This is a genomic window from Lacrimispora brassicae (assembly GCF_054772055.1).
In genome coordinates, this window is sequence record NZ_BRYH01000026.1 from 1 (window position 1) to 57,496 (window position 57,496).

The following is a 57,496-nucleotide window of genomic DNA, read 5'->3' on the forward strand; positions in this document are numbered from 1 at the left end:
CCGGACATTTGGGCGGCATTGGGCATACCGGCATCTCCGGACATTTCATGTAAACGGGAGCGGTTTCTGATTCACCTCTTGTGTCCGAACACTTAGAGCTTTTAGGCGGCATCCACGGGCAGGGACCTGCGGACATCCCCTGCTGTCTCATAAGTATGGGAGATGCCGCAGTGTCTGCGGATTTTGCCGGACCTGAGCCAAGGGGCATATCGGGGCGGATCACTGTACCAGGGTATACAGACATATCAAGCCCCATGGCAGCTTCCCACCCGGTTGAGCCGGTGCCGGTCATACAGCCGGGGCACCATTGCTTCGTATAACAATCCATAGGATGTGTGACTCCTTTCGCTATTGAAAGTTTCTAATATCAATCTATGAAAGGAATACTCTCTTGTGCAGGGCCTGCTGATATTTTTCCATTAATTTCAAAAGAAGATCCGTGGCAGGGGCACTCCCAGCGCTTATCGTACCGGTTCCATACCAGACGGCAGCCCATATGGGGACAGTTCACAGCTCCCGGTATGGTTCCGGCTGAAAGCCCCTTCACCGATTCCAGGCCATGGGAAACTAAGGTACCTGCAGCCGCCTTTAAATGATGTCTTCTGGGAGAGAATACCCCGTCATAAGGCGTCCTCCTGCCTGTTATCTGAGCGCTTAATATTTTGGCAGCCGCCATAGAAGAACTCATGCCCCACTTTCCAAAGCCTGTGGCAACATACCAGTCCGGTCTTAGGGAAGAAAAGGGCCCGATATAGGGGATTCCATCTAAGGTCATACAATCCTGGGCCGTCCACTTTCTGATTTCCCTGGCTTCCGGGAACAGATGTCCCCCCGCCCGTTTTATGGTGGAAAAGGGACTTTCCTTGGGGGCTTTTCCCGTCCTGTGGCTGCCATATCCCAAAAGTAGTTTATCCCCCACATTCCGGAAGGAATATGCCCTTTCGTCAATTCCAAGATACATGCCCTGCAAAGATTCCACCGGTTCAAGCTCCATCACATAGCTTTTTTCCTGATACATTTTTGCAAAATAAAACCCCGGCATATTGACAAAGGGGTAATGAGATGCAAATACTACTTTGTCCGCCTTTACCACCCCTTTGTCCGTCACAACGTCATGCCCCTGAACCCTGATGACCTTTGTCCGCTCAAAAATCGTAAGCCCTGAGGAAATATCTCTTAAAAATTCCAGGGGATGAAACTGGGCCTGTCCGGTAAAACGAACCGCTCCATGGACAGGAAAGGGAAGTCCGGTCTGTCTGACAAAGGAAGCAGGAAGTCCAAGCCTGGCGGCATACTCCGCCTCTTTTGAAAGTACCTCTGACTCCTGCACAGAATACAGATATGCATCCATTGGTTCATAATGGCAGTGTATGGAATAACGTTTAATGAGCTTTCCGTATTCTTCCACTGCCAACTGATTTGCCTTTCCATAGAGCCTTGCTGTCTCCTCGCCTACCGTACGCACCAGCCTTTCGTAGATCAGATTGTGCTGGGATGTGATCTTTGCGGTTGTAAATCCCGTCTGTCCGCTTCCCATACGGTTAGCCTCCAGCACCACCACATGAAGCCCATGCCTTTGCAGATAGAAGGCAGTGAGGATTCCTGCCATTCCCCCTCCTATTACTACTACCTCTGTCCGTTTGTTCCCCGACAAAGGGTTCCGTCCTGGTATTACGGCTGATTCTGTCCAGATTGATTTCATTTTCTTCACCTCTTGCTTGTATGCTAACATACCAAAAATTTCTTGCCTTATCCTTATTATTCTCTCTATTTTCAGATTAATGCCTCTTATCCCTCTTCCAATTATTTCTTGATTTCCCCCTGCTTTTATAATACAATAAAGTCAAACAGCCGATAAACAGGAGGTAATCCATATGAGTTGGTTTCATAAAAAAACATCTCCGGCCCTGCAAACAGAAACAAAAGTGCAGGCTGTGGAAAAAACAGCTTCAGAGAGCAAGCCGGAACGGGATACCTGTTTAAAACATCTAAACCAGGTCATGGGCTCCGGCGAACGGGGTGCTGCGTTAAAGCTTCACATAGAGAACTTTAAGCGGCTGAATCAGGTATTTGGTTATGAGTACTGTGAAACCCTTCTGGAACAGATTCTTACATATTTAAAAGAGGTGACAGGAAAAAACGTCTACCATTATATTGGCGTGGAATATATCATTATACTGGACAAATATACCCAGGGACAGGCTTTAGAGCTTGCAGAGGAGATCGCCGGAAGGTTTGACCATGTCTGGAAGGTCAGCGGCACAGACTGCTTATGCTCCGCACAAATGGGCATCTGCTCCTATCCGGGACATGCGGCCTCTTCGGACCAGATGTTAAAATGCCTGGACCTGGCCGTTACAAAAGCAGAAGAAGGCGGCCCCAACCAGGCGGTGGTCTTTGACAGCGCCTTGCATAAACAACTGCAGCGGCGGCAGACCATTGCCCTTTATCTGAGAACAGCCCTGGAAAAAGAAGAGGTGGAAGTCCGTTACCGTCCAACCCTTCATATGGATACGGGAATTTTCACCCGTGCCGAGCTTTACATGCGCATCTTTATTAAAGGTCTTGGGCTGATCGGAGCCAGCGAATTCCTTCCGGTTGCAGAGGATTCGGGACAGATCCGGGCCGTTGAATACTATGGCCTGGAAAAAACGGCCCAGTGCATCTCAGGATTGCTGAAAGCGGGAAACAGCTTTGAATCCATTGCCCTTCCCATATCTCCTGTCCTGTTTTTACAGGAAGATTTCCTTGATGAAGTGAGCCGAATCATGGATGCTTACCACATACCAAAGGGAAAGCTAGCCCTGGAAATCCAGGAAAGCGCCCTGACCATGGCTTATTTAAACATCAATGTGACCCTTCAGCAATTGCAGGAAATGGGTGTGGAGATCATCCTTAATGAATTCGGTTCCGGCCACTCCGGAATCTCCTCTATCCTGGACCTTCCCATGGATACCGTAAAGCTTGAGCGCCTGTTTGTGTGGCAGTTGGAAACAAACCCAAGGTCAAGGTCCGTCATTGAAGGGCTGGTCCGGATGGCCAGAGATCTTAATATAACCATCATTGCCGAAGGCGTGGAAACAGAAAACCAGGTCAATATCCTGACAGAAGCCGGCTGCAATTATCAGCAGGGGTTTTATTATTCGCCTACTTTGGAAAAGGACAACTTATTAAAGATCCTGGGCACTTCCTTATCAGATTCCTATCAGCTCTTAACAGAGGAAAAAGAAAAAATGAGATAAATCAAAAAAGCATTTTCGCCGTAGTTTGGCAGAAAATGCTTTTTTTATTGCGTTTTAATTAATGGCCGCAGCCTGGCAGTCCGTTGCCGGCCGCTGTACCTCCAGGGACTTGTTGTAAAAATAACGGATGACATCCTTGCGGGTGATGATCCCGATAAAATTCTTCTGATCATCCACAACCGGCACAAAATTCTGGTTCAATGCCTTATCAATCAGGTCTTCCATATTGGAATCCGCATACACCGGACGGTTGTCTGATCTTCTGTCAATGGCAGCCACCGTCACCTGCTCCGCTTCTTTTAAGCTGAGATTGAATTTGTTCTTGATCCCCCAAAGCATGTCTCCTTCGGTTATAGTCCCTACATATTTGCCCCTCCTGTTTATAACAGGTACGGCTGAGTATTTGTGATACTCCATCTTCTCAAGCGCCTGGCGCAGAGATTCATCTTCGAAAATATAAGCCACTTCATTCTTAGGTGTTAAAAAAAACAGTATGTTCATAGCCACACTCCCCGTTGATTCTCGTGAAAGCAACGAACCAAAGTCAAGCAAGCTTGACCTTGGCGACTGCCCACGGGGTCAAATACTCCACAGTTTGCTGTGGGGTATTTGACTGATCGGTTATAGTATAACAGATGACTCTTAATCACATATGAACATTTTATTATTTTTTTATAACATTTTCCTGAGATTTCTGTTAGAGCTTACTGCATATGATCCAGAGGATCAATGGACTTATCATTATAAGTTAATTCAAAGAATACGTTGGAGCCTTCCACGGAATAATACTTGGTAGGTTCGGCCACATAGCCTAAGACCTGACCTTCCTTCACATATTCATTTTCCACAACCTGCAGTTCCTTTAACTGACCGCAGACAGCCGTATAATTGTTGCCCATATTTAAGACAACGTAGCTTCCAATTTCTTCATTGGAGCCGACTTCCTGTACTTTTGCATTGGCAGGTGCCACAACCGGAGTGCTTACATCTCCTTGGATCACAAGCCCTGGATTGCATTTATACTGATCCAGAGTTGGGAAATAAATGGTGGACTCCATGCTGTAGTCCAAAATAACATTTCCGCGTATGGGCCATGTCATTCTGCTGGCATCGCTAAAATCAAGTACCAGAGACTTTGCCGCGCTTTTGTCTGTTCCGGCCTTTACTGCGGCCGCTTTTGTTTCCTGTTCTGCAGTGGCTTTATTGGAATCAGCCGCCTGCATTTCCTCTTCCATATTTTGCGTTGCATTGGAGTCTCCTGCAACTGCCACTTGTGTCTCCTGGGGGATTGATTCTTCAACAATCATATTGCTCTGATCCGGTACTTGCAGATAAGGGCTTTCTCCTCCACCATTTCCTCTTTGAACGGTAATGACTCCTGCTGCAGCAACTATAGTCAGCAGGCCTAGAACCAACAGGACAAGGAATACTTTATCCTTGAACAATTGACTTATTTTCTCTTTCACGTTTATCACCTCGATAATATTCTTACCAAGAGTGAAAGAGTTATTCAGAAATTAAAACAATATTTTTATAAAAATTAGGGAGAATTTGTTCTGCCGTCCATCCTTCCTCTGCTTCGCATTTGGCTCCATACTGACTCATGCCGTAACCATGCCCGATCCCCTGGCAAATTACCCGGACTCCCCCTTCGTATTCCTCAAATCCATAGGAAGAGGATGGAAGTCCAAGGACCCGCTGGATTTCTTCTCCTGTATAGACCCTGGTGCCGATCTGGATCTGACCCACATATCCTCCCTCATCTCTGAGAATGATTTGAATGCTTCCTGGAATCTGATCCGCCTTTACAGGCACATCTCCGGAGATCTGATTGATTTTTTCCGCAAAATCCTCTTTTTTGTAAGAGATTACAGTGAGAAAACCTTCCACTTCCACATCCCTGGGACAGGCAACCGGCTGCAAATAGGAATGGTTCTCATCTCCTGTCCTGGTCTTTCCTGTGCTGGCCCGGTGAAATAAGGGATCAATCAGCGTTCCGTCAATCATCATGACCGTTTTAGCCGTGGACCGGACCGCTTCTTCCACTGCCTGATAGCTGGCCACAAAGGCTTCGCTTCCCCACAGCTTTTCCATCTGCCGTTCCTCCAGATACTCCATGTGAAGCTCGGATTCCTTCACTTCATTCTGCCCGTTCATTTTTCCATAGATGTATGTCCTTGCAATGATTGCCTGGGCTCTCAGCGCTTCCCTGCCGTAGTCGGCCGGCATCTGCTTTGCCACCACGCCGGGCAGGTATTCTTCCACATCCATATAGGATTCTCCATTTTTCCGGTCCAAGATGATCTTCTTTCCGCTGGTGATGATGGGAACCTCTTTCCTCGCCTCAATCTTTCCCGTCCAGGCCAGAGTAATTATATATGGAAACAACAGCGCAAGGATACACGCCATCACCGCCTTTTTCATCATTCCAAATCACCATCCTTTCTATTTCCCTGACTGAAACCCTTGTTCAATATATGCAAAAAAACGCCCCGGAATCACTTCCGGAACGTTTTTACAAATCTATGCCTCTTCTTCCAGCTCCACCTTCACCTTTTCCAGGTGCCAGATGTCCTTTACATATTCCTCAATGGTGCGGTCTGAGGTAAACTTGCCGCTGGAGGCCACATTTAAGATAGCTGCTTTTGCCCACCATGCCTCATCCCGGTACGCCTGATCCACCCGGCGCTGGGCTTCTGCATAGGATGGGAAATCCTTTAAAATAAAGTAGGTATCCGCCCGGTCGCTGCTTTGGGTATTTAATAAAGAGTTATAAATATCCCGGAACAGTTCCGGATTCTGGGGAGAATAATAGCCGTTAATAAGCTGCATCAGCACTCTGCGGATCTCATAATTGTTGTTGAAAATTTCCATGGGATTATATCCGCCCTCGTTTTCGTAACGGATCACCTCGTCGGAAGACATGCCAAAGATAAAGGCGTTCTCCGCTCCCACTTCCTCTACGATTTCCACATTGGCTCCATCCATGGTTCCAAGGGTCAGGGCGCCGTTTAACATGAATTTCATATTTCCGGTACCAGAGGCCTCCTTGCTGGCCGTGGATATCTGTTCGCTGACATCTGCAGCCGCAAAAATGATCTCCGCGTTGGATACTTTATAATCCTCAATGAAAACCACCTTAATCTTACCGCCGATGCTTCTGTCATTGTTAATGACATCAGCCACCGCATTGATCAGCTTAATGGTCAGCTTTGCACGCTTATAGCCTGCTGCCGCCTTTGCACCGAACAAAAAGGTTCTGGGAACCATGTCAAGGTTTGGGTTATCCTTTAGCTGATTGTACAAATACATCACATGGAGGATGTTCATTAACTGCCGCTTGTATTCATGGAGACGCTTTACCTGCACATCAAACATGGATCTGGGATCCACATCAATGCCGTTATGCTCTTTAATATATCTTGCAAGGCGCACCTTGTTCTGGTATTTAATGTCCATGAACTCCTGCCGGCACCTGGGGTCTTCTGCATAGATTGCCAGGCGGTGAATATGAGACAGATTGGAGATCCAGTCGCTGCCGATCTTTTTCGTAACCCAATCAGCTAAAAGCGGATTTCCATGAAGAAGGAACCTTCTCTGGGTGATGCCGTTGGTCTTGTTGTTGAATTTTTCCGGCATCATCTGATAGAAGTCCTTTAATTCCTGGTTCTTTAAAATCTCTGTGTGGAGCCTGGCAACGCCGTTTACCGAGAAGCCTCCCACGATCGCCAGATTGGCCATGCGGACCTGACCATCGTAAACGATGGACATTTTCCGCAGCTTTTCCTGGTTGCCGGGGTACATCTCCACGATCTTCTGCTGGAATCTCCGGTTGATTTCTTCCACGATCTGGTAGATTCTGGGAAGCAGCCTGGAAAACAGCTCAATCGGCCACTTTTCCAGAGCTTCCGACATAATGGTGTGGTTGGTGTAGGCGCAGGTCTTTGTTGTAATCTCCCATGCTTCATCCCAGCTTAAGCCGTAATCATCCAGAAGGATTCTCATAAGCTCCGGAACTGCCACAGTGGGATGGGTGTCATTTAGCTGGAAAACCGTCTTTTCGTAGAATTTATGTATGTCGTCATGCTTTTCCATGTACTTCATGACCGCTCTCTGCACGCTGGCGGAAATGAAGAAGTACTGCTGTTTTAAGCGAAGTTCTTTTCCTGCATAATGGTTGTCGTTGGGATAAAGGACTTCTACAATGGTTTTAGCCAGGCTTTCCTGCTCCACGGCCTTCTGGTAGTCTCCCCTGTCAAAAGAATCCAGGCTGAAGGTATTAACTGCCTGGGCATCCCAGATTCTTAAGGTATTCACCACATTGTTTCCGTATCCCACGATAGGCATATCATAGGGAACAGCCAGAACAGACTGGTATCCCTCATGGACAAACCGTTCCCTGCCGTTTTCCCTTACCGTATTCACATATCCGCCGAATTTTACCTCAGTGGCATATTCTGCGCGGCGAAGCTCAAAGGGATAGCCGTTCTTCAGCCAGTCATCAGGCACTTCTATCTGATATCCGCCTTCTATTTTCTGTTTGAACATACCGTAGCGGTAACGGATCCCGCATCCATAGGCCGGATAGCCAAGAGTTGCCAGGGAGTCCAGGAAGCAGGCCGCAAGACGGCCCAGTCCCCCGTTTCCAAGAGCAGGGTCCGGCTCCTGGTCCTCGATGACGTTTAAGTCAAATCCCAGCTCTTCAAGAACTTCCTTTACCTCCGGCTGAGCCATAATATTTATAATATCATTGCCAAGAGCACGGCCCATAAGGAATTCCATTGACAGATAATACAGGGTCTTTACATCCTGCTTCTCGTACTCCTTATGGGTTGCGATCCATTCGTCTATGATAACATCCTTCACCGCATAGGCGACTGCCTGGTACATCTGCTCCGAAGTGGCTTCATCAACCGTCTTGCGGAACACATTCTTCATATTAAACAGAACACTTTTTTTAAAGGTTTCCTTATCAAATCCCATACTCATTCTACCAAGCCTCCTAACCGTTTACTGAAACTTCTCCACACCCAGGGTTACATTTTCGCCGTTAATGTTCCACTCTTTTTCATAACCGGCCAGCGTTTCAAGGATGATGTCTTCTGCAAGTACCTCACTCTTTACTTCTTCCTCATGGCTCTTTAATATACCGGCAATTTTTTCATTGCCCTTGCTGTATACCACAATGTGATCCGTTACCTCAAACCCTGCTTCCTTACGCATGGTCTGGATCTTGCTGATCAGCTCACGCACAAAGCCCTCTGCCAATAGCTCAGGCGTCAGATTGGTATCCAAAACAACGGTGATGGTATTATCTCCCTCAGATACGTAGCCCTCCGTCTGGGCGGTATCAATGAGAAGGTCATCCCTGGTGAGTACGACTTCGGTTCCGTTAAATGAGAAGGTAAGAGCACCTGTTTCATTTAAGGTGTCCATGGCTTCATTGCCGTTGACCTCTGAAAGAGCCTTTTTAATGTCTCCCAACTGCTTGCCGTATTTCGGTCCAACGGTTTTTAACTGGGGTTTAAAGCTGTAGGAGGTGAAATCCCTTACATCATCGGTAAATACCACTTTTTTTACGTTCAGTTCTTCCTCGATGATCTCCTGGTAAAATACAGGAAGGGTGTGAGGCGCTTTTACGAACATCTGGCCAATGGGCTGGCGGTTCTTTAAATTAGCCGTATTTCTGGCGGCCCGGCCCATGACTACGATTTTCAACACTTCATCCATATCCGTTTCCAACTGCCTGTCAATATAAGCCTGGTTTGCCACAGGATAATCGCATAAATGGATGCTCTCCGGCGCAGACTTATCCGCGCTGCAAACCATGTTCTGATAGATCTCCTCGGTCATGAACGGGATGAGGGGAGCCGCTGTCTTGCTTACGGTTACAAGGGCCGTATAAAGGGTCATGTAGGCGTTGATCTTATCCTGTTCCATCCCCTTTGCCCAGAAGCGTTCCCTGCTTCTGCGGACATACCAGTTGCTCATATCATCAACAAAATCCTGAAGCGCTCTTGCTGCTTCCGGAATCTGATAGCCGGAAAGGTAAGCATCCACATTCCCTACCAGGGTGTTCAGCTTGGAAAGAAGCCATTTATCCATGACGGGAAGCTTTTCGTATTCCAGACTGTATTTTGTGGGGTCAAATTCATCAATATTCCCGTAGAGCACAAAGAATGCATAGGTATTCCAAAGGGTGCCCATAAATTTGCGCTGTCCTTCCATAACTGCTTTTCCGTGGAAACGGTTAGGCAGCCATGGTGCGCTGTTCACATAGAAATACCAGCGGATGGCATCGGCTCCGTAGGTTTCCAGAGCATCAAAGGGGTCTACTGCATTTCCCTTGGATTTGCTCATCTTCTGCCCGTTCTCATCCTGGACATGTCCCAGAACGATTACATTTTTATAAGGCGCCTTGTTAAAGATCAGGGTGGAGATGGCAAGGAGGGAATAGAACCAGCCTCTTGTCTGGTCCACGGCCTCGGAAATAAAGTCAGCCGGGAACTGTTTTTCAAACAGGTCTTTGTTTTCAAAAGGATAGTGGTGCTGGGCAAATGGCATGGAACCGGAATCAAACCAACAGTCGATTACCTCCGGCACTCTCTTCATCTGCTTCCCGCACTTTGGACAGGTAATGGTCACCCCGTCAATGTATGGACGGTGAAGCTCGATGTCCTCAGGGCAGTCAGGAGACATTGCTTTTAATTCCTCAATGCTTCCGATGGAATGCTGATGACCGCACTCACATTCCCACACATTAAGGGGAGTTCCCCAGTAACGGTTCCTGCTGATGCCCCAGTCCTGGACATTTTCCAGCCAGTCGCCGAAGCGTCCTTTTCCAATGCTTTCCGGGATCCAGTTGATGGTATTGTTGTTGCGGATTAAGTCTTCCTTTACGGCGGTCATCTTGATGAACCAAGACTCTCTTGCATAGTAGATCAATGGGGTATCGCATCTCCAGCAGTGAGGATAGCTGTGCTCAAATATAGGCGCTGAGAATAAAAGTCCTCTTTCCTTTAAATCCTTTAAAATCATTGGATCCGCTTTTTTGCAGAAGGTGCCTGCCCACTTGGTCTCCTCGGTCATCTCACCTGCCCCATTGACAAGCTGTACAAAGGGAAGGTCATATTTTCTTCCCACCTTGGAATCATCCTCACCAAAAGCAGGAGCAATGTGGACCACACCGGTACCGTCGCTCAAAGTGACATAAGTGTCGCAGGTCACATAATGTGCTTTCTTATCTGGTTTTACAAAATCAAACAAAGGCTCGTATTCCTTATATTCTAAGTCCTTTCCCTGATACCTTTCTAAAACCGTGTACTCCCCTTCCAGAACCTTTTCACAGAGAGCCTCTGCCAGATAATAGATGTACTCTCCATTTTCCACCTTCACATAGGTCTCATTGGGGTTCACGCAAAGGGCCACGTTGGAAGGAAGGGTCCAGGGGGTGGTGGTCCAAGCCAGAATGTAGGCTTCTTCTCCCTTTACCTTGAACCGGGCAATAGCGGAATGTTCCTTTACATCCTTATACCCCTGGGCCACCTCATGGCTTGATAAGGGGGTACCGCACCGGGGACAGTAGGGAACGATCTTAAAGCCTTTGTACAAAAGGCCCTTTTCCCAGATCTGCTTTAATGCCCACCACTCGGATTCAATAAAATTATTTTCATAAGTCACATATGGGTCATCCATGTCAGCCCAAAAGCCAACGGTCTTAGAAAAATCCTCCCACATGCCTTTGTATTTCCAAACGCTTTCCTTGCAATACTTGATAAATGGCTCCAGGCCATACTCCTCGATCTGTTCCTTGCCGTCAAGGCCCAGCATTTTTTCCACTTCCAGCTCCACCGGCAGCCCGTGGGTATCCCAGCCTGCTTTACGTGGAACGTCATACCCTTTCATGGTGCGGTATCTTGGGATCATATCCTTGATGACCCTGGTCAATACATGCCCGATATGGGGTTTCCCATTGGCAGTGGGCGGACCGTCATAAAACGTATAGGTTTCTGCTTCCTTACGGTTTTCCATGCTCTTTTTAAAAATTTCATGATCTTCCCAGAACTTTTCAACCTCTTTTTCTCTTGCTACAAAATTCAAGTCTGTAGGGACTTTCTTGTACATCTTTTGCGACCTCCATTTCTACATATATAAAAAAAGCCCTCATCCCGTAATCAGGACGAAAGCCTCACTATATCTCCGTTATACCACCTATTACCGCATACCAGCATATGCTTTCCCTTAACGCGGAAACTACGTCCTGACCTACTGCCAAAGCTTTCAGCCGGAAACTCCGGAGTGATATTCGAACCCACGCTACTTTCGCCAGGCTTCCACCCTCCCCGGCTCTCTTTGGATTTCCCATGGTCCTACTGTCTCCATCAAAGTTTTTCTTCCTATTATGATGTGGTTATACTAATATTACCGTATTTTTTAATTATAGGGATTAAAAAAAGAAATGTCAAGGCTAATTTGAATTTCCTCCCAGCAGCCGGAAGGCACAAAGGAGAACGGGCACCGAATCATTTTCATGAAATCCGATACCCGTTCTACACGCTTTCATCCATTGGTTCTTAATTACCTCTCTCGTTACGTTTTTACTGCTCGTTCTCTTGATGCTCTATATGAATTTTTCCCGTTGCCTTTCGCTTAAAACCATCTACAATCTGTATTCTCTGCATCGTTGTTTTCATTCTACTATATTGTTATCCAGCTACCGAATAAAAATTCAATCCGGACGAATCAAAATCACTCATCAGATGAATATTTCTCTGCAGTTATAACCAACTATAGGCATATATGAGATTGGTAGATCTTCATTCCGGCTTCATCCATGCTTTCACATTTATCCATCGCCTTTTTCGGTTTTCTGCTAAGGTCTAACGGTTTGGCCTTTTGCCTGAACCTGCAAGTTACTGGTTCAGACGAAACTTATGTTTTCGGTGGAATCAACCTCCTTTTCTCTGTTATCCTCCGAAATAAATTTAGGATATTGGATTAGAAATTATTTTCTTTTGTTTATGGTTTTATTATATACCATCTCTCTATATTTTGCAAGTCTTTTTCAATAAAAATTATTAGTTAATTATTAATTTTCAAATTGTATTGTATTATTTAGATTATTTGATCATTTTCAAATATTTATTTGATATTTTTGACACTATTTACATTGTTACTTTTTTGTCAATTCCATTGTGTTTTTGTAAACTTATGGTATAATGTGCGAAAAGGTTTAGTAAAAGGAAAAAGGAGAACAGCTATGAGCCAGCGGAATTTAACTTTATTAACAGACCTCTATGAATTGACCATGATGCAGGGATATTTTAAAGAGAAAAACGCCAACGAAACCGTTATATTCGATGTTTTCTACCGCAGCAATCCAGGAGGCAACGGGTATGCGATCTGCGCAGGCTTGGAACAGGTCATTGAATACGTAAATGAGCTTCATTTCAACCAGGAGGATGTGGATTATTTACGGTCCATCGGCCTGTTTGAAGAAGACTTTTTGGAATATCTTCATCATTTTAAATTTTCCGGCGACATCTACGCCATTCCTGAGGGTACGGTCGTATTCCCTCGAGAACCCTTAGTAAAAGTCATTGCTCCCATTATGGAAGCCCAACTGATCGAAACCGCTTTGCTCAACATCATCAACCACCAGAGCCTGATCGCCACCAAGACCGCCAGGGTCGTATTTGCTGCCGCAGGAGACGGGGTTATGGAATTTGGCCTGCGCCGCGCCCAGGGACCTGATGCCGGGATTTACGGTGCAAGGGCCGCCATGATCGCAGGCTGCATCGGCACCTCCAATGTGCTGGCAGGAAAGATGTTTCATGTTCCGGTGAGGGGAACCCATGCCCATAGCTGGATCATGAGCTTCCCTGACGAATTAAGCGCATTCCGCAGCTATGCAAAGCTCTATCCCACTGCCTGTATCCTTCTGGTGGACACCTATGATACGTTAAAATCCGGCGTTCCCAATGCCATCAAGGTGTTTAAGGAAATGCGGGAAGCTAAAATCCCCCTTGCCACCTATGGGATCCGCCTGGACAGCGGGGACTTGGCATACCTTTCTAAAAAAGCTAAGAAAATGCTTGACGAGGCCGGATTTTCAGATGCAGTGATCTCCGCCTCCAATGACCTTGACGAAACTTTGATCAACAGCTTAAAGATCCAGGGCGCTACCATTAATTCCTGGGGCGTTGGCACCAATTTGATCACCTCCAAGGACTGCCCTTCCTTTGGAGGCGTCTACAAGCTGGCGGCTGTGATGGATAAAAAGACCGGCCAGTTCATGCCAAAGATCAAGCTTTCTGAAAATGCGGAAAAGATCACCAATCCGGGAAACAAGATCATCAAGCGTATTTACAGCCGGGAAACCGGGAAGATCATTGCCGACTTAATCTGCCTGGAAGGGGAGGTCTTTAAAGAGAACCATTCCCTTCTTCTCTTCGACCCCCTTGAAACATGGAAAAAGACCCATCTGGCACCTAACAGCTATACCATGAGGGATCTTCTGGTCCAGATATTCAAAGAAGGAAAATGCATTTATGAGGCCCCAGCCGTCATGGACATCCAGTCTTACTGTAAAAAGGAGCTTGATACCCTCTGGGATGAGTCCCGGCGTCTGGTAAATCCTCACGAAGTTCACGTTGACTTATCCAATAAGCTTTGGCATATGAAGAACCAGTTGCTGGACAGCTATCATTTCAGAGACTGATCCAATGGACCAGTCCATTGTTCACATTCTGGTCATAATCTTTTTACAGCCTGGTCAAATTTTCTTCATATTTAATCGATATACTAAAAACATCAGAAAAAGATGTTGCCAACATACTTTGAGATAAAAATTTTTTTCATAATTGCCGGTATTCCTTCAAGGGATACCGGCTCCTCCCTTTTTCAGGGCTTCTTTTCATCATTTCCCTTTACATCTGCTTTCTCACCACTGAGTATTCATCCCCGAATTTAAAATGAGGGCAGCTCTGGAAAGAATTGCTTAAAAACCGTATCATCTCATCCTCATCCAGATCCATCTTACACTCATAGTATTGGTATTCTTCATTGTAATCATAATGTATACAATATTCACAGCTTGCCTTTTGGTCCATGTAACCCTCTCCTTTTGCTTTTATTCCTTCTATCATAAACCCAACCCATCGCTTTTTTCAAAAGCTTTCCTATGGTACCGTCAATGATCCAGGCGGCTGCCAGGGAAATAAGAAACGTAAGGATCGTCTCCCAGATGATCTTTGGCACGTAATAATGTCTTAGGAAAGTCTTTTCCAGCAGCCCTCTGACCACCTGTCCCAAAACCAGATAATGGATCAGATAGATGGAATAGCTGTAACGGCTTATATAGTTGGCAGCCTTTGCAAGGACAGGCGTTTTTATGTCCCCGAAACGCTCGAAGAACAGAAAAACAGCCGCAGCCATTGCCATCATTGTGGGAGCCAGGTCGTGGATCCCGGGCGTAACGGATGGGGTGAGGCATTTTTGAACCATTGTGATGCAAAAACCGGTAATACCAAGAATTCCAAAGGGGAGATATTTGCTGCTGCCGTACAGACGCTTTAATGCATATCCCAAAACAAAATATATGAACCAGCCCTTAAATATCATATATTGAAGGCTCTCCCCTAAATCCAGGCCAAAGGCCGGAAAATAGGTGCAGATTCCCTGGACAATCATCATAAGGACCAGAAGGATCTTTAAATCCTTATCGCTCATGGCCTTCATCATCCGGGCCAGAAAGGGCGCACAAAGGTAAAGCGCCATGATCACATACATGAACCACAGATGGGGCGTCATGGGAATGGTCCCTGTAAAAAGCCCTTTTCCAAAAGCCGCCAGGTGCTCCTGCCACCTAAGGGGCTCCTGTCTTAAATGAATTTCATAATACCAATAATAGATTCCGCTGTAATATGCAAAAGGGATAAAAATTGTTTGAAACCGGCTGCGGTAAAATCCAGGAATATCTTCTGTCCCTGATTTTAAAAGAAAGAGTCCGCTCAGCATAAAATAAATCCCTACAAATGATAAAAGCACCGGCAAAAGAGCTGCCGAAAACAGCCATTGCCTGTAATTTAAGGTTTCTGCCGGAACCGCATGAATCATGATGATGGCAAAGACCGCTAGGGTCCTTAAGTAATCGTATTTCACTTCCCGCTTTTTAAGTCCCATACCTCTCCTCCTGCTTCCTCTGGACTTAGAAAAGTATAGCATATATAATCCGATTTTGACAAATTTTTTATTTCATTAAAAAAAGTGTAGACAAATGGAAATTCCTATGGTATTATAATGAAGTTGTCAGAGATGACACATACACAACGGCCTATTGGTCAAGCGGTTAAGACACCGCCCTCTCACGGCGGAAACCCGAGTTCGATTCTCGGATAGGTCATAGGTAAGCACTGTATTTTCCTTATATTTACTGGGATTATACAGTGTTTTTTATATTTTTAATATCTTTGAAAAGAAATCCCTATAATCATTGCTCCTATGATATCGTTTTATAGGGCCATTTAAAAGCTTCCGCGTTTGCTACAGTCTACTGAAGAAAATAAAAGCGACCGTTGGCGTATTGGATGATCAGTACCTGGGGAAATCCGTAAGTACCTATCCAATCAACTGCCAACGACCGCTTACAGCAATCAAACTTCATTGATGTTAATTTTCAGTTTTTTCTTAGCTGGTCACTCCCGGCACAGACTGTTCAAAAGAATTACTAAAGTTATGTTAACTGCCCAGTGAATTTTTTGCAGCAATCTTACCACTCACCTTTAAAAGTATCTACATTATCTTTATTTACTTCAACCTGTTTGATTTCTGTAACAGGAGCAACTGTTTCACCTTTTAAGAAATTAACTGCTGTTACAATGGCTACATGCCCTTCTTCAACTGCTGACATATAGGTAGTACCATCAATTAAACCAGCTTTAACTGCCTGGAGGCCATCAATACTTCCGCCCAGACCGATAACTTTTACAGTATCTTTTAATCCTGCTTCTTTTAAAGCCTGTCCTGCCCCAGTTGCTGAGTTATCATCCTGACAGATTACAATATCAAACTCAGTTTTTTTCTGAATCATATCTTCTACAATTCTAAGTGCCTGTTCTTTTTCCCAGTTTGATGTCTGATTAAAAATAATTTTAATATTGCTGCCTTCCAATGCCTGCTCTAATCCTTTTTTTCTATTGATCTGTGGTGTTGTTCCCGGAACGCCTTCAATGAGAATTGCCTTTCCCCCTTCTTCTCCTAACAACTGTTTAGCAAGTTCACCGGTTACTGCACCTGTATTTACTTCATTTTGTCCTACATAAGATACAAGGCCATCATATTGTCCGTTCTCCTCTTCACCAATTGCATTGGTAAATGCAAGAATTGGAATATTAGATTCATTTGCAGATTTTACAATCTTCTCGCCTGATCCTGAATCAACAGAGCATAATGCAATTAAATCCACACCTTTTACAATAAAATCTTCTGCCTGAGCAAGCTGTTTGGAAGCATCCCACTGTGCATCTGCATATTCAATCTTTACATTATTTTCTTTTGCCGCTGCATCAATTCCTTCTTTTGTAGCTACAAAATAACCTGTTGGACCGGGAAGTAAAACTGCAATTTTATACTCGTCTTTTGTCTCACCGGCTGCCTGTGTTTCTGGGGCCTCTGTAGCTGCTGTTGTCTCTTCTTTGGTTGGACTTGGGGTAGAACAAGCAGTCATACCCGCTGCCATCACCGCTGCCAATCCAAATGCTAATACTTTTTTCATTTGCCTCTTCATAATATTCTCTCCTTTTCTTTGTTGGGCTTAACTTGAAGCCAGCCGTCTTTTGCTAAATGAATCTGCTCCCACTGCGATTAATATAATTAATCCTTTAAATATATATTGAAAATACATATCTACACCAAGTAAGTTAAAACTATTATTAATCACGCTCATAAGCAGCACTCCAATGACTGTTTTCAGTACAGATCCTGATCCGCCTGCAACAGAAGTACCGCCAATTACTACCGATGCAATTGCATCCATATCATAGCCATCTCCCGCTACCGGACTGGCCGTTCCCATTCTGCCTACCAGTACGATCCCGGCCAATGCCGCTAACACTGCGTTGATTACAAATACCTTTATTTTATAAGAGTCTACATTGATTCCATTTAATTTACTGGCTTCTTCATTGCCTCCAACAGAATAAACATATCTTCCAAATCGTGTTTTTGTAAGAATTACAAAAGCTATGGCAACCGCTGCTGCAAATATGATGACAGGAATGGGAATTCCAGCCACATATCCATTTCCGATGGTATCCAGTACCGGAATTGTTCTTGTAATTGGATAGCCTCCGGTAAACATCAGCATGGCACCTTTTACTACACTTACCATTGCCATGGTTGCAATCAGGGAAGGTACATTAATTTTGGCAACTGCAATACCATTAATCAGTCCCACCACTGCACTGATTCCAAGAGCTGCCAAAACAGCAATTGCTACCGGAACCCCATTCCCCATTGTTATCAGTTTCATTGTTACCGCACCTGACAAAGCAGCTACCGCCCCAACGGAGATATCGAAGCTTCCTGATATAATTACAAATGTCATTCCTGTTGCGATAATGCCGATGATGGAAGACTGCCGTAACAGGTTTAAGATATTCTTTTGAGTTGCAAAGGCCGGAGTTGCAAATGAGATGACCACGCACAGCAGAATAAAACCTATTACAACACCATATTCCCGAAAATTCATTTTTTTCAGTACACCCATTTTATTCTTCATATCACACATCTCCTCTATACATCAAATATCTTATCCATAATTTCCTGAACTGTAAGATTGTCATTATTCAACTCACTAACAATCGTTCCATCTCTGACTACCAGTACCCGGTCTGCAACACGGATCACTTCCTCTAAATCGGACGAAATAAATATGACCCCTATTCCCTGTCCTGAGAATTCCTCTACGGTATGAAAAATGTCTTCCTTTGCCGCAATATCAATTCCTTTGGTAGGTTCGTCATAAATAATCAAATCCATATCCTGATTCAGCCATTTGGATACTACAACCTTCTGTTGATTGCCGCCGCTTAAGTTTTTTACCTTCTGTTTTACATTGCTGATCTTAATTCCCAGTTTCTTTACTGCAAATTCAGCGAATTCTATTTCTTTCCCTTTATTCAGGAAACCTGACGTCTTAAACTTTTCAACCTGGACGGCCGTAGAATTTTTATAGATTTCCTGTCCCAGTATCAGGCCAAGATGTTTTCTGTCTTCCGGAATGAAACCGATCTTATGGTGAATCGCCTGTTTAGGCGATCTTATCTTTACAACTGTTCCATTTCTTAAAATTTCACCCCGGTCACAATGGTCCACTCCATAAATCAGATTAATGATCTCCGTTCGTTTAGAACCGACCAGGCCGGCAATTCCTACCACTTCACCTTTATGAACTTTAAAGGATACATCTTTTACCACATTTCCCCGGCCAAGATTTCTGACCTCCAAAACTGGCTCGCTGGTATAATCTGCATGAAAAGTCTGTTTTTTTCCTGCAATATTGCTGTTGTCAATGCCAGTCATCAACTGAGTAATTTTTTCTTTTGTAAGATCCTTTACATCATAGCTTCCCACCATAATGCCATTTCTCATAATGCTGGCGCTGTCACAATTTAAAAAGATCTCATCTAAGATATGTGATATATAAATAATACTTTTCCCAGCTTCTTTTAGCTTTGCAATAATTCCGAAAAGGCTTGCTTTCTCATTATTAGTAAGTGAGGTTGTAGGCTCATCCATGATAATGATCTCAGTATCACAGGATACTGCTTTCATAATCTCTACCATCTGCTGCCTGGCAATGCTCAGCTTAGACACAATCGCATTTGCAGGAATATCAAATGAAAAACGCCGGCAAATATCTTCATATTCTTTTTTCATCTCTTCTTTTTTTAAAAAGACACCGGATACCACTTCCCTGCCAAGAAAGATATTGTCAATTACCGATAGTGTAGGTACCAGACTTAGTTCCTGATAGATCACACTAATGCCTGATTGTTTTGAATGATAACTGTCCTTAAAATTTATCTTATCTCCTCTTAAGTAAATATCACCTTTGGATGGTGCATGAACACCGCCCAGTATTTTAATCAATGTAGATTTTCCTGCACCATTCGCACCTAAAAGAGCTCTCACTTCCCCTTTTTCCAGTGAAAAATCAATATCATTCAACACTTTTACAGTTCCAAAATCTTTATATATGTGCTTCATCTCTAATATCCGCTTCATTGCATTTCACCCCTGCTTCCAAAGCAATGATAGACTGCCTCAATATTTTCTTCCGGTGCCGATAGAATATTCCAGGATAACACAAAGCCTTTGATATTGGTTTGAGACAGAGTATTAATAGTATCTTTTATATATTCCGGATCCGCCGGTACAACATCCTTAATTCTGTTGACCTCGATCCCGCAATATACCGGTATATCCATTCCTTCCATAATCTCCAGTTCTGATTTCACAAAATCCAGATCAAACTGGTTCTCCCCGCCTGGCCTAATTCCAATCAGCTCATTAAACTCTCTCCTTACGGTATGGGTATCAATGGTCGTAGTACCAGACAGGAAGCTGTCATATTCAAATGGAAGTCCTGCCGGAGCACAAGTAATCCGATACATCATAGGTTTCATAAAATCTGTTAATCCTTTAAGCCTTGACAGATCCTGTCCAGTAAAATGTGTTAAAAAAGGTGATAGCACATCCATTCCGATCTTCAGACCCTGCCCCCGGAAGTAATCGGTAATTTCTTTTAACGAATCATAGATAAAATCTGCTTTGCAGTCAAAAAATTTTTCCCAGATGGGATTATCAAACCCATATCTTCCAGCTTCATAAGATAAGCATTTTAACGGGTGTCTGTCATAACCTTCCAGTCCATCAACAACTTTATCCATCTCCATACGTAATTCATCGGCATCCAGTTGTTTTTCCTCATACTTTTTCATACACTCAGGACAGAAACAGCTAAACACTCCGGTAATTTTATTGGAAAAAGAAGAATACCTGATTTTATCTAAAAATATTCCATCAAAGCCTACTTTACTAAAATGTTTTTCATAAATATGTTTTACACTTTCTCTGTTTTGCTTTACATTAGGGCAATAAAACTCAAAATTTTCTCCGTCCTTCAGCCGGTAACTTTTTACTTCTTCCCCCCGGAAATCCTGCAGGAAACTTACCGGTTCCAGTAATCCTGTCTCTGAAAAAACCGGCATCCATAAATATAATTCCGCCTGATACATATGTACCATTATTTTTATCTTTTTATATAGCTCCTCATCAACAAACCATCCGATAATTACCTTTGTTACCCTTATGTTTTCCAGTATTGGTTTTAATTTGCTTTCCACTTCTTCATAAGTAGTCTCTTTATTCAAATATCCTCCGGTAAATACCTGCAGGACAATTTCTTTCCCTTTATCCAGCAGCCGCTGTGCTAACTTTATCCCTCCAAAGGATGGCTTATTCTTCTGAATATAAAACTGAATATCCTGATCAGGAATTAATTGTCTGATTTCTGACTTAAGCATCTTTTGATAAACCTTGCTTTTTAATACTCCGCCTGAAAAAACAATCTTTGGGGACTCTGATAAATCCAGTTGTTTTACCATACCCACAACCTGACCAGCCAATTGTTTGGCTCCATCTTTTAAAATTTCAATGGATAATTCTTCCTGCTCTTCGGCTGCTTTTACAACTTCATAAGCTAAACCTGCAATTTCATGACTATCTTTAATTTCCGTCACCGTATATGGAAGCTCTGTATAACTTTCCGCCTGGAAATAGTCTCTGACCTGTTCAAATACAGGTGCATATGGGTAACAGTTATCACAATAAAGAAGAGTTCTCTTTAATATCTCGCATCCAATCCAATAGCCGGATCCAATATCACTGAAATGATATCCCCAACCTCCCGAACGTCTGACCTTCCCCTGTTTATCTATCCCCATTACGATTGAACCGGTTCCTGCAATCACTACAACTCCCGGTTCCAGTGTTTGAGCATAAAATGCCGGTACACCATCGTTACATAAATGAACATTGTTTTTTGTAAATCCCAGATTTAAAATCTGATCAAGAATCATCTGATAATCTTTATCAGAATCACATCCTGACATTCCAAATACTCCCATCAAAATATCATCAGGCATAATTTGATATTCTTCTTTCAGCCGGTCAATTCCTGTCTTTAGCTGGTCATAGGATTTCTCCCAGCCAACCGACTTGATACTGGTAGATCCAGTTGTAAAAGTATCTATCATGTTACCTTGCAGATCACTGATATAAAATTCTGTTTTGGTTCCTCCCCCATCTACTGACAATAAATATTTCATCTTATCAACCTCGTTTTTTATTAGATAATGAATAGGCAGAAGTGCTTTCCCTGATGCACATACGAATTACACCCTGAATACTGCTTTTACTTAAATCAGCCGCATTTACAATAAATGGAACATTGCTTTCATCCAACCAGTCGGACAGTTCCCGCTGTATCTTTCGGCAATCATGTTCTGTAAGACAGCTATGCTTCATTACGATGATTTCAGGATTCAAAACACAAATAACACTTAATAGGCCTTCAGTGATTGTCCGAATCAGCATATCTTTATACATCTCTTGCTCTGGCAGCCCCAATGATTGTTCAATTGCCTCACTGATCAATGATATTTGTGTTTCAAAGTTTCCTTTATACCTGCTTTCTTTTATAGGAAAATGCTGCTTCACCGGTATGTAACCTAACTCTCCGGCAAAGTTACTGAAACCTTTAAATAATGACCGGTTAATGATAAAGCCAGATCCAATTCCCTGGTCCAGATAAATCAATGCCATGTTTCTGACTTTATTATTCTGATACTCTGTAGTATAAATTCCTAACGTAGTCAGCTTAATATCGTTCTCAAGCAGAACCGGAAGCTGGTATTTATCTGATAAAATGCCCGAAATATCTTTCCCCTCCCAGGAAGGGATATTGGGAATATTAGTAATGGTACATTCCTTTACAACTCCGGGAACACCAATACCTATGGCTTTTATCTTATGATCACCACACTTTTCAATGAGGCTGTCCAGGGCAGCATAGGTATCTTCCATGATCTCTTCATAGATATCCACCCTGGCACGAAATTCCTGCTCGTAAATTAATCCACCTATGGAATCAGAAATGGCTCCAATATAATGATTCTTATAATAATAAAGCCCGATATAAAAATTTGACTCATGATTAATTTCAAAGGACGCTGCTCTCCTGCCACCGGTGGATTCGCTGGCTCCGCTGACTCTTACTTTCCCCTCTTGAATCAGTGTAGCTACTGTTTTATTTACTGTTACCAGACTTAACTGTGATTGTTTCGCTATTTCCGGTTTTGTGATTGGACCATTTCCGCGAATAATTCCTTCTACCACATCTTTATTTAATAATTTTATTACACTTGGTTTTCCAACCATCTCAGCCATAATTTAAACCACCTTGTACTTACTTTATAAACTTTATTAATTAAGTTACTCTAATTATAGCTGTTTTGATTATTATTGTCAACCTCCTATCTGAATTTTGTATATTATTCTCAAAACAAAGCCTCTGTTTTTATGCATTTTTTACAATTCAACAGATAGGATTTCAAGGTCATGCCTGTGCCGATTTCTGCCCAAAGGGCTTCAATTGGAAAAGTATCCATGCCCATGCTGCTTTGCAGAAAAAGGATATGATACGAAAAACATTTACAATCAGACCGTGGAACTTTATGGAGGGGAGGAGGATGCCACGGTAAGCTGCCAGACAGTCCTTCCATCCTCCCACAGACGCACATACACGGTCCTGCATTTCCGGTACCTGGCAAACAGCCGGGCAGCCTCCTGCTCATCGGCATATACCTTCCAGCAGCCGGTGCATTTGCAGTTTTTCCCCTCATTTTGGATAAACCCCACCACATCCTCTAAGGGATAGCCGAGAAAAACCCCGATCTCATGGGGAAATCCCCCTTCCTGGTTGAGACGCTCCTTCAGCCTGTTAAGAGCACCTTCCACCTCCATTTGCTCATAGCCGTAGGCCTTTAAAAACCTGCCCACTTCCGGCCGGCTTAAATCCGCCTGCAGATGGGATCTCCGGTAAACATAGATCAGGGCCTTGTTCCTTCGCCTGCATAGCACCTGGAGGGAGATGCCTTTCCCTTTTAGCTGGCTGTTTAAGACTGTCAACTGGTTTTCCAGTTCCTGTTCCGAGGAAAAGGTATGGTTAAACAGGCTTGCTGTCTTGAGGGATGCCAGTGTGGGAGAACAATATTCAATTAAATTCTTTTCAAGCAGCATATCCGTACCTCCGTCTGCTTTCCTGCTCCATGGAGATTCCTTTTGCAGAAAAATTTCTGTTATGATTATTATAAGCAGCATGGGCTTGGATACTTTTCCAATTTTTGTCAGAATTTCTTCATTTCTTTCATACATTCTTTATAACCTGGTCAAATTTCCTTCACAATTATCCTGTATGATAATATTATAAACATAAGAAAGCCAGAAAAAGTGGTCAGAGCGCTTACATATATGTTTTTACTAAGTCGGCAGAGTTGCCCTGAAAGGCTTCTTTGCCGGCTCAACCTAAAATATGGGCCGGAATTACTCCCCTTTATTTTCCGAAGCTTGAACAAAATATAGAATCAAGAGCCGCTGCATCACAGGTAAATACCTTGCTGCAGCGGCTCTTTTTCTTTTTTTACGATTTTTACGGTTTCATCGGCAATTAAGATTGGGGAAGGACCATAAGATCCTTCCCCAATAAATTTATTCTTCCATTTCAACGATACCAAGAGAAGTATCTCCTCTTCTTGCCTTTTCCATGAGAAGGGAGGCCATTTTCTGAAAATTACCTCCCGATGAAGAGGCTCCGCTTACAGTATCGATTCCCTTGTCGCTTTGGGCTGCCAGGAAGCTGGCGGCATAAGTCCGCGTATAACGGTTGGGATATGTTCCTTTTTGGTCGTTCATATTGCGCATATAGGCAATATCCCAGGATTTGATGAATCCACTTGCATTTTTGGCATTGTATTCAACCGTAACAATTTTGCCGCCGCTGATGCGGATGGTAACAAATTCCTTCCAGCCTTTGTTGTAATCCGACATTTCTGCCGTATAATAGCCGTCCTCCAGCCTGGTTTCCTTCTTTTTGCAGCCGCTTACGGAAAGTACAATCATAAGGACCAGGAAAATCATGAAAAAACCCTTTCTCAGTTTCATTCTATATCCCTCCCTTCAGAATGGGAATGGGAACGAAGGCGGAAACGTCCGGACATTTGCTCCAGGCTTTGGGCCTGCTGTGCCAGATCTCCGCTTAAGGAAGCCACATCCCTGCTTGATTCAAGGTTTTGGCGGGCCAGAAGGGATATCCTGGAGATGTCGGAAGACGCATTTTCCAGGCTGGACTTCTCATTTCCTACAAGCCTTGCCAAATCCTCTGTTATTTCATAGGTCTGCTTGGATATATCCGTCAGTTCATTTAAGAAACGGGCGGTTAAATTGGCATACTGGGATCCCTCTTCAATGGCCCTTTGGGAATTTCCGATCATTTCGGCCGTACGCTTTGAGGAATCCGCACTTTTTTCAGCAAGATCACGGATTTCATTTGCCACTACGGCAAAGCCTTTCCCTGCTTCACCTGCATGAGCGGCCTCAACGCTTGCGTTAAGAGCAAGAAGGTTTGTCTGGAATGCTATTTCCTCAAGGAATTTTGTGATTTTTGTTATTTCAGTTGCATTATGGCTGATATTCCTCATTGCCTGAAGGGTATTTTCCATGTGTTCATCACCCATGGACAGCTTTTCCATGGACTGCTCCATAAGCTCACGGGCAGTTCTTGCATGGTCATCCACAATGATAATGTCTCTGGATATGGAGTCTGTCTCCTCCACAAGCCTGTCAATGGACGCGGACTGATGGCCGGAGGACTCGTTCATAAGGCGGGCGCTTTGGGATACCCCCTGGGCTGCATGATTAAGGGTCTCTGCCGACTTCTGCAGATCGTGAATCAGTTGGTTGAGGAAATCGGTTATGTTGTGGATGGAGTCCTTCATGATCACAAAGTCTCCTGCAAACTGGTTACTGACACTGACGTCCAGATTTCCGGCAGAAAGCTGTTCCAGAGCATCTTGAAGCTGGGAAATGTATCCGTTCACCTTTTCAATGGTATCCTTTAAAGAACCGGAAAGGGTCTGGGCCTCATCCTTTGTAGTCATCACTTCCACTGGGCTTGTTAAATCCCCCTCCGCCAGCTTTTGTATCCGCTCCGTCACAATTCCCAGGGACTTTGAAATTTTTCCTGCAAAGCGGGCAATGAACCATATGGCAAGAAGGGTGAGGGTTAAGGTGATGCCTATATTGATCATAACGGCATTGTTTACGATACCTGTAAAGTCTGATTTTGGCGTTATAATGGCTAAATACCAGTTGGCTCCCCGTACAGGCGCATAGACCACAAGAGTGTCCTTTCCGTCCATGGACACAGATGCTGAACCGATCTTCCCTGATTTCATAGCATCAAAAACTTCCAGAAGCTTTCCATTGTCTTTATAAAGAGAGTATACATTCTCTCCGCTTTTAATAAAATCCGCATCCGGATAAGCCACTACCTGGCCGCTTCCGTTTATAACAAACGCATGGCCGCTGTAGCCGATATGTATACTGCTGATCACGTCGTCAAGCATATCATACTTATAGCTTCCCACCAGATAATAGGTGTTCTGCTTATCTGTGGTTATGGGCATTCCCACAGATATTTCAAGCCCTTTTTCCCCCATATAAGTATCTCCAATAACAAGGTTCTGGGTTTCCTGCATCATGTGAAATAAATCACCGCCGGAAATATCATCAGGGCTGTTTCCGTTGCCGGTGTACAGTCTGCCATCCTGGGTATAGAGAGCCAGCCAGACAAACTCTATGCCTGAAGCGGCCTTGTTAAGAACCTGGCGCTTTTCTTCCATGGTCGCTTCCTCTGATGACAGTTCATGATTTTCCCCAATCATAAATATACGGTCCGCCATAATATGTAAGTTGCTTTCAATGCTTTTTGAGGCGGTTTTAGCAAAGGGCATAAGAGTTTCCATCAATGTAGCATTGGTCAAAGACATAGCCGACACTGACAATACAATGGTCGTAACCGCAGAAATAATTATGGTAACAATCAATGTATTTAAAATGATCTTCTGCCGAATTCCTTTTAAATTCATAAATCCTCCTTTGTATTGTTACAAAAATAATTTAATACTTATAAGATAATATAACTGATTTCAAATAAAAAACAATAGTTTTGGTGAAATAAAAACCATTATTGGTAAAAAATGTCATAATTGAGGAGTCCTTAAGTCCTGACAGTCACCATCTGCTTCTGCGGACATACTATATATGAGAAATACGTATTTCTACAAATCGTTAAAAGGGGGCATCCTTATGGCTAACTATAAACCAATAGCAAAAACGATCTCTTCCGCTTCTGCAATTTCAGGAGTGCTGGTTCCTGCTAATCTTTCTACTACAAGCTGGGGGTTACTTTTATTAAGAGGTTCTGCATTATTCAGTAATACGATCCTGCGCAGCGGTGCTGTAGCGGTATGGGAAAGTACAAACCCCACCACTGCATCTCCAAGCCGGGAAACATTTACCGATGCAAATGCCATTTACGGCATTACCTGCCGAGCCGGAGTAAAGCTGATATTTAAGTTCTATGCTCAATAACTTTTAAACAGGCGCCTCAAAGGCCAAAATCCTACATCACGCTCACCAAATACCAGCGAGCTTTCGCTAATATGAAAATATCTGGCATGTATGGGATTTGGAAAGTAACCTTTGGGGCGCTTTTCTTGTAATAGATATCATTTATCACAAAGGAGGGGAAGAACGATTGGAAAAAATAATACTAACAGGCTGTCAGATCATTTGTTCCGGAATCGTGACAGCGGATATTACCTTATCAAATAACACGTATATATTAGTCACAGGAACCGTATACAGTCCCACAGGAAAGCCTCTGCCAAACGCTGCCGTTGAAATACGTTTTGTGGACGATTCCCGGATTCCTCCGGAAGAAAAAAGCTTAGGCGTGACCTTTACCCTTCATGATGGTTCTTATGGAATATCACTTCCCAGAATTAGCGGAAAGCAATACAAATTAATTGCTTATTCTCCTGTATAAACAGGAACAAAGGAAAGGCCAATGAACAGGGAGGTTATTATGAGAAAATATAAAACATTGGATGGTTATCACGTCTATGGGATAAAAAAAGATAAAAAGCTCTTTTTTTTGTCAGACCGGCTTGACTACGGAAAAGAGATAAAAAAATTACTGGACACCTTGGAAGACTTAAAATTTGACTCCCTGATTTTTTTGTTTGGGATCGATACAGGAGCATACATTCCTGCTATAAAAAAATTGCTTTGTGAAAGAAACAGAGTGATTATTTTTGAACCAAACCCTGAAATCTGTAAAAAATCCGGTTCCAAATCAGGGGATAATATTACCCTTGTTCCCTTTGAGGAAAACCAGGTGAAACAAATTTTTGACAATACCATTCATTTTAAAAATATCAATAACATTTACTTTTACGCATTTGGCAATTATTCCAGTGTTTATAAGGAAGAATACGGCCGTCTGGTCGAACTTTTGGATTGGACCATCATCAATGCGGCTTCTCAGGTGGATCTTGCAAAACGCTTTAAGAAAATTTTCATCCAGAATATGATTGCCAATATGAAAGCAATGAACCGGTGCACTCCCATCCACCGCTGCAGGCTTTCTAATCTTAACGTGCCCGCTCTTGTGGTATCCGGAGGCCCCTCCCTGGACTCAAACATCAGGGATATGGTCAGCCATAAGGATAAGCTTGACCGGTATTTTATCATTACCGGCAGCAGAACCGTTGAAGCTTTAAGGAAAAACGGGATTCTTCCCGATATGATCGTGTCTGTGGATCCGGTTGATGCAAACTTTGACATGATGAAGAACTGCCTGGATTTAGAAGCGCCTCTTGCTTTTTATGAATACAGCAACAGGTATTTAGTAAGGGATTATAAAGGGGACAAAATCTTTATCTCCCTCCTGTTTTCCCATACAGTGGAAGGCTTTGAAAATTACCAGGGAGTATTCTGCGGAGGCTCTGTGGCCCATGCCTGCATTGACATCGCAAACTTAATGGGCTGCTCTCCCATCCTATTCCTGGGCCAGGATTTTGCCCATACCTATGACAAACACCATGCAGACAGTGCGGTCTTTGATTATGATAAAAGCCTGCCCTACGGAGCCACGGCCGTTGCAAAGGATGTATACGGAAACCCGGTAGGAACTACCGTCACCCTGGATCATTACCGGAGAAGGCTGGAACACTACATCTCCCTTTATAAGGATCAAAAGCGGATCCGGTTTATCAATTGTTCCTATGGAGCGGAAATAGAAGGCGCGCCTCATCAGGAGCTTTCAGAGGTATTTAAGGAAGAAACAGCCTCCAGGCAAAAAAAGAATGTTATCCTAAGCCGGGAGATCCATATGGACGGCAAAAAGAATATAGACTCCCTTCTTGACTTCCTGAAGGAATACAGGATAAAGGCAATCCAGTGCCTGGAATTATGTGAAATCATACGTTCCGAAAACCAGACAAAATCTCTGATGGAGGTGGAGGAAACGGACATTGACTTACAACGGATCCTGTATATCCTAAAGGTTGTAAACGATTTTGAAAACCATAAAAACACCAAATATCTGGGAGGATATTTCAGTGAATTCGTCTTTGAAATGAAGGAAAAAACATTTCATATGCCTGCAAAGGATTATGACAGGCTGACTTCTGATCTGCAGCACCAGGCAAGGGTTTTTCAAATATATTTTGAAAGAATGAGAGAAATGCTGGAGGAAGTAAACGAAATCATTTTGGAGACCGTAACAGAATTCTATTGACCGCATATAGTTTAGTAAAAAATGGAGAAAAGGGGATAGGACCATGGAAGATGAAAGCAGAAACAAAGAAATCAATGATACCAAATATAAAGAAGTGGAAATCAATAAAATGATCATCAACGGGAAGGAACAGGCGGGAAACATTATTAATGCGGAGGATACCAAGGGGAAACAGGAAATAAATGTGACCGTATATACCCGCAGCATGACCGAAGTTCAAAAAGACGGAGGGAGGCATAATAAATTCTATGAACTGCTTCAAAAAGTCCTCTTTCATAATAAACGGAGCTAAACTCCAATCCCGCCCGGAATATCACTTTCGCATCCAGTTGGAAAAGCAGAACTTCCAGATCATCAATGGAACCGTGTACGGCCAGGACCAGAACCCCTGTGCAGGGGCTGCGGTCCGGATCACCCAGATCAACTGCAGGGACAATACCAGAAGCCTGTTAGGCTATACCGTGACGGATGAGAACGGGTACTATTTATTTTCCATTAAGGCAAAGGCTGATAATAAGTATGAATTAGCTGTGTACGCCCCTCTTCTCTCCCGGGGAAAGGAGGACCCCCATTGAGCGGATATACTGAAATCATTTTAACGCCAAAGCATTTTAAGAACCAAGACATTTTAAAAACCACCATTACCATGGAAAGATCTGAAGAGGTTTTACTGACAGGCACGATTTACAATTCACGTCAGGAAGCCATAGAAGGCGCTGTTGTCCGGGTCATAAAAATCACCCGGGAAAATCAGAGGGTGAGCAAAGGCTATGTGATCACCAACAAGTCCGGAGAGTTTGCCATAGCCGTGGAAAAAGACAAGTATGCTGATTATCAGTTGGATGTTTACGAACCGCTGATGACCAGTTAAACGGGGTTGCTCATTATGGAACAGATGAATCATGAATACCATATGGAAGGTATATTAATAAAGGGAAGGGTCCGTTATAAAGATTCCTGTCCGGTCAAGGGAGCTGTTGTTATTTTAGAAAAGCTTGTTCCTGCTTCTGATGAAATACCACAGGAACAAGGAATGAAAGGGACCTGCCTTGACCATGGGATCACCAATGAGCGGGGAGAATTCTGCTTTTCTATCTCAGATAAGATGAGCAGTTATAAAATAAAGGTTTTTGATAACCATCACAGGTAAGGGAGGAAGCATGAAAAAAGTTCTGGTTACAGGAGCAGACGGATTTATAGGCAGTCACTTAACGGAAACACTTGTGGAACAGGGGTATGAGGTAAGGGCGTTTACTTTTTATAATTCCTTCAATACCTGGGGATGGCTGGACTCCCTTCCTCATGGGATAAAGAAGGAGATCGAAATACAGGCCGGGGACATCCGGGATCCAAATGGCGTAAGAAACGCCATGACAGGGATGGAATCCGTCTTTCATCTGGCCGCACTGATCGCCATCCCTTTCAGCTATCACTCTCCTGATTCCTATGTGGATACCAACATCAAGGGAACTTTAAACGTTCTACAGGCCGCAAGAAGCCTTGGCACGGATAAGGTGCTGGTCACCTCTACTTCCGAGGTTTACGGCACTGCCAAATACGTTCCCATTGACGAAGCCCATCCCTTTCAGGGACAATCGCCCTATTCGGCTACAAAGATCGGAGCTGACCGGCTGGCGGAATCCTTTTACAGAAGCTTTTCCCTTCCTGTCACCATTGTCCGGCCCTTTAATACCTACGGACCGAGACAGTCTGCAAGGGCTGTCATACCGGACATCATCAGCCAGCTATTAACAGGGTCCAGGGAGATACGCCTTGGCAGCCTGACACCCACCAGGGATTTTAATTATGTGAAAGATACCGTAAACGGGTTTATAGAAATAGAGAAATCAGAGAAAACCCCAGGGGAGGAAATCAACATTGCCAGCCAGAAAGAAATCTCCATCGGCGACCTTGCAGGGGAGCTGATCAGCCAGATCAATCCCCAGGCCAGAATCATCTGCGAGCCTCAAAGGCTGCGCCCTGAAAAAAGTGAAGTAAACAGGCTTTTGGGATCAAATAAAAAGCTGAAAGAGCTTACGGGCTGGAACCAGGAATACAGCCTTTCCCTTGGCCTGGAAAAAACCATCGCCTGGATGGAGAAAAACCTGGATAAATATAAGGCAGGAATCTATAACCTTTAGAAACAAATCAGGTGGGAGGACCCAATATGATACCTTTATCTGTTCCCAACCTAAGGGGGAAGGAAAAACAATATGTCTTAGATGCTCTGGACAGCGGCTGGATATCATCTGCAGGAAGCTACGTGGCAAGGTTTGAGAAGGACATGGCTTCTTATATAAATGCAGCCGGCGGGGCGGCTGTTCAAAGCGGGACTGCCGCGATCCATTTAGCCCTGCTCTTATCCGGTGTAAAACCGCAGCAGGAAGTGATCGTTCCCACCCTTACCTTTATTGCCTCAGTCAATCCGGTGGCCTACATAGGCGCTGTCCCCGTTTTTATGGATTGTGACGATTCTCTGAACATGGACTGTGACAAGCTTGAAGATTTTCTGAAAAAGGAATGCGTCATGACCCTTTCCGGGCCGGTAAACAAGCGTACCCGCCGGCTCATCAAGGCGGTTGTGGTTGTCCATGTCTTCGGCAACATGGCGGATATGGAACGGCTGAAAACATTGTCCGAACAATACGGATTCCAATTGATCGAAGATGCTGCTGAAGCACTGGGAACCTGTTACAAGGATGGGAAATACCGGGGACAGTTTGCAGGAACCATTGGGGACTTCGGCGCCTATTCCTTTAACGGCAACAAGATCATCACCACAGGGGGAGGGGGAATGCTGACTGCAAAGGATGAAAATGCCCTGGAAAAAGCCAGGTACCTTGCCTCCCAGGCAAAAGACGACCCCCTCTTATATACCCACAGGGAAGTGGGCTATAACTACCGCATGACGAATCTGCAGGCAGCCATGGGAGTAGCCCAGTTGGAGTGTCTGGAGGATTTTATCCGGATCAAGGAAGACAATTATGAGTACTACAAAGATGCCATACAATCAATGGAAAACTTTGAACTGCTTCCCTTTAACCCCAAAGCACGGAACAACCGGTGGTTTTATTCCCTGTTTTTGAAAAACGGCACATTGGACCGGAATGCCGTTATGAGGCACCTAAGGGAAAAGGATATTGAAACAAGGCCCATCTGGCAGCTTATTCATACTCAGAGGATGTATGAGGGCAGCCAGGCCTATTTCATAGAAAAGGCACCATTTTACTGGAACCGGATCATCAATATCCCCTGCAGTACCAGCCTTTTAAGAAAGGATATGGATTATATCATAGAAGCATTAAGCTGCATTTAGCAGTCTGAAAGAGGGATAGGAATGGAAGTTCGTAAATTTATCATTGCACCGGATCGTTCCATTCGGGATGCAATCAGACAATTGGATCAGACCGCAAGAAAGATCCTTGTGGTTGAAGAGGATCATAAACTGGCCGGTGTTCTCACCGATGGGGATATCAGACGGTGGATATTAAAAAACAAAGATATTTCCATGCCTGTCCGCCTGATCATGAACACCTCCCCTGTTGTCATTAAAAAGGAAAAAAGTCATCTGGCCCTGGAGATCATGAAAGAAAAGCAAATCGAAGGGCTGCCCCTGGTAAATGACGACAACCAGGTCACTGATATCCTGTTTTGGAATGAGCTAAGCAGTCATGATCCAGGAGAAACCAAACAGACCCAGACGCCGGTAGTCATCATGGCGGGAGGCAAGGGCTCCCGGCTGTACCCATACACAAAAATCATTCCAAAGCCCCTGATTCCCATCGGTGACACCCCCATTGTGGAGCGGATCATGAATCAAATGATGAAGTACGGGTTTCATGAATTCTATCTCACCATAAATTATAAAAAAGAGCTGATAAAAGCTTATTTTAATGATGATCTGCGTTATCATCTGCACCTGATCGAAGAAAATGAGCCTCTGGGAACAGCCGGTTCCTTAATTCTGGCAAAAAAAGACATCAAGGGGAGCTTTCTTGTAAGCAACTGCGATATTTTAGTTGATGTCAATTATACTAAACTTCTCCTGTACCACAAAACCCATAAAAACAAGATCACCGTTGTCACGGCCATGAAAAGCTATGAGATCCCTTACGGGGTGGTGGACATAGGAGAAAACGGGCGCGTTGACACCTTAAGGGAAAAACCCAGATATGAGTTGCTGGTGAGCACCGGGCTTTACGTACTGGAGGAAGAAATATTAAAATACATTCCTCCAGACCAGTATTTTGATATGACGGACTTGATCCGCAGATGCTTGAAAAACGGGGAACAGGTAGGCGCCTATCCGGTCATGGACAGCGCCTGGCTGGACATGGGGGAATTCAGTGAAATGAAAAAAATGGCGGAGAGAATGAAGCTATGAGAAAAGAACTGATCCTCATGGGCGGTGGCGGCCATGGGGAAAGCATCATAGACACCATCCGGGGACAGGGAGAATATAGCATTGCAGGCATTTTAGACCCCTGGAAAAAGGTGGGCACAGAGGTACTGGGCGTAAAGGTAATTGGAAGCGACCAGGATCTGGCCGCCTGCTTTGACCGGGGGATCAGGAATGCGGTGATCGCCGTAGGAAGCATGGGAAATCCAGGCCCAAGGCGGAAGCTATACCAGCTATGTAAGAACATAGGCTATGAATTTCCCAATATCATTGATAAAAGCTCCATCCTTTCTGAAACCCTTAAAATGGGGGAAGGAAACTTCATTGGAAAGGGAGTCCTCATTAATTCCGGCGTCACCATAGGAAATGGAACCATCATCAATACAGGGGCCGTTCTGGAGCATGGCTGCCGGATCGAAGACTTTGTCCACATAGCTCCCGGAAGCGTTTTATGCGGAAATGTATGGGTGAAAGCCAATGCCCATATTGGAGCCCATTCCACCATTATACAGGGCGTTACCATTGGAAATGACACCATGATCGGTGCAGGAAGCCTGGTTTTAAAAAATATATCATCAAAAAAGCTGGCCTATGGAAGTCCGGCAAAGGAGGTAGGTTCCCGTGAATAAAATCATGATAATCGCCGAAGCAGGGGTGAATCACAACGGCGACATAAATATTGCCAAACAATTGATCGACGCAGCAAGTGTCACAGGTGCAGATGCCATCAAATTCCAGACCTTTAAGACAAATCTCCTTGTGGTCCCTGATGCAGGGAAGGCGGACTATCAGATAGAAAATACCGGCGTCACCATGTCTCAATATGAAATGTTAAAAAGCCTGGAATTATCTTGGCAGGCATTTGAAGAACTGTTCCGGTACTGCACCTTTAGGCACATAAAATTCCTCTCCTCTCCCTTTGATGAGGAAAGCCTCCTTTTTCTTGACCGGCTAGGCGTTGATCCCATAAAAATCCCCTCAGGGGAGATCACCAATTATGGATATTTAAAAAGAATAGCTTCCTTAAAGAAGCAGGTCCTTTTGTCCACGGGAATGTCCACGGAGGATGAAGTAGGGGAAGCCCTGGAAATCTTAGAGGAAAAGGGGCCGGAAATCATTCTGCTCCATTGTTCCAGCGCTTATCCCACCATGATGGAGGATGTGAATCTAAATGCCATGGCCGCCTTAAAACACAGGTTCCACAAACAGGTGGGGTATTCCGACCATACGCCGGGGATCGAAGTTCCCATTGCTGCCGCAGCCCTTGGCGCCTGCGTCATTGAAAAGCATATGACCCTGGATAAAACCATGCCCGGACCGGATCACAAAGCCAGCTTAGAGCCGGATGAATTCAAACAAATGGTGGACAGCATCAGAAATATTGAGCTGGCCCTTGGGGACGGAGTGAAAAAGCCAACGCAGGCGGAGTTAAAGAACAGGGATTATGTGAGAAAATATCTGGTGGCTGCCAGGGAGATCAAACAGGGGGAAGCCTTTACCCTTCATAACCTGTGCGCCAAACGCTGCGGATATGGAATCTCTCCCATGAAACTCCACAGCCTGTTGGGGAAGGCCGCACAAAGAAACTATCAAAAGGACGAAAGGATCGACCCATGATCAAATTATGCGCAGTAACCGGAAACCGGGCAGAATACGGCTTATTAAAGCCGGTAATGGACCGGGCCGGAAAGGATCCTGATTTTATCCTGCAGGTAATTGCCACCGGAAGCCATCTGGATACAAGATACAGCAATGGATGTGAGGATATTGAAAACAGCGGCATAAAAATCAATGAAAAAATAGAAATGAACCTGGCCTCAGACACTTCCCTTGGAATCTGCAAATCCATGGGTCTGGAAATGATCAGCTTATCCGAAGCCTACCAGCGGTTAAAACCGGATATGATCCTGCTTCTTGGGGACCGGTATGAAACCTTTATGGCAGCAAGCACCGCTGTCATCTGCAAGATCCCCATTGCCCATATTCACGGAGGGGAAATAACAAGGGGGGCATACGATGACTGTATGAGGCATGCCATCACCAAGATGAGCTATCTTCACTTTACAAGCACCTTGGAATACAGGAGGCGGGTCATTCAGTTGGGAGAAGCCCCCGACAGGGTCCATTGGGTGGGCGCCCTTGGGATTGAAAACATGAAAACCATCAAGCTGCTGACCAGACAGGAACTGGAGGAAGCATTGCAGATCCCACTGGCCCCTCCCATGGCTCTTGTCACCTTTCACCCCGCCACTCTGGATCAGGAAAGTGCCCTGGACCAGTTCCAGCCATTGGCAGAGGCTCTTCTTCACTTTCCAGACTTATTTACAGTTTTTACAAGGAGCAATTCCGACACAGGGGGAAACACCATCAACCAAATGATCGACGGTTTTGTAAAGGAAAATCCCAATAAATCAGCGGTCTTTCCTTCTCTTGGGACCAAACGCTACTTAAGCCTGATGAACTGCTGCCAGGCTGTCATCGGAAACTCCTCCAGCGGGATCATGGAAGCGCCTTTTCTTAAGGTGCCCTCCGTAAACATCGGAATCAGGCAGGATGGAAGGATAAAACCTCCCTCTGTCATAAGCTGCGGCTCTTCCGTAAGTGAGATCTCGTCTGCCATCCAAAAAGCCCTGAACTTTAACATACATCAGGAAGAGACGCCGAATCCCTACCAGGGCCAGGATACCAGCAAACAGATCATCTCGGTAATAAAACAGGAATTTGAAAAGGGAATTCATCTGAAAAAAGATTTTTATGATGTGGAATGGAGGCAGTAATGTATAAAAATAAGACCTTTTTAGGGATCATACCTGCCCGAAGCGGCTCAAAGGGGATCACGGATAAAAATATCAGAGAAATCAACCACAAGCCGCTTATGGCATATACGGTGGAAGCATGTAAACGTTCCGGGATATTCGATGAGATTCTGGTGTCCACAGATTCTCCTAAATACGCGGAGATCGCAGAACGCTTCGGAGCCCTGGTGCCGTTTCTGCGCCCTGAGGAACTGGCTTCTGACCAGGCTTCCTCAAATGATGTCATACTCCACGTCCTGAATGAGATGATGCAACTTGGAAAAACCTTTGACTGCTTCATGCTTTTACAGCCCACATCTCCCTTAAGAAATGAAACCCACATAATAGAAAGCGCTGATATCCTGATAAAGAATCAGGCCGATTCTGTCATCAGCATCTGCAAGTCAGATCCCACCTCTTACTTAACCGTCCGGCTTACAGAGGAGGGAACGGTGAAGGCCCCGTTTTCAGGTAAAAAACAGGTCAGAAGACAGGATATACAGCCCGAATACCGAATAAACGGGGCCATCTACCTGGCTCTGACCAGTTATTTTATAAAGCATAAAAGCTTTTATGAGGGCAAAACCCTGCCCTGCTTTATGAGCGCCTTTGATTCTGTTGACATTGACGATGACTTTCAGCTAAAAATAGCGGAACTGCTTCTCCTTGACAAAACTTTCTCAAACCTGGCACAAAAATGATCCGTCAGTTTTTATGGGTTATAAGGCCCAGGGCCAGAAGGGCACTTTTTTCAAGTTCATCTACGGTTGTAAATTCATTTGGCGTATGGACTTCATTCATTCCGCAGGCCACGACCATCCCCCGGATCCCGTTGCGGACGAAGTGGTTGTTATCGCTGCCGCCCAGGGTATACTGGGTGGTGCCTTTTAAACCAAGGGATAAGCATACCTGCTTAAACCGTTCCACCACCTCTTCGCTGCCGCCTATTTCATAGGCTTCGATCTGCTTTTCAACAGCGATTTCCAGGCTTCCTCCAAATTCTGCCGCCATGTGTTCAAAAACCGCGTTCAATTTCTCCCATTCCTCCAGCGCCCTGTGATCCTTTAAGCTTCGGATCTCTCCCAAAACAACACATTCGTCTGAAACAATGTTGGTCTGTTTTCCGCCGCTTATTGTTCCGATGTTTACGGTGGTATCTTCATCCACCCACCCCTGCTTTAATTGGGAAATGGCATGGGCTGTGATCTCAATGGCATTGATCCCAAGCTGGGGGCAAAAGCCTGCATGGGCATTTTTCCCCTTTACCTTGATTTTAAAGGAAAGAAGGGTGGGCGCTGCTGTGGCCGCCAGGCCGATCTCCCCGCTTAAATCAAATACATAGGCCTGTTTTGATTTTATTTTGGAATAGTCAATAAGCTGGCTTCCTTTTCCGTAGTTCTCTTCCGCCACCGGGAATAAGACTTCAATATCCGGATGGGGAAGGTTATTTTCCTTAACCACCCGGACAGCCTCCAATATGGCGGCGATCCCGGAAAGGTCGTCGGCTCCAAGGACAGTATCCCCTTCTGAGGTGATCCTTCCCTGTTCATCCTCCACCGCTTTCTTAGCCTTACCAGGCTTTACCGTATCCATATGGGCAGAAAGCAAAATAGGGGCGGAATTTAAGGTTCCCTTTAAAAAGCCATAAAGATTTCCTGTGGGAGCTGCAGTTCCATATTCCGGCAGCTTTTCCTTCAGCCGGTAACCGGCATCATCCTCCCACACTTCAAATCCAAGCTGTTTTAATTCGCCTGTCAAATAGTCTGCGATCTCCCGCTCCTGATAGGTTTCGGAATCAAATTCCACCATTTTTTTAAATTGGCTTACAAGCCTGCTTCTATGAATCATACGGTCACCTGCTCTTTTCATATCATTTATTTTCTACATCATCATATCTTTTAAACTTTTCTTCCGGAGTTCTGCTTAATTCCTTCCGGTTCTGGGGAGCCGACCAGATTCCCTGGTAATCGATCTGATTGACAAAACGGGAATTAAAATCCTGGAAAAAGGACTTGTTTTCCGACTGGGGCGCCGCAATATCCCGGAAGTATGTATTGTTTCGGAATGCGGGAATTTCATATAGATCCCTGCAATATCCCCAAACGTTTTCGTAATCAACCACCCTGTGCTTAATAGGGCCTAAGTTCCGGTAATAATGGGTGTCAAACCTGGCCAGGGTCACAAAAAGCCTTACATCGCTGTCAGTCACATAATCTCCAAATAAGAAACGGTTTTGGGAAAGGCGCTCCTCGACGGAGTCCAAAGCGTTGTAAAAGTCTTCAAAGGCCTCTTCATAGGCTGTAATGGACTGGGCGAACATCATCCGGTAAGTCCCGTTGTTTACATTAGGGAAAAGCCATTCATTGTAATCGTCGATCTCTTTTCTAAGCTCCTCCGGGTAAAGGTCCGGGGCATCGGGACTTTGGAATGGGCGGAAGGCGGTTTCAAAGTAGTTGGTCAGCCTGTGGTAATCATTATTGACCACCTTTTTGGTGGTAACATCCACAAGGGCCGGTACCGTGCAGCGCCCTTCATAGTCCGGGTCCGCGTTATAGTAAAACTCGCTTAAGTACTGGGCCCCAAGGACTGGGTCCTTTCTGTCCTCATTATACACGAATTCCCAGCCATATGCACTATTTTCTTTGCTGTGGCCGACTAAATTAATGCCGATGACATCCTGAAGGCCCAGCAGTTCCCGTACAATGGAGGCCCGGTTGGACCAATGGCAGCCTTTTGCCCAGAACAGCCGGTACCGGCCTTTTTCTGCCTTTAAATCATGCTCCCCGTCTCCAAAGGGAGTGGTAAACCGGTTGGGCTGACGGATAAATGCGCCCCTTTCGTTGATTTCCTTTTCTATTTCCTTTGGGCGTACCTTTTGCCCGCCGCTTAAATCTGACATATGAATCTCCTCCTATTGGCTCAATATTTTCTCCGTATAGATGATCTTGAAAACACCTGCCTCCATCTTCCTGCCGTAATCCGCTTTGTAGCCCAGGGCTTCATAAAAGCCCACCGCTTCATCCCGGCTGGTGATGCAGATTTTCTTAATCCCGGATTCCCTGATCCAGTTCTCAGCTTCTTCTATCAGCAGCCTCCCCACGCCCTTTTTCCGATACTCCTTAAGGACGCTGACCCGTTCAATTTTAGCTGTCTCTCCTTTGTCAGGAAAATGGATCCTGCAGGCTGCCACCGGATAAATGTCATCAAGGACCAGCACATAGGAAGACTGTTCCCCATCCCCTTCATCAAATTCCTTATCTAACGGAATCCGGAATCCTTTTACCATTGCTTCCGTCCTTACATAATGAACGCCTGCAAGCTGCCAGTGTTCTTTTACCCTTACTGCCTTCATCCTGCCACTCCCCCTATTTAATATTGATCCGGTCTCTCCCATAAGGTGTTCTCCAAATGGAAAGGTCTGGCCCCTTGGGAACAATACCATAGGGATTATTGGAGACCGCACACAAATGATAGTGTTTTTTAATGGCTTCAAAATCCGTGGTATCTCCAAATCCCGGCTGTGCATATAAGTCCCTTACATATCCCCAGAGATTGGGAAAATCGGAAATAAGGTTTCTGTTTAAGAGAAAACCATTGTAATAGGCCACATCAAAACGGACCAGGGTCACATACAGGCGGATATCGGATTCCGTGATCTTATCTCCAAACAGATAACGGCTTCGGCCCAGCCGCTCTTCCAGCCAGTCAAGGCGGTGAAAGACCAGCCGGTACGCCTCTTCGTAGGCTTCCTGGCTTCTGGCAAACCCTGCCTTGTAAACCCCATTGTTGATCTCATGAAACAGAATTTCGTTTAATTCATCGATTTCTTCTCTCAGTTCTTCCGGATATAAATCCGGCGCTCCCGGCTTATGGTATTTCTTCCACTCCACTTCCCAGTACCTGGTCAGGTTAAAATAATCGTTATTCACCACGTTCCCTGAGGTTAAGTCCACAACGGCAGGCACGGTAAACCTTCCCTTGTAATCCGGATCTGCCTTTAAATAAGCTTCGCTTAAATATCTGATTTTTAATACCGGATCTTCCCCATGTTCATCTAAGGTAAAAGCCCAGTCCGTCCGTTCCACTTCAGGTCTTATGGGGTCCAGGGTTCCTAAGCTGACCGCATCCTGAAGGCCAAGCAGGCTCCTGACGATGACAGAGCGGTGGGCCCAGGGGCAGGCAGGGGACCAGAATAAGCGGTACCTGCCTGTTTCTACTGGCAGCTTCCCTTCTTCTGTCCCAAAGGCTGTTGTAAACTGGTTTTTCTGCCGGTTAAATTTCCCATTGGTTTCGATCTCATGGGTAATAAATTTTTTTGACATGGCATTTTCCTCATTTCTTTTTAAAAACCTGCTTAAGGTTTCATATCCTCTCTGCCATATTCATCGGCAAAGCGGTATTTTTCAGGAAGCAGGAATCCTTCCTTTTCTATCCAGTTAAGGGATTCCTCTGATCCGCTAAACAGGCACATGGCCGTCTTATTCCTTCGAAATCCCATTTTTTCGTATAGAGCCACTGTCCTGGGATGAGTATACAGGATCACATTCTGGCCCTTGACCTGATCCAACAGCAACCGAATCAGTTTTCTGCCGATTCCGTATCCCTGATATTCCTCATCAAGAGCGATATTATAGACGGCCGCCTGACAGATTCCGTCAGATAAAGCTCTTCCAACGCCTATGATCCTTTCCCTGTCATAGACAAAGACGACGGCATAGCTGTTTGTAAAAATGATCTCCTGTTCCTCTGCAGACCGGTCTGACAATCCGGAACGCCCCAGCACATGGGAAACCTCCTGCCAGTTGATCCCTTCCTTTGTTATCTTGTATGTAATATCATTCATGGGAAGCCTCCTGAAGCTTAAATTTCCGGCCTGGGTCCCGGCTCAAGTTCTCCCTCCCTGACGGCACTTCCCAGCCGCTGACATCAGGCCCCTTGGCAACTATGGAATATACATTTCCCCACAGCGGCTTTAGATGAGGGGATAACTGATAATGTTTTTTGTATACATCAAAATAAGTGCTTTCTTTTATTTCCGGTACCTGGTACAAATCCCTGGCATAGGGCCACAAATTCCTGTACTCCACCAGTCTCTTTTTATTTGCATGAAAGACCTGATGGTAGACCACATCAAACTTTCCAAATTTCTTTTTAAAGAAATTATCCTGGACCTTGATTTCTCCGCCTGCCTGAATCTGATGACGGAATGTGCTCTCAAATACTTCGATTCCTTCTGCCATATCACTTCTCCCTGTCAAGCGGATATTCCCAATCCGCTTTGCTGCCTGATTCCGGTCAACCGGATATTCCCAATCCGCTTCGCTGCCTGATTCCGGTCAACCGGATATTCCCAATCCGCTTCGCTGCCTGATTCCGGTCAATCGGATATTCTCAATCCGCTTCGCTGCCTGATTCGGTTAAATCGTATAATCAGGGCTTTCCAGAATGTGAATCTTTACTAAAAAATCCTTTAACCGCTGGTTTTCCGGATTATCAAAAATTTCTTTAGGCGTCCCGTCGGCCACGATTTTTCCGTTTTCCAGGAAAATGATCCGATTGGCCACGTTTCTCACAAAATTCATCTCATGGGTGACAAGGAGTATGGTATTGCCCTCCTGGGCCGCTTTTTTTATGGTCACCAGTACTTCGCTTACCAGCTCCGGGTCCAGAGCCGAGGTGGGCTCATCCATGAGAAGCAGCTTGGGATCCATGGCCAGCGCCCTTGCGATGGCCACCCTTTGCTGCTGCCCTCCGGATAAATGCCTGGGATAATGGGATAAACGGTCCCCCATTCCCACCTTCTGCAAATGCTTTTCCGCAACGCTTCTGGCCTCGCTTTTCTTTAGCTTTTTTACGACCATCAGCCCTTCCATTACATTTTCCAGGGCAGTACGGTTCTTAAAAAGATTAAACTGCTGAAATACCATTTCCGTGTATTTCCGCAATTCCAGCTTTTCCTTTGCTGATTTTGTGGTGAGATCAATTAACTGACCGTTTATTTTAATGGTTCCTTTTTCCGGCTTTTCAAGAAGATTGATGGAACGGAGCAGCGTGGATTTACCGGTTCCTGAGGGTCCGATGATGGCGACTACATCCCCTTCGTTAATGACCAGGTCAACATTATCCAGTACAACGTTATCACCGAATCTCTTACTTAATCCCTGAATTTCAATAACGCTCATACTTTCTTCTCCTTTCCCTGGTCCTTCCCATGCTTTTTGGTCAGGGGCCTCCCCGTTTTACCGGGTGTAAAGGTATTCCCCCAGGGCGTTTCTGCTGCAACCGTTTCCGGCACGCTCATCTTTTTCTCAAGGTATACAAACAGCCGTTCAATAAAGACCGTCAATACCCAGTAGACAATGGCCAAAGAGCAGTAAATCTCAAAATACCGGTAGCTGTTTCCGGCAAGGATCTTGCCCTGAGCCGTTATTTCAACCACGGAACAGGTAAATGCAAGAGAGGTTCCTTTTACCAGGCCGATGAGGGAGTTCCCCAGGGAGGGAAGGGCCACGGTCACTGCCTGGGGAAACAATACCCTGCGGAATATCTGGAATCCGGTCATTCCAAGAGCCTTGGCCGCCTCAACCTGCCCTTTTTCCACGGATTGTATGGCAGCCCGTATGGTCTCCGAATCAAAGGCCGATTGATTAAGCCCCAGAGCCACGATTGCAAAAATGATTGGCGGTATTCCATTTACGTTATAGGAAGTTCCATTGTAATAGTTATAATATTTTAAAGCGATAGGAATTCCAAAGTACGTAAGATATAGCTGGACAATAATGGGGGTTCCCCGTATGACCGAAACAAATAAGGTACATAATTGCCGCAGGACCGGGATATTGTGGATTTTTACTATGGCGATCAATAGCCCTGCCACCCAACCGATGATAAGGGCAATTGCCGTCAACTGCAGCGTTACGGGCAAGTATTTCAGCAATTTGGGGATTTCCGAAAACACCAGCTGCCAGTCAAATATTTTGCTCATCTTGTTCCTCCGGTTTTATTAATAAGATGGGGAATAATCGGATCCAAACCACTTTAAGTTGATTTCCTTGGAGGTTCCGTCCTGGATCACTTCTTTTAATGCCTTGTTAATGTCCTCTACCAGCGTTTCATTTCCCTTGCTGACAATCAGATAGCTGAAGGGTTCTTCCATTAAGTCCTTTGCAAGGGTGTTGCTGATGGAAACTCCGGCCACATTGAAATTAAATTCTCTCTGGTAATACTCAAACATTGGTTTATCCATTAACACGAAATCATACTTTCCGGCTTCCACATCCTGGATCTGCAATACCAGGTCCTCATCGCTGTATTCGATTAATATGGGCTCCTGGGGATTGGCGGTGTTATAGTTTTCCAGGGCCGTGGTAATATTGATCCCTGCCTGGGAAATGGTCTTTAAGCCTGCAAGGTCGGCCCATGTCTCAATGCCTGCTGCCTTGTCATTGTCCTTTGCAAAGATGGCAACGTATTCATTGGCAAAGATGGGGTCAGTAAATAAATACTTTTCTTTCCGTTTTTCATTTTTTGCAAAATTGTTCACACCGATCTGGTACCGGTCGGAATCCAGACCTGCAAAAATAGATGGGAAATCGGTCACTTCCAGTTCAAGCTTATATTGGGGAAGCCGGTCGAAAACGGCTTTGATCAGTTCAATGTTGTGACCGGTCAGTTGGTTGCTGGTGTCCACAAAGGTAAAGGGCTTTGGAGAACCGCCGGTTGCCCCGTGAACCACCACCGGTTCTGCTGTTTGGGAAGCTTCGCTGCTCTCCTCCTGCTTTGCCGGTTCAGCCGTACTTTCCGTTTTTGTTGTTTCACCGGCTGTTTCTGTGGCTGCTGCCTTGGTGCTGCTCTTGCATCCGGTCAGGGCTCCTAATACGGCTACTGCCGTAAGCACTCCCAGGATTGATTTGCCTGCAATATTTTTCTTCATAATCATTTCTCCTCTTTTTTTCCTTATTGTTGGAATTTCCCCAAACACCATTTGCCGGTAAGTTATTTCCCGGAAAGCGGTCTCCTCATTTCATTACTGCAATTCCTGGGGAACGAACCACAAGCCTGTGTTGTTCTTTTTCATATACTCTTTAAATTCGTCAGAATGATAAGCTGCCGCAATGTCCTTTGCCCATTTTGTGTCTTTGTTCTCTTCCTTAACAACCACCTGTAAAATCAAATGATCCAGAATATCTTCCTGTAAAACGGCGGTAGAAGGGTCGATGCCCGCATTATAAACAATGCTTCCTGTAATAACTGCAAAGTCAAAATCATCCAAAGCGGGCGGGATGTTCAAGGAATCCATTTCCACAAATTTGATGTTGTACTTGTTTTCCACCACATCGGATTGTTTCACCTTTTCAAGGGGAACCTCCGGGTTAAGCTTAATCCAGCCGGCCTTTTGCAAAAGTGCATAAGCCCGTGCCGTATTGGAGGCATCATTTGGTACTGCAACAACAGCACCATCGGTTATGGCATCCAAAGATGTATGCTTAGCAGAAAACAGTCCGGCGGGAACGGTGGGGATCGGGGTGATTGGAATAAGATTTCCGTTTTGGTTTTTGTTGAAATTCTCAGCATAGGCAGTGTGCTGCTCCACGTTAAAGTCAATTTCACCTTCATTTAAAGCTGTGTCGTTTTGTAAAAGATCGGAAAAATCCACCACTTCCAGTTTATATCCCTGCTTTTCCAAAATAGGCTTTACTGCCTCTTCAAATAATACGGTATAGGGCCCTGCAGCCTTGCCGTATTTCAATGTTGTTTTTTCCTGACCGACCTTGCTTCCCGTATTGGCGGAGCAGCCTGCAACAGCGACGGCAAGTAAAGCAGCAATAACAGATAATCCAAGTTTTTTCATAATTAGGTTCCTCCTCTATTTACGTGCTCTCACACGTTTTGATAAATAATTTCCAAATCCTTGAATGAGCTGAACAAATACGATCAGCACGATTACGGTTGCAATCATCAAGGGGGTGTTAAATTGCTGATAGCCATAGGTTAATGCCAGGTTTCCAACACCGCCGCCGCCAATGGCTCCTGCCATGGCTGTGGCGCCAAGGAGGCCAATGGTACCGGTGGTCAGAGACAAAATCAGGGAGCCCATTGCTTCCGGCAGTAAAAAGTGCCAGATCACCTGCATGGGGGTGGCCCCCATAGCCTCTGCTGCTTCAATGATGCCCTTGTCAACCTCAAGCAGCGAGCTTTCTATTAAGCGGGAAAGAAAGGGCGTTATATAAAACACCAGGGAAACCAGGGCTGCCTGAGTGCCGATACGGGTACCGACTATGATTTTTGTTAAGGGCATAATCGCCACCAGCAGAATAATATAAGGAACCGAGCGCACGATGTTGATCGTATAATTGATCAGGTTATAGACTGCTGCGTTTTGCAGAATGCCGCCCTTACGTGTAATGGTAAGCAATATGCCAAGGGGAATGCCAAGAAGTGACCCAAGGAACAGTCCCCAGAACAGCATATAAACGGTCTGGCCTGCGGCAATTGCCATCTGTTCCCCGGTAATGCCTAAATATTCCTCAATCATTGTTATCCTCCTGTTCCCCGTTTAAGGTCAAGACCTCAACATAGACTCCGGAATCTTCAATAAACTTCTGCACCTCATCAACCTTTTCGCCGGAGCCGAACACCTGCACAATCATGACGCTGAACACGATTCCCTGAAGTTCACAAACTGTGGCAAACAAAATGCTGTTTTCCATGTGATACTCCGCACTTATGCGGTACAGCAGCGGTTTTCCGGCAGTATTTCCCTGAAAGCGCAGGCGGAAGATCCGGTTTTCCCTCTGATCATTCAGGATTTCCCGGGCCAGGCTTTTTGGTATACTGTCGTTAATCACGGTTTTTACAAAACTCTTTGTGATCTTATGCTGGGAATTGCCAAATACTTCAAGCACGGTTCCCTGCTCCAGCACTCTTCCTCCATCCATAACCGCAACCTTGTTGCATACATTACAAATGACGTGCATTTCATGGGTGATCAGGAGAATGGTGACGTTTAACTCTCTGTTGATTTTTTTCAAAAGCTCCAAAATGGAGTCAGTTGTCTTTGGATCCAAAGCACTTGTAGCCTCGTCGCAAAGTAAGATGCTGGGATTTGTGGCAAGGGCCCGGGCTATGCCTACCCTTTGCTTTTGCCCACCTGAAAGCCGTGACACATTGGTGTGAATTTTATCCTCCAGCTCTACAAACTGCAAAAGCTCTTTTACCCGTCTCTCGATTTCTTTTTTAGGCACTTTGTTTAATACCAGGGGAGCCGCTATATTCTGAAAAACAGATTTGGACTGCAGCAGGTTAAACTGCTGAAAAATCATGCCAATGTTTTTTCTCAGCTTGCGTAAGTCCTGTTTTGACAGGGTGGTAATGTCTGTGCTGCCAACCAGCACCCGCCCTTCTGACGGACGTTCCAGTAAGTTTACCAGCCGTACCAGGGTTGATTTACCTGCCCCGCTGAATCCTACAACTCCGAAAATGTCACCCTTTTCAACCGTAAGGCTGACCTGGCGCAAGGCATGAACTTCACCGGAAGCAGAATCAAACCGTTTACTTACGTTTTGAATTTCAATCATCGGCGGCCTCCTCCTGCGCAGGAATCAATTCTCCCCTTTTTATGGCAAAAAGAGTTTTTTGCGCCAGCGCTGCAAAATAATCAACTGCAGGCTTCAATGCATTGGTGTCAACTTGAAACCTGGGATGATGATTGGGATAGGATTCACCTGTACCTATACGAAGGAAGAAACCAGGGATTTTTTCCTGATAAAAGGCAAAGTCTTCTCCCCCAAGAGATGGAGAAGCGGTCCTGACCCTCAATCCTTGCTCCTTTGCAACAGCGGCAGCCATAGGTTCAAAGCATGGGGCGTTGTTTGTGGCCGGTGGCCCTGCAAGCCAATCGATTTCTGCTTCTGCGCCTTGTGACTGAGCAATATGATGGACCAGCGAGCGAAAGCGTTCTTCCATCAGCCGGCGGTTATGCCTGCCCATCGTCCGTACGGTTCCTTCCAGTTCTGCTGTCTGAGGAATTACATTCCATGTATTTCCCGCTGTAAGGCGGGTTATGCTGAGCAGACCTTGGGAAAAGGGATCAATATTGCGGCTGACAATGCTTTGGGCAAGGGTTACAATTTGTGAGGCTGCAAGTACCGGATCTATTCCATCCTGAGGGTGAGCCGCATGAGTGCCTTTTCCCGTGATCTTAACCGTAAATCTGTCAACAGCGGCAGTTATACTTCCGGAAACAATTCCTACGGTTCCCACAGGAAGCGTGATATCCGTATGCAGACCATAAATTGCATCAACATCATCAAGCACCCTGGTTTTGATTACTTCCAAAGCACCGACAGAGGATTCCTCGGCGGGCTGAAACAGGATTTTGACCTTTCCATGTAATTTTTCCCGCTGCTCCTGAAGTTCTTTTGCCACATACAGCATAACTGTGGTATGAAAATCGTGACCGCAGGCGTGCATTTTCCCTGTTGTGGCGGAGGCATAGGGTAATCCGGTTTCTTCCTCCACAGGCAGAGCATCAATATCGCAGCGCAGGGCAATGACAGGTCCGTTGTTTCCCCCTTGAATTTCTGCAACCAATCCTGTTTTTAAATCCAGGTCCAGGATATGGATCTTGTGATATTCCAAAAATTCACGAATCCGGCCAGTTGTCTCGTATTCTTCAAAAGAGAGCTCGGGATTTTGGTGAAACCAATGGAAGGTTTCTTTCATCTGGTGGTAAAACGTAGAATGAGACATGAACGGTCCAACCTTTCCTAATTTAATACTTTAAACCAATGGAACTTTTGAATTACCGGTTCCTTATGAATATTCCGCTGTTCTCCTTCCGAATTTTTCGTCCCGGTTATTTGGTTCATCCCAAATGGATACATCCGGTCCCAGGGGAAGAATGTTGTATGGATTATGTCCATGGTTTCCCAGAAGATATCCCCTTTTGATAGAGTCAAAATCCGTGGCCTCTTTAAACGCCGGAATCTTATACAGATCCTTTGCATAATTCCACAGATTGTCAAAATCCGCAATGCGGTTTCGGTTTGTCTTGTGGCTGAAATAGTAAGCCACATCAAACCTGGCAAGGGTCACATATAACCGGATATCAGAATCCGTGAGCTGGTCTCCAAATAAGTATCTTCCCTTTGAAAGCCGCTCTTCCAGCCAGTCAAGCCTTTGAAACAGCACATCGTATGCGGCTTCATATTCTTTCTGGGACTGGGCAAATCCGGCCTTGTAGACTCCGTTGTTCACGTCGTGAAATAAGATCACATTGAGCTCATCGATTTCCTTCCTAAGGTCCTGGGGATACAGATCCGGTGCCCCTGGTTTATGAAATGGCTTCCATTCAGTTTCCCAGTAATTTGTCAAACGGTGGTAATCGTTGTTGACCACCTTCCCTGTTTTTAAATCCACCACAGTGGGAACGGTTGCCCTTCCTTCATATTCCGGGTTGGTAGCTGCATAGATTTCCGGAAGATAACGGATTTTAAGAACCGGATCCACACCGCCCTCATCTAAGGAAAACTCCCAGCCCTTCTCCGTTCTTACGGGGCTTACCTTGCCAACGCTGATCACATCCTCCAGCCCCAAAAGCTTAAGGGCAATGATCTGTCTCGTGGCCCATGGGCAAAGAGGCGTCCATATGAGCCGGTACCGCCCGGCTTCCACAGGAAGCTCTCCTTTCCCCTGTCCAAAGGGGGTTACAAAGTAATTATCCTGTCTTACAAAGGCGCCTGTTTCCGATACCTCGTGAGTATCTTCCGTGGTGGCTACCTTTCCGAATTTTTCTTCTATTGCCATATCCTTTTCCTTCTTTCCCAATTTTGAGTACAAAAAAAGCAGATGCCCTCTGACACCTGCCCTTCTACGCATAAACGCCATGCACAGGAGTTTCAGGTTTTAAGACACAAGTAAAATGACCATTCCTTACGCATTTACAGCAACAACACATAGGCTCCATCGTTCCATTGATCTTAAACATGTTTAACTCCTTTCCCTTCATTTTTGTTTCTTTATATTGATATCTTACCATTCCTATAGGTTTTTGTGTAATAGATTTAAAAAACAGCTGGTAATAAGATTATCTTATAACCAGCTATTTTCCCAACCACCAGTCATTTTATTTCATGGAAAAGATTTAGCCCAGTCAGATACCCCGCGTTTTTCAGCAGGGCATCTGACTCCCCGGGCAGCCGCCAAGGTCAGGCAAGCTTGCTTTGGCTCATTGCCTTCACGAAAATAAAGGAGTAGACAGATATCTGTCACCGGAATCCGGCAACAGGACCACAATGGTCTTTCCCTTGTTTTCCGGTCTTTCTGCCAGCAGCTTTGCGGCCTTTAATGCAGCTCCCGAGGAGATTCCCACCAGAATCCCTTCTGATACTGCAAATGCCTTTCCTTCCTTAAATGCATCCTCGTTTTCAATGGTAATAATTTCATCGTAAATTCCTGTGTCCAGCACTTCAGGGACAAAGCCTGCGCCAATTCCCTGGATCTTGTGGGGACCTGGCTTGCCTCCGGAAAGCACCGGGCTGCTTGCCGGTTCTACGGCTACAATTCTGACACCCGGTTTCTTTTCCTTTAAATATTCACCCACACCTGTAATGGTTCCGCCTGTGCCTACGCCTGCAACAAAAATATCCACATCTCCGCCTGTCTGTTCCCAGATCTCAGGGCCGGTGGTTTCCTTGTGTACCTTTGGATTGGCCGGATTTACAAACTGTCCAAGAACGAAGGAACCGGGTATGCTGGCTTTCAGCTCTTCGGCTTTTTCAATGGCGCCCTTCATGCCCTTGGCTCCCTCGGTCAATTCCAGCTCTGCACCATAGGCTTTTAATAAGTTTCTCCGTTCCACACTCATGGTGTCAGGGAGAGTCAGGATGGTCCTATAGCCCTTGGCTGCCGCAACGGCTGCCAGACCGATCCCCGTATTTCCCGATGTCGGTTCAATAATGGTTGCTCCGGGCTTTAATATCCCTTTTTCTTCTGCATCCTCGATCATGGCAAGGGCGATCCTGTCTTTTACGGAACCTGCCGGATTTAAATATTCCAGCTTAGCCAAAAGGGTAACACCCTGGATCCCTTCCTTTGCGCTGTATCGGTTTAATTTAAGTATCGGTGTTCCTCCAATGAGTTCCACTGCGCTTTCTTTAATTGTTCCCATATTCTTTACCTCCGTTTTTATATGATATTTGTTATTTTGATTAATATAAAAAGGAACAGCCGCCAATCACGGCACCTGCTCCTTTGTTCCGCTTGTAATATGAATGCTTCTCATATCCTAAGCTGTCAGGTATCATAATAGGCATTACAACAAAACCGTATCCCTTTTCATACATACAGCCTGACAACAACATCTATTGTTAAAAAATTCATGATTTCCTGCTATCTTGTTCTCTTTCATATGATCATCTCTTTTCATCACCTATATGTTTAATAGGTTTATATGTTATAATTATATTAATACAGGAAGAGAAATGTGTCAATACTTTTTTGCAATATTTTTATTGGTGCCCCGGGAATTTTTGCTGCCTAATACAGATTTGCCATATGTTTCATTTTTTCCTGTTAATCATGAAAAATTTGGTAACACTAATAGTCAACAAAGAAAAACACGCTTTGTAAATTTTTCTTAGTTGACGCGGCATTGGCCAAATGAATATGCAGGCATATTCCTTAAGCTCATTGCTGGCGCAAATAAAATATAGGAGGAATTAAAAATGGTCACACTGAAGGACAGCGTTACAAAAGAGAACCTTTTAAGAGCTTTTGCAGGGGAATGCCAGGCTTGGCGGCGTTACGAATTTGCCGCATCCCAGGCAAAAAATCAAAATCTCCAGGTTTTATACTGGCTTTTCCATTATACCGGAAATCAGGAAAAGGAACACGCTGAGATATATTATAATCACTTAAGAGAGTTCCATGGACAGGAAATCTCCATAAGCGCCAACTATCCCATTGATAATACCACTAACATTCTGGAGCTTTTGCAGCTTTCCGCCCAGCATGAAGCTGCGGAGCACGACCCGATTTACAAATCCTTCGGCGACAAGGCTAAGGAGGAGGGATTTCCAAATATCGCAAATTCTTTTTATATGATCGCTGAGATCGAACAAGTACACAGCCAGCGTTTTGCCCAATATGCACAGTTGGTTCAAAACAATAAGCTATTTGAAAACGACACGCCCACAGAATATATCTGCTTAAACTGCGGCCACGTCCATAAAGGTGCCAAAGCGCCGCAAGTCTGTCCGGTTTGCAGTCATAATCAGGGATTTTTTGTCCGCAGGGATGACTCGCCATTTGGAAAATAGCAAGCTTGGAACGAAAAAGCCGGGAACCTGCAAAAACGTTATGTTTTGCAGGTTCCCGGCTTTTTCACATCACAGCGCAGCTTAAAATTACCCTTGTTGTGAAAGATATTTTCTATTATTTTTTACAGCGTCTTTATGGCTTGTTCCAGGTTCTCCATGGCCTGTTTCAGAATAGACCGGGGACATGCGATGTTGATCCGTTCAAACCCCTCTCCCGCCGGACCGAACATGGCACCGCTGTCCAGCCAAAGCCCTGCTTTCTTTATAATCAGATCTTCCCTCTCCTCTTCCCTGAGGCCTAATTCCTTGAAATCCAGCCACACAAGATAGGTTCCTTCTGGTTCTATAAGCCTGATCTTTGGTATCTTTTCCTTTAAAAATTCCCTCACATAGGAAATGTTTGCCCTTAAGTACTCCATAAGCTGATCATGCCATTCTTCTCCATAGCGGTATGCTGCCTGGCATGCGGTCAGGCCCAGGGAGTTAAGCTGGCTGTATCCGGCCGCCCCCACCTGTCTGCGAAACTTCCGTCTCAGCTTCTGATCGGCAATAAAGATATTGGAAATCTGTAAGCCAGCTAAGTTAAAGGTCTTACTGGGAGAGGTACAGGTAATGGTCCTCTTTTTTAGTTCTTCGCTTAAATCGGCAAATACCAGGTGCCCTCCCTGAAATATAAAATCATGATGGATCTCATCGCTGACCACGATGATGTCCTGTTTTATGCAGATCTCTCCTAACCGTTCCAGTTCCTCCCTGGTCCAGACCCTTCCTACGGGATTATGTGGATTGCATAGGAAAAATAATTTCACATGAAATTGTTCTGCCTTTCTTTCAAAGTCCTCAAAATCCATGTGGTATTTGCCGTCATCTCCAAGATACAGGGTATTGTCCACAATGATCCTGTCATTATCCTCAATGACTTCGCTGAAAGGATAATATACCGGCTGCTGGATCATGACCCCATCTCCCGGCTCCGTAAAAGCCTGGACCGCCATGGCTAAGGCAAACACAACACCAGGCGTCTTGATCATCCATCTGCTTTCCACCTTCCAGTTATGCTTTTTTTCCATCCAGCCCCGGACCGTCTCAAAATATTCATCCTGAACCTCACTGTAGCCGAAAATCCCATGGTCCACCCGCTGATGAAGGGCCTCTAAAATCTTCCCGCATACCCGGAAATCCATATCTGCCACCCATAGAGGCAGAAGGTTTTCCGGCTTTCCTCTCCGAAGGGCAAAATCATATTTGATGCTGTTTGTATTTTTACGGTCAATGACCTCATTAAAATCGAATGTTTCCTTACACATAAAATATACGCTCCAGTTCCTTTATCAAATCTTCCTCATCTTCAATTCCCACCGATAACCTTAAAATCCTGTCGGTGACACCGTTTGCAGCCAGAACCTCTTTGGGAACATCGGCATGGGTCTGGGTGATGGGATAAGTGATCAGGGTTTCCACTCCCCCCAGACTTTCCGCAAAGTGGATCAGCTTTACCTCTTTTAATATCCGGTGGGCCAGTTCTTTTGTCTCCACCTCAAAGGTGACCATACAGCCAAACCCCCTTGCCTGCTTTTTACAGACCTCATGACCGGGATGGCTTGGAATCCCGGGATAATACACTTTTGTGATCTTCTTTTCCTGACACAGCCATTCTGTAAGCCTTCTGGCGTTTTTCTCTCCCCGCTCCATGCGGATTGCAAGGGTTTTGATCCCTCTTAATATGAGCCAGCTATCAAAGGGAGCCAGCCCGGAGCCAACGGTTTTTATGATAAATCTCAGCCTCTCGGATATCTCCGCCGAGGAAGTGACCAGAAAGCCTGCAATGGTATCGTTATGGCCTCCCAGGTATTTGGTTCCACTGTGAACCACAATATCAGCCCCCAGCTTTAAAGGATTCTGGAAGTAGGGGGACAAAAACGTATTGTCAACGATCAGCAGCAGATGGTTCTTCTTGGCTATTTCCGCCAGTTTTTCAATGTCTATGACATTCATCATGGGATTGGTGGGCGTCTCTATAAATATGGCTTTCGTGTTCTCTCCCACCAGCTTTTCAAATTCTGTTAAGTCCCCGGCAGAACAGTCCACGGAGCTGATCAAAATCCCGTTCTTTTTGCTGATATTATGGAAAAGGCGGATGCTTCCTCCATATAAATCGCAGTCAGTAATAATATGGTCTCCCGGCTGAAACAATTCCATTAACGCCGTGATCGCCGCCATTCCGCTGGAAAAAGCCAGGGCGTCCACTCCATTTTCAAGGGAGGATACCACTTTTTCCAACTGCTCCCTGGTTGGATTTTGCAGACGGCTGTAATCATAGCCGGTGCTTTCCCCGATTCCCTTGTGAGCAAAAGTCGCTGTCTGGTAAATGGGAAAGCTGATGGCTCCGGACTTGTCCGTAGAAACCTCTTCCCCATTGCCATATAAACATTTTGTAGAAATTCCGTATTCCATATTCATTCCCCTCTCTCTCATGTTTGGAATCATGCTTTTATTCTTTCCATAAGTATACCAATGGTATGCTGCCAACCGTTATTACTTAAAAACAATAACCTGTTATAGCTTATTTCTATTGAGAAAAGAACTTCATTTCATGGGTTGAATACCTATTCAACCCATGGTAAAATAGGTATTGATACACTATATTGTTTGTAAGGTGGTATACTATGAAAATATCTACACGCGGCCGCTATTCCCTTCGGATGATGATTGATTTAGCCGAGCATTATAACGATGAGTTCATTGCTTTAAAGGATATTTCCGAAAGGCAGAACATTTCAAAAAAATATTTAGAACAGATTGTTCCCTTCTTAAACCGTAGCAACCTGCTCACTACCTACCGGGGCCACATGGGAGGCTATAAGCTGGCAAGGCATCCTTCCAAAATTACCATTGGAGATATTTTGCTCAGTTCAGAGGGGAGTTTGAATCCTGTAAGCTGCCTGGACAATGATCCCAACGTATGCGCCAGACAGGAAGACTGTATGACACTTCCCATCTGGCAGGGGCTGTCTGAAGTCATTACGGACTATTTAAACGGCATTACCCTCCAGGACATTCTTGACAGGCGCCCGGATTTCCCGGAATATTATATTTAGCTGGTCAGAGCACCTGTTTTTCGTATTTTTTCAGCTCTGCGATATATTTTTCTCCAAGGATACTTAAGGGCATTTTCTTCTTTTTTATATAGCCGATCCTCATTTTATCATCGGTATTAAGAGGAATTGCCCTGTATTCATTTCCGTTTAAATCTTCACAGATGATCCCGGAGCACAGGGTATAACCGTTTAATCCCACCATAAGATTTAAAAGGGTGGCCCTGTCATCCGCTTTTATGATCTGCTTATATTCAAAGGTGCTGAAGACTTCCTCTGCCAGGTAAAAGGAATTGTTGTTTCCCTGTTCAAAGGACAGGCAGGGGTATTTCTTTAAATCTTCAAATTCGATCAGCTCTTTTTCTGCCAGGGGATTGCCCTTCCACAAAAAGACATAGATCCCGCACTGGAATAAGTCCACAAATTCCAGTTCGTTATCATGAAGGATCTTTTCTATGGCTTTCTGGTTAAATTCATTTAAATACAAGATCCCTAATTCACTTTTCTGGTTCTTCACATTTTCAATGACCTCATAAGTTTTTGTTTCATGGACGGCAAACTCAAAAGTCTCCATCCCAAATTCCTTTGCCATATGAATGAAAGCCTGGACCGCAAAGGTGTAATGCTGCATGGATACGCTGAATTTCTTTTTAAATTTTTCCTTCTTTACGAACCGTTCTTCCATCTGGCGGTACTGCTCCAGCATCTGTCTGGCATATCCGAGAAACTCCTCTCCTTCCGGGGTGATCACGATTCCCCGGTTTGAGCGCAGGAACAGCTTAAGGCCGATCTCTTCTTCCAGATCCCGGATGGTACTTGATAGGCTGGGCTGGGTGATAAACAACTCGGCAGCCGCCTTGTTCATGGATTTTTGGTTTGCAATGCATATGGCATAACGCAGTTGCTGTAATGTCATGGTCTCTCCTTTCCTTATTATTGCCCACGTTTTCTGGGCATAAAGGCACTTAGCACCCAAAGGGCTGCCATAGAAGCTATGGCAGCCTGTTTTTAATCCTGTTAAACCCGAGAGTTACTGAACTGCCTGAAACGCCTCTTCTAAATCTTCTATAATGTCAGCCGCATGTTCGGTCCCTATGGATAACCGGATGGTGTTAGGCTTGATTCCTGATTGTTCCAATTCCTCTTCCGTCATCTGGGAATGGGTCGTGGACGCCGGATGAATGACTAAGGATTTAACATCCGCAACATTGGCCAACAGGGAAAATAATTCCAACTGGTCGATAAAGTCCTTGGCCTTCCTGGCATCTCCCTTAATTTCAAAGGTAAAGATAGAACCTCCGCCATTGGGGAAATATTTGGCGTATAATTCCTGCTGCTCATGATCCTCTGAAACAGAAGGATGATGCACCTTTTCCACCTGGGGATGGTTACTAAGATACTGGGCCACCTTCAGCGCATTTTCCACGTGGCGCTCTACCCGGAGAGATAAAGTTTCTAATCCCTGCAGGAAGAAAAATGCGTGGAAGGGAGATAATGCGGCTCCCGTATCACGAAGCAGGATAGCACGGATCTTGGTCACGTAAGCCGCCGCTCCTACTGCCTTAGTAAAGCTGATCCCATGATAGCTGGGGTTTGGCTCCGTAAGGGCAGAGAATTTCCCGGAAGCTTCCCAATCAAAGGTTCCGCCATCAATGATAACGCCGCCGATGGAGGTTCCATGGCCTCCGATAAATTTTGTGGCGGAATGGACTACAATGTCCGCCCCGTATTCAATGGGTCTGACCAGATAAGGAGTCGCAAATGTATTGTCCACAATTAACGGGATTTTATGTGCATGGGCGATGCCTGCCAGCTTTTCAATATCAACCACGTCAGAATTGGGATTGCCCAGGGTTTCAATGAATACCAGCTTCGTATTCTCCTGAATGGCCTTATCAAAGGCTTCATAATCAAAGGGATCCACAAATGTGGTCTTTATACCGTATTCAGGCAGGGTATGCTCCAGCAGATTATAGGTGCCGCCGTAAATATTCTTGGCCGCTACGATATGATCCCCGTTTCTTGCAATGTTTTCAATGGAATAGGTAACTGCAGCCGCACCGGATGCCACTGCAAGGGCTGCCACTCCGCCTTCCAGGGCTGCGATCCTGCGCTCAAAGACATCCTGGGTAGGGTTTGTCAGCCTTCCATAAATATTGCCCGCATCTGATAAGTTGAATCTTGCCGCAGCGTGGTCACTGTTATGGAACACATAAGAAGAGGTCTGGTAAATAGGAACTGCTCTTGCATCGGTAACCGGATCCGCCTGCTCCTGCCCAACATGTAATTGTAATGTTTCAAATCTTAAATTTCTCTCAGTTCTTGTCTTCTTAGCCATATGAATTTCCTCCTGAATGTTATAGGTCTTATTTATTTCGTCTTTTCTTAGTTGGTATTATACCTTGTTTCACGGCTAAGTGTTAATAGATATTATGATGATCCGGTTATAGGTAAAACCTATAACAAGACCATCATAGATTTCTGCAACAAGCTCCTGCTTATCCATCATATATCATTGAGTTTTGAATATACTTGTATAAATTAAAAGCGAGGACATTAACCATGAATGAACATTATCCTTTTGTAAACCTGCCGCTGCCGTATCCATACGATGCACTGGAACCCTACATAGACACACAAACCATGTACTTGCACCAT

At 44.9% G+C, this 57,496-nt stretch carries 55 protein-coding genes and 1 tRNA gene (1 of these 56 cut by a window edge); 20 read left to right on the forward strand and 36 right to left on the reverse strand.

Going from position 1 to position 57,496, the window contains the following annotated elements; all coding sequences use genetic code 11:
• The coding region (locus ACYVD3_RS13190) for a hypothetical protein (RefSeq protein ID WP_460642988.1) at positions 1–328 on the reverse strand (328 nt) is incomplete at its 3' end.
• A 39-nt stretch (positions 329–367) separates the two neighbouring features.
• On the reverse strand, positions 368–1,702 hold the full coding sequence (locus tag ACYVD3_RS13195; protein WP_460642989.1) for an FAD-dependent oxidoreductase: 1,335 nt from the start codon (positions 1,700–1,702) through the stop codon (positions 368–370).
• Positions 1,703–1,874: 172 nt separating this feature from the next.
• Here ACYVD3_RS13195 and ACYVD3_RS13200 point away from each other — a divergent pair, with 172 nt between their 5' ends.
• Positions 1,875–3,242: an EAL domain-containing protein gene (locus tag ACYVD3_RS13200; protein WP_460642990.1), complete on the forward strand. Its 1,368-nt coding sequence runs from the start codon at positions 1,875–1,877 to the stop codon at positions 3,240–3,242.
• Between the two features lie 54 nt (positions 3,243–3,296).
• Here ACYVD3_RS13200 and ACYVD3_RS13205 read toward each other — a convergent pair whose 3' ends face one another.
• The 5 genes from ACYVD3_RS13205 to ileS all read right to left on the reverse strand — a co-directional run bounded on the left by ACYVD3_RS13205 (position 3,297) and on the right by ileS (position 11,366).
• Positions 3,297–3,743: a CBS domain-containing protein gene (locus tag ACYVD3_RS13205; protein ID WP_460642991.1), complete on the reverse strand. Its 447-nt coding sequence runs from the start codon at positions 3,741–3,743 to the stop codon at positions 3,297–3,299.
• 203 nt (positions 3,744–3,946) lie between these two features.
• Complete coding sequence (locus ACYVD3_RS13210; protein WP_460642992.1) at positions 3,947–4,708, reverse strand: peptidoglycan DD-metalloendopeptidase family protein; 762 nt, start codon at positions 4,706–4,708, stop codon at positions 3,947–3,949.
• A 40-nt stretch (positions 4,709–4,748) separates the two neighbouring features.
• A complete protein-coding gene (locus ACYVD3_RS13215) occupies positions 4,749–5,669 on the reverse strand; it encodes a SpoIID/LytB domain-containing protein (RefSeq protein WP_460642993.1) in 921 nt (306 codons plus the stop codon).
• 96 nt (positions 5,670–5,765) lie between these two features.
• Positions 5,766–8,231 (reverse strand): glycogen/starch/alpha-glucan phosphorylase, encoded by a 2,466-nt coding sequence (locus tag ACYVD3_RS13220; RefSeq protein WP_460642994.1) that lies wholly within the window; start codon positions 8,229–8,231, stop codon positions 5,766–5,768.
• Between the two features lie 21 nt (positions 8,232–8,252).
• Positions 8,253–11,366, reverse strand: a complete 3,114-nt coding sequence (gene ileS / locus ACYVD3_RS13225) for an isoleucine--tRNA ligase (RefSeq protein WP_460642995.1) — start codon at positions 11,364–11,366, stop codon at positions 8,253–8,255.
• A 1,135-nt stretch (positions 11,367–12,501) separates the two neighbouring features.
• On the opposite strand from ileS, the gene ACYVD3_RS13230 reads away from it, so the two are divergent.
• Complete coding sequence (locus tag ACYVD3_RS13230) at positions 12,502–13,962, forward strand: nicotinate phosphoribosyltransferase (protein ID WP_460642996.1); 1,461 nt, start codon at positions 12,502–12,504, stop codon at positions 13,960–13,962.
• A 208-nt stretch (positions 13,963–14,170) separates the two neighbouring features.
• Here ACYVD3_RS13230 and ACYVD3_RS13235 read toward each other — a convergent pair whose 3' ends face one another.
• Positions 14,171–14,353 (reverse strand): DUF6472 family protein, encoded by a 183-nt coding sequence (locus ACYVD3_RS13235; protein ID WP_460642997.1) that lies wholly within the window; start codon positions 14,351–14,353, stop codon positions 14,171–14,173.
• Entirely contained in the window at positions 14,331–15,425 is a 1,095-nt protein-coding gene (locus ACYVD3_RS13240) for an acyltransferase (protein ID WP_460642998.1), read from the reverse strand. Before ACYVD3_RS13240 ends, ACYVD3_RS13235 begins: the two co-directional genes overlap by 23 nt.
• Before the next feature lie 148 nt (positions 15,426–15,573).
• On the opposite strand from ACYVD3_RS13240, the gene ACYVD3_RS13245 reads away from it, so the two are divergent.
• Positions 15,574–15,645, forward strand: a tRNA-Glu gene (locus ACYVD3_RS13245).
• Positions 15,646–16,011: 366 nt separating this feature from the next.
• On the opposite strand, the gene ACYVD3_RS13250 is transcribed toward ACYVD3_RS13245, so the two are convergent.
• The 8 genes from ACYVD3_RS13250 to ACYVD3_RS13285 form a co-directional block, all read right to left on the reverse strand.
• The gene (locus tag ACYVD3_RS13250) at positions 16,012–17,028 is read right to left on the reverse strand and encodes a substrate-binding domain-containing protein (protein ID WP_460642999.1); all 1,017 of its coding nucleotides are present in this window, start codon (positions 17,026–17,028) and stop codon (positions 16,012–16,014) included.
• 27 nt (positions 17,029–17,055) lie between these two features.
• Positions 17,056–18,021 carry an ABC transporter permease gene (locus ACYVD3_RS13255; protein WP_460643000.1) on the reverse strand — a complete coding sequence of 322 codons (966 nt, stop codon included), beginning with the start codon at positions 18,019–18,021 and terminating at the stop codon, positions 17,056–17,058.
• A 14-nt stretch (positions 18,022–18,035) separates the two neighbouring features.
• Positions 18,036–19,529: a sugar ABC transporter ATP-binding protein gene (locus ACYVD3_RS13260; protein ID WP_460643001.1), complete on the reverse strand. Its 1,494-nt coding sequence runs from the start codon at positions 19,527–19,529 to the stop codon at positions 18,036–18,038.
• Positions 19,526–21,634, reverse strand: coding sequence for a BadF/BadG/BcrA/BcrD ATPase family protein (locus ACYVD3_RS13265; RefSeq protein WP_460643002.1), 2,109 nt, complete (start codon positions 21,632–21,634; stop codon positions 19,526–19,528). Before ACYVD3_RS13265 ends, ACYVD3_RS13260 begins: the two co-directional genes overlap by 4 nt.
• Positions 21,635–21,638: 4 nt before the next feature.
• Positions 21,639–22,754: an ROK family protein gene (locus tag ACYVD3_RS13270; protein ID WP_460643003.1), complete on the reverse strand. Its 1,116-nt coding sequence runs from the start codon at positions 22,752–22,754 to the stop codon at positions 21,639–21,641.
• Between the two features lie 285 nt (positions 22,755–23,039).
• Complete coding sequence (locus ACYVD3_RS13275; RefSeq protein WP_460643004.1) at positions 23,040–23,741, reverse strand: DUF3793 family protein; 702 nt, start codon at positions 23,739–23,741, stop codon at positions 23,040–23,042.
• A 333-nt stretch (positions 23,742–24,074) separates the two neighbouring features.
• Positions 24,075–24,527 (reverse strand): FMN-binding protein, encoded by a 453-nt coding sequence (locus tag ACYVD3_RS13280; RefSeq protein ID WP_460643005.1) that lies wholly within the window; start codon positions 24,525–24,527, stop codon positions 24,075–24,077.
• On the reverse strand, positions 24,524–26,512 hold the full coding sequence (locus ACYVD3_RS13285) for a methyl-accepting chemotaxis protein (protein ID WP_460643006.1): 1,989 nt from the start codon (positions 26,510–26,512) through the stop codon (positions 24,524–24,526). The genes ACYVD3_RS13280 and ACYVD3_RS13285 overlap by 4 nt, the downstream gene beginning before the upstream one ends.
• Before the next feature lie 220 nt (positions 26,513–26,732).
• Between ACYVD3_RS13285 and ACYVD3_RS13290 the strand changes: the two genes are divergently transcribed.
• The 14 genes from ACYVD3_RS13290 to ACYVD3_RS13355 all read left to right on the forward strand — a co-directional run bounded on the left by ACYVD3_RS13290 (position 26,733) and on the right by ACYVD3_RS13355 (position 37,124).
• Positions 26,733–27,017, forward strand: coding sequence for a hypothetical protein (locus ACYVD3_RS13290; protein WP_460643007.1), 285 nt, complete (start codon positions 26,733–26,735; stop codon positions 27,015–27,017).
• Between the two features lie 166 nt (positions 27,018–27,183).
• Positions 27,184–27,474, forward strand: coding sequence for a hypothetical protein (locus ACYVD3_RS13295; RefSeq protein WP_460643008.1), 291 nt, complete (start codon positions 27,184–27,186; stop codon positions 27,472–27,474).
• Positions 27,475–27,513: 39 nt separating this feature from the next.
• On the forward strand, positions 27,514–29,229 hold the full coding sequence (locus ACYVD3_RS13300; RefSeq protein ID WP_460643009.1) for a motility associated factor glycosyltransferase family protein: 1,716 nt from the start codon (positions 27,514–27,516) through the stop codon (positions 29,227–29,229).
• Positions 29,230–29,272: 43 nt separating this feature from the next.
• Positions 29,273–29,521 (forward strand): hypothetical protein, encoded by a 249-nt coding sequence (locus ACYVD3_RS13305; protein WP_460643010.1) that lies wholly within the window; start codon positions 29,273–29,275, stop codon positions 29,519–29,521.
• Positions 29,478–29,804 carry a carboxypeptidase-like regulatory domain-containing protein gene (locus ACYVD3_RS13310; RefSeq protein WP_460643011.1) on the forward strand — a complete coding sequence of 109 codons (327 nt, stop codon included), beginning with the start codon at positions 29,478–29,480 and terminating at the stop codon, positions 29,802–29,804. Before ACYVD3_RS13305 ends, ACYVD3_RS13310 begins: the two co-directional genes overlap by 44 nt.
• Entirely contained in the window at positions 29,801–30,100 is a 300-nt protein-coding gene (locus ACYVD3_RS13315) for a hypothetical protein (protein WP_460643012.1), read from the forward strand. The genes ACYVD3_RS13310 and ACYVD3_RS13315 overlap by 4 nt, the downstream gene beginning before the upstream one ends.
• Before the next feature lie 15 nt (positions 30,101–30,115).
• The gene (locus ACYVD3_RS13320; RefSeq protein WP_460643013.1) at positions 30,116–30,379 is read left to right on the forward strand and encodes a hypothetical protein; all 264 of its coding nucleotides are present in this window, start codon (positions 30,116–30,118) and stop codon (positions 30,377–30,379) included.
• 10 nt (positions 30,380–30,389) lie between these two features.
• Positions 30,390–31,370 (forward strand): NAD-dependent 4,6-dehydratase LegB, encoded by a 981-nt coding sequence (locus tag ACYVD3_RS13325; RefSeq protein WP_460643014.1) that lies wholly within the window; start codon positions 30,390–30,392, stop codon positions 31,368–31,370.
• A 26-nt stretch (positions 31,371–31,396) separates the two neighbouring features.
• Complete coding sequence (locus ACYVD3_RS13330) at positions 31,397–32,545, forward strand: LegC family aminotransferase (RefSeq protein WP_460643015.1); 1,149 nt, start codon at positions 31,397–31,399, stop codon at positions 32,543–32,545.
• A gap of 21 nt (positions 32,546–32,566) precedes the next feature.
• Positions 32,567–33,613 carry a nucleotidyltransferase family protein gene (locus ACYVD3_RS13335; RefSeq protein WP_460643016.1) on the forward strand — a complete coding sequence of 349 codons (1,047 nt, stop codon included), beginning with the start codon at positions 32,567–32,569 and terminating at the stop codon, positions 33,611–33,613.
• Positions 33,610–34,257, forward strand: coding sequence for an acetyltransferase (locus tag ACYVD3_RS13340; RefSeq protein WP_460643017.1), 648 nt, complete (start codon positions 33,610–33,612; stop codon positions 34,255–34,257). Before ACYVD3_RS13335 ends, ACYVD3_RS13340 begins: the two co-directional genes overlap by 4 nt.
• A complete protein-coding gene (gene neuB, locus ACYVD3_RS13345) occupies positions 34,250–35,245 on the forward strand; it encodes an N-acetylneuraminate synthase (RefSeq protein WP_460643018.1) in 996 nt (331 codons plus the stop codon). Before ACYVD3_RS13340 ends, neuB begins: the two co-directional genes overlap by 8 nt.
• Positions 35,242–36,405 (forward strand): UDP-N-acetylglucosamine 2-epimerase, encoded by a 1,164-nt coding sequence (neuC, locus tag ACYVD3_RS13350; RefSeq protein ID WP_460643019.1) that lies wholly within the window; start codon positions 35,242–35,244, stop codon positions 36,403–36,405. The genes neuB and neuC overlap by 4 nt, the downstream gene beginning before the upstream one ends.
• Positions 36,405–37,124, forward strand: a complete 720-nt coding sequence (locus ACYVD3_RS13355) for an acylneuraminate cytidylyltransferase family protein (protein ID WP_460643020.1) — start codon at positions 36,405–36,407, stop codon at positions 37,122–37,124. The genes neuC and ACYVD3_RS13355 overlap by 1 nt, the downstream gene beginning before the upstream one ends.
• 4 nt (positions 37,125–37,128) lie before the next feature.
• On the opposite strand, the gene ACYVD3_RS13360 is transcribed toward ACYVD3_RS13355, so the two are convergent.
• The 15 genes from ACYVD3_RS13360 to cysK form a co-directional block, all read right to left on the reverse strand.
• Positions 37,129–38,271, reverse strand: a complete 1,143-nt coding sequence (locus ACYVD3_RS13360; protein ID WP_460643021.1) for a M20/M25/M40 family metallo-hydrolase — start codon at positions 38,269–38,271, stop codon at positions 37,129–37,131.
• 22 nt (positions 38,272–38,293) lie between these two features.
• Complete coding sequence (locus ACYVD3_RS13365; protein WP_460643022.1) at positions 38,294–39,322, reverse strand: glutathione S-transferase C-terminal domain-containing protein; 1,029 nt, start codon at positions 39,320–39,322, stop codon at positions 38,294–38,296.
• Positions 39,323–39,334: 12 nt separating this feature from the next.
• Positions 39,335–39,775: a GNAT family N-acetyltransferase gene (locus tag ACYVD3_RS13370; RefSeq protein WP_460643023.1), complete on the reverse strand. Its 441-nt coding sequence runs from the start codon at positions 39,773–39,775 to the stop codon at positions 39,335–39,337.
• A gap of 13 nt (positions 39,776–39,788) precedes the next feature.
• Entirely contained in the window at positions 39,789–40,745 is a 957-nt protein-coding gene (locus ACYVD3_RS13375) for a glutathione S-transferase family protein (protein WP_460643024.1), read from the reverse strand.
• A gap of 32 nt (positions 40,746–40,777) precedes the next feature.
• Positions 40,778–41,266: a GNAT family N-acetyltransferase gene (locus ACYVD3_RS13380; RefSeq protein WP_460643025.1), complete on the reverse strand. Its 489-nt coding sequence runs from the start codon at positions 41,264–41,266 to the stop codon at positions 40,778–40,780.
• On the reverse strand, positions 41,259–41,663 hold the full coding sequence (locus ACYVD3_RS13385; RefSeq protein ID WP_460643026.1) for a hypothetical protein: 405 nt from the start codon (positions 41,661–41,663) through the stop codon (positions 41,259–41,261). The genes ACYVD3_RS13380 and ACYVD3_RS13385 overlap by 8 nt, the downstream gene beginning before the upstream one ends.
• Positions 41,664–41,840: 177 nt before the next feature.
• Entirely contained in the window at positions 41,841–42,605 is a 765-nt protein-coding gene (locus tag ACYVD3_RS13390; protein WP_460643027.1) for an amino acid ABC transporter ATP-binding protein, read from the reverse strand.
• The gene (locus ACYVD3_RS13395; protein ID WP_460643028.1) at positions 42,602–43,408 is read right to left on the reverse strand and encodes an amino acid ABC transporter permease; all 807 of its coding nucleotides are present in this window, start codon (positions 43,406–43,408) and stop codon (positions 42,602–42,604) included. The genes ACYVD3_RS13390 and ACYVD3_RS13395 overlap by 4 nt, the downstream gene beginning before the upstream one ends.
• A gap of 18 nt (positions 43,409–43,426) precedes the next feature.
• On the reverse strand, positions 43,427–44,356 hold the full coding sequence (locus ACYVD3_RS13400; RefSeq protein WP_460643029.1) for a transporter substrate-binding domain-containing protein: 930 nt from the start codon (positions 44,354–44,356) through the stop codon (positions 43,427–43,429).
• 93 nt (positions 44,357–44,449) lie between these two features.
• Entirely contained in the window at positions 44,450–45,274 is an 825-nt protein-coding gene (locus ACYVD3_RS13405; RefSeq protein WP_460643030.1) for a MetQ/NlpA family ABC transporter substrate-binding protein, read from the reverse strand.
• Positions 45,275–45,289: 15 nt separating this feature from the next.
• Entirely contained in the window at positions 45,290–45,958 is a 669-nt protein-coding gene (locus ACYVD3_RS13410; protein ID WP_460643031.1) for a methionine ABC transporter permease, read from the reverse strand.
• Positions 45,951–47,000: a methionine ABC transporter ATP-binding protein gene (locus tag ACYVD3_RS13415; protein WP_460643032.1), complete on the reverse strand. Its 1,050-nt coding sequence runs from the start codon at positions 46,998–47,000 to the stop codon at positions 45,951–45,953. The genes ACYVD3_RS13410 and ACYVD3_RS13415 overlap by 8 nt, the downstream gene beginning before the upstream one ends.
• Positions 46,993–48,174, reverse strand: a complete 1,182-nt coding sequence (locus ACYVD3_RS13420) for an amidohydrolase (RefSeq protein ID WP_460643033.1) — start codon at positions 48,172–48,174, stop codon at positions 46,993–46,995. Before ACYVD3_RS13420 ends, ACYVD3_RS13415 begins: the two co-directional genes overlap by 8 nt.
• A gap of 63 nt (positions 48,175–48,237) precedes the next feature.
• Entirely contained in the window at positions 48,238–49,230 is a 993-nt protein-coding gene (locus tag ACYVD3_RS13425) for a glutathione S-transferase family protein (protein ID WP_460643034.1), read from the reverse strand.
• Between the two features lie 430 nt (positions 49,231–49,660).
• Positions 49,661–50,593 carry a cysteine synthase A gene (gene cysK, locus ACYVD3_RS13430; RefSeq protein ID WP_460643035.1) on the reverse strand — a complete coding sequence of 311 codons (933 nt, stop codon included), beginning with the start codon at positions 50,591–50,593 and terminating at the stop codon, positions 49,661–49,663.
• A gap of 556 nt (positions 50,594–51,149) precedes the next feature.
• Between cysK and rbr the strand changes: the two genes are divergently transcribed.
• The gene (rbr, locus tag ACYVD3_RS13435) at positions 51,150–51,743 is read left to right on the forward strand and encodes a rubrerythrin (RefSeq protein ID WP_460643036.1); all 594 of its coding nucleotides are present in this window, start codon (positions 51,150–51,152) and stop codon (positions 51,741–51,743) included.
• A 122-nt stretch (positions 51,744–51,865) separates the two neighbouring features.
• Here the strand turns inward: rbr and ACYVD3_RS13440 are convergent, their stop codons facing one another.
• Entirely contained in the window at positions 51,866–53,050 is a 1,185-nt protein-coding gene (locus ACYVD3_RS13440; RefSeq protein ID WP_460643037.1) for a MalY/PatB family protein, read from the reverse strand.
• Positions 53,043–54,197 (reverse strand): trans-sulfuration enzyme family protein, encoded by a 1,155-nt coding sequence (locus ACYVD3_RS13445; RefSeq protein WP_460643038.1) that lies wholly within the window; start codon positions 54,195–54,197, stop codon positions 53,043–53,045. The genes ACYVD3_RS13440 and ACYVD3_RS13445 overlap by 8 nt, the downstream gene beginning before the upstream one ends.
• 212 nt (positions 54,198–54,409) lie before the next feature.
• On the opposite strand from ACYVD3_RS13445, the gene ACYVD3_RS13450 reads away from it, so the two are divergent.
• Positions 54,410–54,841, forward strand: a complete 432-nt coding sequence (locus ACYVD3_RS13450; protein WP_460643039.1) for an RrF2 family transcriptional regulator — start codon at positions 54,410–54,412, stop codon at positions 54,839–54,841.
• A 4-nt stretch (positions 54,842–54,845) separates the two neighbouring features.
• On the opposite strand, the gene ACYVD3_RS13455 is transcribed toward ACYVD3_RS13450, so the two are convergent.
• Together ACYVD3_RS13455 and ACYVD3_RS13460 are read right to left on the reverse strand one after the other, a co-directional pair.
• Positions 54,846–55,754: a LysR family transcriptional regulator gene (locus ACYVD3_RS13455; RefSeq protein WP_460643040.1), complete on the reverse strand. Its 909-nt coding sequence runs from the start codon at positions 55,752–55,754 to the stop codon at positions 54,846–54,848.
• A 114-nt stretch (positions 55,755–55,868) separates the two neighbouring features.
• Positions 55,869–57,176, reverse strand: coding sequence for an O-acetylhomoserine aminocarboxypropyltransferase/cysteine synthase family protein (locus ACYVD3_RS13460; RefSeq protein ID WP_460643041.1), 1,308 nt, complete (start codon positions 57,174–57,176; stop codon positions 55,869–55,871).
• A gap of 224 nt (positions 57,177–57,400) precedes the next feature.
• On the opposite strand from ACYVD3_RS13460, the gene ACYVD3_RS13465 reads away from it, so the two are divergent.
• Positions 57,401–57,496, forward strand: the 5' end (the start) of a protein-coding gene (locus ACYVD3_RS13465; RefSeq protein WP_460643042.1) for a superoxide dismutase. Its footprint extends 540 nt past the window's final position; only the first 96 of its 636 coding nucleotides appear in the window; the start codon lies at positions 57,401–57,403; its stop codon lies beyond the right edge, outside the window.

What these genes read in the sequence shown, in the direction of transcription:
- ACYVD3_RS13195 (WP_460642989.1), bottom strand. Translation starts at nt 1,702, where the DNA reads ATGAAATCAATCTGGACAGAATCAGCCGTAATACCAGGACGGAACCCT.
- ACYVD3_RS13200 (WP_460642990.1), top strand. Translation starts at nt 1,875, where the DNA reads ATGAGTTGGTTTCATAAAAAAACATCTCCGGCCCTGCAAACAGAAACA.
- ACYVD3_RS13205 (WP_460642991.1), bottom strand. Translation starts at nt 3,743, where the DNA reads ATGAACATACTGTTTTTTTTAACACCTAAGAATGAAGTGGCTTATATT.
- ACYVD3_RS13215 (WP_460642993.1), bottom strand. Translation starts at nt 5,669, where the DNA reads ATGATGAAAAAGGCGGTGATGGCGTGTATCCTTGCGCTGTTGTTTCCA.
- ACYVD3_RS13220 (WP_460642994.1), bottom strand. Translation starts at nt 8,231, where the DNA reads ATGAGTATGGGATTTGATAAGGAAACCTTTAAAAAAAGTGTTCTGTTT.
- ileS (WP_460642995.1), bottom strand. Translation starts at nt 11,366, where the DNA reads ATGTACAAGAAAGTCCCTACAGACTTGAATTTTGTAGCAAGAGAAAAA.
- ACYVD3_RS13230 (WP_460642996.1), top strand. Translation starts at nt 12,502, where the DNA reads ATGAGCCAGCGGAATTTAACTTTATTAACAGACCTCTATGAATTGACC.
- ACYVD3_RS13235 (WP_460642997.1), bottom strand. Translation starts at nt 14,353, where the DNA reads ATGGACCAAAAGGCAAGCTGTGAATATTGTATACATTATGATTACAAT.
- ACYVD3_RS13240 (WP_460642998.1), bottom strand. Translation starts at nt 15,425, where the DNA reads ATGGGACTTAAAAAGCGGGAAGTGAAATACGATTACTTAAGGACCCTA.
- ACYVD3_RS13250 (WP_460642999.1), bottom strand. Translation starts at nt 17,028, where the DNA reads ATGAAGAGGCAAATGAAAAAAGTATTAGCATTTGGATTGGCAGCGGTG.
- ACYVD3_RS13255 (WP_460643000.1), bottom strand. Translation starts at nt 18,021, where the DNA reads ATGAAGAATAAAATGGGTGTACTGAAAAAAATGAATTTTCGGGAATAT.
- ACYVD3_RS13260 (WP_460643001.1), bottom strand. Translation starts at nt 19,529, where the DNA reads ATGAAGCGGATATTAGAGATGAAGCACATATATAAAGATTTTGGAACT.
- ACYVD3_RS13265 (WP_460643002.1), bottom strand. Translation starts at nt 21,634, where the DNA reads ATGAAATATTTATTGTCAGTAGATGGGGGAGGAACCAAAACAGAATTT.
- ACYVD3_RS13270 (WP_460643003.1), bottom strand. Translation starts at nt 22,754, where the DNA reads ATGGCTGAGATGGTTGGAAAACCAAGTGTAATAAAATTATTAAATAAA.
- ACYVD3_RS13275 (WP_460643004.1), bottom strand. Translation starts at nt 23,741, where the DNA reads ATGTATGAAAGAAATGAAGAAATTCTGACAAAAATTGGAAAAGTATCC.
- ACYVD3_RS13280 (WP_460643005.1), bottom strand. Translation starts at nt 24,527, where the DNA reads ATGAAACTGAGAAAGGGTTTTTTCATGATTTTCCTGGTCCTTATGATT.
- ACYVD3_RS13285 (WP_460643006.1), bottom strand. Translation starts at nt 26,512, where the DNA reads ATGAATTTAAAAGGAATTCGGCAGAAGATCATTTTAAATACATTGATT.
- ACYVD3_RS13290 (WP_460643007.1), top strand. Translation starts at nt 26,733, where the DNA reads ATGGCTAACTATAAACCAATAGCAAAAACGATCTCTTCCGCTTCTGCA.
- ACYVD3_RS13300 (WP_460643009.1), top strand. Translation starts at nt 27,514, where the DNA reads ATGAGAAAATATAAAACATTGGATGGTTATCACGTCTATGGGATAAAA.
- ACYVD3_RS13305 (WP_460643010.1), top strand. Translation starts at nt 29,273, where the DNA reads ATGGAAGATGAAAGCAGAAACAAAGAAATCAATGATACCAAATATAAA.
- ACYVD3_RS13310 (WP_460643011.1), top strand. Translation starts at nt 29,478, where the DNA reads ATGAACTGCTTCAAAAAGTCCTCTTTCATAATAAACGGAGCTAAACTC.
- ACYVD3_RS13320 (WP_460643013.1), top strand. Translation starts at nt 30,116, where the DNA reads ATGGAACAGATGAATCATGAATACCATATGGAAGGTATATTAATAAAG.
- ACYVD3_RS13325 (WP_460643014.1), top strand. Translation starts at nt 30,390, where the DNA reads ATGAAAAAAGTTCTGGTTACAGGAGCAGACGGATTTATAGGCAGTCAC.
- ACYVD3_RS13330 (WP_460643015.1), top strand. Translation starts at nt 31,397, where the DNA reads ATGATACCTTTATCTGTTCCCAACCTAAGGGGGAAGGAAAAACAATAT.
- ACYVD3_RS13335 (WP_460643016.1), top strand. Translation starts at nt 32,567, where the DNA reads ATGGAAGTTCGTAAATTTATCATTGCACCGGATCGTTCCATTCGGGAT.
- ACYVD3_RS13340 (WP_460643017.1), top strand. Translation starts at nt 33,610, where the DNA reads ATGAGAAAAGAACTGATCCTCATGGGCGGTGGCGGCCATGGGGAAAGC.
- neuC (WP_460643019.1), top strand. Translation starts at nt 35,242, where the DNA reads ATGATCAAATTATGCGCAGTAACCGGAAACCGGGCAGAATACGGCTTA.
- ACYVD3_RS13355 (WP_460643020.1), top strand. Translation starts at nt 36,405, where the DNA reads ATGTATAAAAATAAGACCTTTTTAGGGATCATACCTGCCCGAAGCGGC.
- ACYVD3_RS13360 (WP_460643021.1), bottom strand. Translation starts at nt 38,271, where the DNA reads ATGATTCATAGAAGCAGGCTTGTAAGCCAATTTAAAAAAATGGTGGAA.
- ACYVD3_RS13365 (WP_460643022.1), bottom strand. Translation starts at nt 39,322, where the DNA reads ATGTCAGATTTAAGCGGCGGGCAAAAGGTACGCCCAAAGGAAATAGAA.
- ACYVD3_RS13370 (WP_460643023.1), bottom strand. Translation starts at nt 39,775, where the DNA reads ATGAAGGCAGTAAGGGTAAAAGAACACTGGCAGCTTGCAGGCGTTCAT.
- ACYVD3_RS13375 (WP_460643024.1), bottom strand. Translation starts at nt 40,745, where the DNA reads ATGTCAAAAAAATTTATTACCCATGAGATCGAAACCAATGGGAAATTT.
- ACYVD3_RS13380 (WP_460643025.1), bottom strand. Translation starts at nt 41,266, where the DNA reads ATGAATGATATTACATACAAGATAACAAAGGAAGGGATCAACTGGCAG.
- ACYVD3_RS13385 (WP_460643026.1), bottom strand. Translation starts at nt 41,663, where the DNA reads ATGGCAGAAGGAATCGAAGTATTTGAGAGCACATTCCGTCATCAGATT.
- ACYVD3_RS13390 (WP_460643027.1), bottom strand. Translation starts at nt 42,605, where the DNA reads ATGAGCGTTATTGAAATTCAGGGATTAAGTAAGAGATTCGGTGATAAC.
- ACYVD3_RS13395 (WP_460643028.1), bottom strand. Translation starts at nt 43,408, where the DNA reads ATGAGCAAAATATTTGACTGGCAGCTGGTGTTTTCGGAAATCCCCAAA.
- ACYVD3_RS13400 (WP_460643029.1), bottom strand. Translation starts at nt 44,356, where the DNA reads ATGAAGAAAAATATTGCAGGCAAATCAATCCTGGGAGTGCTTACGGCA.
- ACYVD3_RS13405 (WP_460643030.1), bottom strand. Translation starts at nt 45,274, where the DNA reads ATGAAAAAACTTGGATTATCTGTTATTGCTGCTTTACTTGCCGTCGCT.
- ACYVD3_RS13410 (WP_460643031.1), bottom strand. Translation starts at nt 45,958, where the DNA reads ATGATTGAGGAATATTTAGGCATTACCGGGGAACAGATGGCAATTGCC.
- ACYVD3_RS13415 (WP_460643032.1), bottom strand. Translation starts at nt 47,000, where the DNA reads ATGATTGAAATTCAAAACGTAAGTAAACGGTTTGATTCTGCTTCCGGT.
- ACYVD3_RS13420 (WP_460643033.1), bottom strand. Translation starts at nt 48,174, where the DNA reads ATGTCTCATTCTACGTTTTACCACCAGATGAAAGAAACCTTCCATTGG.
- ACYVD3_RS13425 (WP_460643034.1), bottom strand. Translation starts at nt 49,230, where the DNA reads ATGGCAATAGAAGAAAAATTCGGAAAGGTAGCCACCACGGAAGATACT.
- cysK (WP_460643035.1), bottom strand. Translation starts at nt 50,593, where the DNA reads ATGGGAACAATTAAAGAAAGCGCAGTGGAACTCATTGGAGGAACACCG.
- rbr (WP_460643036.1), top strand. Translation starts at nt 51,150, where the DNA reads ATGGTCACACTGAAGGACAGCGTTACAAAAGAGAACCTTTTAAGAGCT.
- ACYVD3_RS13440 (WP_460643037.1), bottom strand. Translation starts at nt 53,050, where the DNA reads ATGTGTAAGGAAACATTCGATTTTAATGAGGTCATTGACCGTAAAAAT.
- ACYVD3_RS13445 (WP_460643038.1), bottom strand. Translation starts at nt 54,197, where the DNA reads ATGGAATACGGAATTTCTACAAAATGTTTATATGGCAATGGGGAAGAG.
- ACYVD3_RS13450 (WP_460643039.1), top strand. Translation starts at nt 54,410, where the DNA reads ATGAAAATATCTACACGCGGCCGCTATTCCCTTCGGATGATGATTGAT.
- ACYVD3_RS13455 (WP_460643040.1), bottom strand. Translation starts at nt 55,754, where the DNA reads ATGACATTACAGCAACTGCGTTATGCCATATGCATTGCAAACCAAAAA.
- ACYVD3_RS13460 (WP_460643041.1), bottom strand. Translation starts at nt 57,176, where the DNA reads ATGGCTAAGAAGACAAGAACTGAGAGAAATTTAAGATTTGAAACATTA.